The sequence below is a fragment of the Labrys sp. ALF-8 genome (genome assembly GCF_059699065.1).
Genome location: NZ_AP048537.1, coordinates 4,067,672 through 4,124,406, shown reverse-complemented (window position 1 = coordinate 4,124,406; position 56,735 = coordinate 4,067,672). Strand labels below are relative to the sequence as shown.

The 56,735-nt window shown below is 63.9% G+C and carries 52 protein-coding genes (2 of these 52 running past the window's edge); 16 read left to right on the top strand and 36 right to left on the bottom strand.

Annotated elements, in window-relative coordinates:
- The 3 genes in view from AC6H34_RS18875 to AC6H34_RS18865 are tightly spaced (at most 43 nt apart) and all read right to left on the bottom strand, a layout consistent with a single transcriptional unit that may run on beyond the window.
- Positions 1-950: the 5' portion of an ABC transporter permease gene (locus AC6H34_RS18875; protein ID WP_497539732.1), read on the bottom strand. Its footprint begins 169 nt before the window's first position; 950 of the gene's 1,119 nt are visible here — the first part of the coding sequence; it begins with the start codon at positions 948-950; its stop codon lies off the left edge, out of view.
- A complete protein-coding gene (locus tag AC6H34_RS18870) occupies positions 947-1,822 on the bottom strand; it encodes an ABC transporter permease (RefSeq protein WP_448148380.1) in 876 nt (291 codons plus the stop codon). Before AC6H34_RS18870 ends, AC6H34_RS18875 begins: the two co-directional genes overlap by 4 nt.
- Positions 1,823-1,865: 43 nt before the next feature.
- Positions 1,866-2,702, bottom strand: a complete 837-nt coding sequence (locus tag AC6H34_RS18865; RefSeq protein ID WP_497539731.1) for an ABC transporter ATP-binding protein — start codon at positions 2,700-2,702, stop codon at positions 1,866-1,868.
- 370 nt (positions 2,703-3,072) lie between these two features.
- Here AC6H34_RS18865 and AC6H34_RS18860 point away from each other — a divergent pair, with 370 nt between their 5' ends.
- Positions 3,073-3,441 (top strand): hypothetical protein, encoded by a 369-nt coding sequence (locus AC6H34_RS18860; protein ID WP_497539730.1) that lies wholly within the window; start codon positions 3,073-3,075, stop codon positions 3,439-3,441.
- A gap of 53 nt (positions 3,442-3,494) precedes the next feature.
- Here the strand turns inward: AC6H34_RS18860 and AC6H34_RS18855 are convergent, their stop codons facing one another.
- Together AC6H34_RS18855 and aptA are read right to left on the bottom strand one after the other, a co-directional pair.
- A complete protein-coding gene (locus AC6H34_RS18855) occupies positions 3,495-4,991 on the bottom strand; it encodes a CoA-acylating methylmalonate-semialdehyde dehydrogenase (protein ID WP_497539729.1) in 1,497 nt (498 codons plus the stop codon).
- Between the two features lie 152 nt (positions 4,992-5,143).
- Positions 5,144-6,469, bottom strand: a complete 1,326-nt coding sequence (gene aptA / locus AC6H34_RS18850) for an omega-aminotransferase AptA (protein WP_497539728.1) — start codon at positions 6,467-6,469, stop codon at positions 5,144-5,146.
- Between the two features lie 282 nt (positions 6,470-6,751).
- Between aptA and AC6H34_RS18845 the strand changes: the two genes are divergently transcribed.
- Together AC6H34_RS18845 and rutR are read left to right on the top strand one after the other, a co-directional pair.
- A complete protein-coding gene (locus AC6H34_RS18845; protein ID WP_448148385.1) occupies positions 6,752-7,303 on the top strand; it encodes a cupin domain-containing protein in 552 nt (183 codons plus the stop codon).
- 126 nt (positions 7,304-7,429) lie between these two features.
- The gene (gene rutR / locus AC6H34_RS18840; protein ID WP_497539727.1) at positions 7,430-8,068 is read left to right on the top strand and encodes an HTH-type transcriptional regulator RutR; all 639 of its coding nucleotides are present in this window, start codon (positions 7,430-7,432) and stop codon (positions 8,066-8,068) included.
- A 43-nt stretch (positions 8,069-8,111) separates the two neighbouring features.
- Here the strand turns inward: rutR and AC6H34_RS18835 are convergent, their stop codons facing one another.
- The 8 genes from AC6H34_RS18835 to AC6H34_RS18800 form a co-directional block, all read right to left on the bottom strand.
- Positions 8,112-8,795: a copper chaperone gene (locus AC6H34_RS18835; RefSeq protein WP_497539726.1), complete on the bottom strand. Its 684-nt coding sequence runs from the start codon at positions 8,793-8,795 to the stop codon at positions 8,112-8,114.
- Complete coding sequence (locus AC6H34_RS18830) at positions 8,792-10,294, bottom strand: tyrosinase family protein (protein ID WP_497539725.1); 1,503 nt, start codon at positions 10,292-10,294, stop codon at positions 8,792-8,794. The genes AC6H34_RS18835 and AC6H34_RS18830 overlap by 4 nt, the downstream gene beginning before the upstream one ends.
- Before the next feature lie 260 nt (positions 10,295-10,554).
- Entirely contained in the window at positions 10,555-11,244 is a 690-nt protein-coding gene (locus AC6H34_RS18825) for a hypothetical protein (protein ID WP_497539724.1), read from the bottom strand.
- 2 nt (positions 11,245-11,246) lie between these two features.
- Positions 11,247-12,566, bottom strand: coding sequence for an NAD-dependent dihydropyrimidine dehydrogenase subunit PreA (gene preA, locus AC6H34_RS18820; protein ID WP_448148390.1), 1,320 nt, complete (start codon positions 12,564-12,566; stop codon positions 11,247-11,249).
- Positions 12,567-12,578: 12 nt separating this feature from the next.
- Complete coding sequence (locus AC6H34_RS18815) at positions 12,579-13,928, bottom strand: NAD(P)-dependent oxidoreductase (protein ID WP_497539723.1); 1,350 nt, start codon at positions 13,926-13,928, stop codon at positions 12,579-12,581.
- A 322-nt stretch (positions 13,929-14,250) separates the two neighbouring features.
- Positions 14,251-15,084, bottom strand: coding sequence for a hypothetical protein (locus tag AC6H34_RS18810; RefSeq protein ID WP_497539722.1), 834 nt, complete (start codon positions 15,082-15,084; stop codon positions 14,251-14,253).
- Positions 15,081-15,536 (bottom strand): RNA polymerase sigma factor, encoded by a 456-nt coding sequence (locus AC6H34_RS18805; RefSeq protein ID WP_497539721.1) that lies wholly within the window; start codon positions 15,534-15,536, stop codon positions 15,081-15,083. The genes AC6H34_RS18810 and AC6H34_RS18805 overlap by 4 nt, the downstream gene beginning before the upstream one ends.
- 135 nt (positions 15,537-15,671) lie before the next feature.
- Entirely contained in the window at positions 15,672-15,947 is a 276-nt protein-coding gene (locus tag AC6H34_RS18800) for a (2Fe-2S)-binding protein (protein WP_497539720.1), read from the bottom strand.
- 263 nt (positions 15,948-16,210) lie between these two features.
- Between AC6H34_RS18800 and bfr the strand changes: the two genes are divergently transcribed.
- Entirely contained in the window at positions 16,211-16,693 is a 483-nt protein-coding gene (gene bfr, locus AC6H34_RS18795; protein WP_497539719.1) for a bacterioferritin, read from the top strand.
- A gap of 66 nt (positions 16,694-16,759) precedes the next feature.
- On the opposite strand, the gene AC6H34_RS18790 is transcribed toward bfr, so the two are convergent.
- Positions 16,760-17,242: an Lrp/AsnC family transcriptional regulator gene (locus AC6H34_RS18790; protein ID WP_448148396.1), complete on the bottom strand. Its 483-nt coding sequence runs from the start codon at positions 17,240-17,242 to the stop codon at positions 16,760-16,762.
- Positions 17,243-17,374: 132 nt separating this feature from the next.
- Between AC6H34_RS18790 and AC6H34_RS18785 the strand changes: the two genes are divergently transcribed.
- Positions 17,375-18,010, top strand: a complete 636-nt coding sequence (locus tag AC6H34_RS18785; RefSeq protein WP_497539718.1) for a LysE family translocator — start codon at positions 17,375-17,377, stop codon at positions 18,008-18,010.
- 100 nt (positions 18,011-18,110) lie between these two features.
- Here AC6H34_RS18785 and greA read toward each other — a convergent pair whose 3' ends face one another.
- Both greA and tal read right to left on the bottom strand, forming a co-directional pair.
- The gene (gene greA, locus AC6H34_RS18780) at positions 18,111-18,593 is read right to left on the bottom strand and encodes a transcription elongation factor GreA (RefSeq protein WP_448148398.1); all 483 of its coding nucleotides are present in this window, start codon (positions 18,591-18,593) and stop codon (positions 18,111-18,113) included.
- Positions 18,594-18,603: 10 nt separating this feature from the next.
- Positions 18,604-19,578 carry a transaldolase gene (gene tal / locus AC6H34_RS18775; protein ID WP_497539717.1) on the bottom strand — a complete coding sequence of 325 codons (975 nt, stop codon included), beginning with the start codon at positions 19,576-19,578 and terminating at the stop codon, positions 18,604-18,606.
- Positions 19,579-19,760: 182 nt separating this feature from the next.
- On the opposite strand from tal, the gene recQ reads away from it, so the two are divergent.
- The 3 genes from recQ (at position 19,761) to AC6H34_RS18760 (ending at position 25,904) form a co-directional block, all read left to right on the top strand.
- Positions 19,761-21,614 (top strand): DNA helicase RecQ, encoded by a 1,854-nt coding sequence (recQ, locus tag AC6H34_RS18770; RefSeq protein WP_497539716.1) that lies wholly within the window; start codon positions 19,761-19,763, stop codon positions 21,612-21,614.
- A gap of 146 nt (positions 21,615-21,760) precedes the next feature.
- A complete protein-coding gene (locus tag AC6H34_RS18765; protein WP_497539715.1) occupies positions 21,761-25,330 on the top strand; it encodes an acyl-[ACP]--phospholipid O-acyltransferase in 3,570 nt (1,189 codons plus the stop codon).
- Entirely contained in the window at positions 25,323-25,904 is a 582-nt protein-coding gene (locus tag AC6H34_RS18760; protein WP_448148401.1) for a TetR/AcrR family transcriptional regulator, read from the top strand. The genes AC6H34_RS18765 and AC6H34_RS18760 overlap by 8 nt, the downstream gene beginning before the upstream one ends.
- Positions 25,905-26,005: 101 nt before the next feature.
- Here AC6H34_RS18760 and AC6H34_RS18755 read toward each other — a convergent pair whose 3' ends face one another.
- Entirely contained in the window at positions 26,006-27,373 is a 1,368-nt protein-coding gene (locus AC6H34_RS18755; RefSeq protein WP_497539714.1) for a glycerophosphodiester phosphodiesterase family protein, read from the bottom strand.
- A gap of 212 nt (positions 27,374-27,585) precedes the next feature.
- On the opposite strand from AC6H34_RS18755, the gene pepN reads away from it, so the two are divergent.
- On the top strand, positions 27,586-30,207 hold the full coding sequence (pepN, locus tag AC6H34_RS18750; protein WP_497539713.1) for an aminopeptidase N: 2,622 nt from the start codon (positions 27,586-27,588) through the stop codon (positions 30,205-30,207).
- A 463-nt stretch (positions 30,208-30,670) separates the two neighbouring features.
- Positions 30,671-32,965, top strand: a complete 2,295-nt coding sequence (locus AC6H34_RS18745; protein ID WP_497539712.1) for a PAS domain-containing sensor histidine kinase — start codon at positions 30,671-30,673, stop codon at positions 32,963-32,965.
- Between the two features lie 81 nt (positions 32,966-33,046).
- On the opposite strand, the gene AC6H34_RS18740 is transcribed toward AC6H34_RS18745, so the two are convergent.
- From AC6H34_RS18740 to AC6H34_RS18715, 6 genes are all read right to left on the bottom strand, one after another.
- A complete protein-coding gene (locus AC6H34_RS18740; RefSeq protein WP_497539711.1) occupies positions 33,047-33,235 on the bottom strand; it encodes a hypothetical protein in 189 nt (62 codons plus the stop codon).
- Positions 33,236-33,305: 70 nt separating this feature from the next.
- Positions 33,306-33,611: an ATP-dependent Clp protease adapter ClpS gene (gene clpS / locus AC6H34_RS18735; RefSeq protein ID WP_448148406.1), complete on the bottom strand. Its 306-nt coding sequence runs from the start codon at positions 33,609-33,611 to the stop codon at positions 33,306-33,308.
- Between the two features lie 77 nt (positions 33,612-33,688).
- The gene (locus AC6H34_RS18730; RefSeq protein ID WP_497539710.1) at positions 33,689-36,586 is read right to left on the bottom strand and encodes a bifunctional [glutamine synthetase] adenylyltransferase/[glutamine synthetase]-adenylyl-L-tyrosine phosphorylase; all 2,898 of its coding nucleotides are present in this window, start codon (positions 36,584-36,586) and stop codon (positions 33,689-33,691) included.
- A gap of 231 nt (positions 36,587-36,817) precedes the next feature.
- On the bottom strand, positions 36,818-38,269 hold the full coding sequence (locus AC6H34_RS18725) for an ATP-binding protein (protein WP_448148408.1): 1,452 nt from the start codon (positions 38,267-38,269) through the stop codon (positions 36,818-36,820).
- A 145-nt stretch (positions 38,270-38,414) separates the two neighbouring features.
- The gene (locus AC6H34_RS18720) at positions 38,415-39,095 is read right to left on the bottom strand and encodes a response regulator transcription factor (RefSeq protein WP_448148409.1); all 681 of its coding nucleotides are present in this window, start codon (positions 39,093-39,095) and stop codon (positions 38,415-38,417) included.
- A 165-nt stretch (positions 39,096-39,260) separates the two neighbouring features.
- On the bottom strand, positions 39,261-40,805 hold the full coding sequence (locus AC6H34_RS18715; protein ID WP_448148410.1) for a Do family serine endopeptidase: 1,545 nt from the start codon (positions 40,803-40,805) through the stop codon (positions 39,261-39,263).
- Positions 40,806-41,130: 325 nt separating this feature from the next.
- Between AC6H34_RS18715 and AC6H34_RS18710 the strand changes: the two genes are divergently transcribed.
- Positions 41,131-41,646, top strand: coding sequence for a Dps family protein (locus AC6H34_RS18710; protein ID WP_448148411.1), 516 nt, complete (start codon positions 41,131-41,133; stop codon positions 41,644-41,646).
- 118 nt (positions 41,647-41,764) lie between these two features.
- Here the strand turns inward: AC6H34_RS18710 and AC6H34_RS18705 are convergent, their stop codons facing one another.
- The 9 genes from AC6H34_RS18705 to AC6H34_RS18665 form a co-directional block, all read right to left on the bottom strand.
- Positions 41,765-42,127: an SPW repeat protein gene (locus tag AC6H34_RS18705; protein WP_497539709.1), complete on the bottom strand. Its 363-nt coding sequence runs from the start codon at positions 42,125-42,127 to the stop codon at positions 41,765-41,767.
- Between the two features lie 163 nt (positions 42,128-42,290).
- Positions 42,291-42,749, bottom strand: a complete 459-nt coding sequence (locus AC6H34_RS18700) for a cytochrome c-type biogenesis protein (protein ID WP_497539708.1) — start codon at positions 42,747-42,749, stop codon at positions 42,291-42,293.
- A gap of 2 nt (positions 42,750-42,751) precedes the next feature.
- A complete protein-coding gene (locus AC6H34_RS18695; protein ID WP_497539707.1) occupies positions 42,752-44,737 on the bottom strand; it encodes a heme lyase CcmF/NrfE family subunit in 1,986 nt (661 codons plus the stop codon).
- Positions 44,734-45,189 carry a cytochrome c maturation protein CcmE gene (ccmE, locus tag AC6H34_RS18690; RefSeq protein WP_448148415.1) on the bottom strand — a complete coding sequence of 152 codons (456 nt, stop codon included), beginning with the start codon at positions 45,187-45,189 and terminating at the stop codon, positions 44,734-44,736. The genes AC6H34_RS18695 and ccmE overlap by 4 nt, the downstream gene beginning before the upstream one ends.
- Positions 45,186-46,304 (bottom strand): c-type cytochrome biogenesis protein CcmI, encoded by a 1,119-nt coding sequence (ccmI, locus tag AC6H34_RS18685; RefSeq protein ID WP_497539706.1) that lies wholly within the window; start codon positions 46,302-46,304, stop codon positions 45,186-45,188. The genes ccmE and ccmI overlap by 4 nt, the downstream gene beginning before the upstream one ends.
- Before the next feature lie 96 nt (positions 46,305-46,400).
- Positions 46,401-46,817 (bottom strand): hypothetical protein, encoded by a 417-nt coding sequence (locus AC6H34_RS18680; RefSeq protein WP_448148417.1) that lies wholly within the window; start codon positions 46,815-46,817, stop codon positions 46,401-46,403.
- 169 nt (positions 46,818-46,986) lie between these two features.
- Positions 46,987-48,375, bottom strand: a complete 1,389-nt coding sequence (locus tag AC6H34_RS18675) for a sensor histidine kinase (RefSeq protein WP_448148418.1) — start codon at positions 48,373-48,375, stop codon at positions 46,987-46,989.
- On the bottom strand, positions 48,372-49,046 hold the full coding sequence (locus tag AC6H34_RS18670) for a response regulator transcription factor (RefSeq protein ID WP_448148419.1): 675 nt from the start codon (positions 49,044-49,046) through the stop codon (positions 48,372-48,374). The genes AC6H34_RS18675 and AC6H34_RS18670 overlap by 4 nt, the downstream gene beginning before the upstream one ends.
- A gap of 9 nt (positions 49,047-49,055) precedes the next feature.
- Complete coding sequence (locus AC6H34_RS18665) at positions 49,056-49,367, bottom strand: PepSY domain-containing protein (protein WP_497539705.1); 312 nt, start codon at positions 49,365-49,367, stop codon at positions 49,056-49,058.
- Between the two features lie 210 nt (positions 49,368-49,577).
- Between AC6H34_RS18665 and AC6H34_RS18660 the strand changes: the two genes are divergently transcribed.
- Both AC6H34_RS18660 and AC6H34_RS18655 read left to right on the top strand, forming a co-directional pair.
- Positions 49,578-50,300, top strand: a complete 723-nt coding sequence (locus tag AC6H34_RS18660) for a S1 family peptidase (RefSeq protein WP_497539704.1) — start codon at positions 49,578-49,580, stop codon at positions 50,298-50,300.
- A gap of 38 nt (positions 50,301-50,338) precedes the next feature.
- Positions 50,339-51,127, top strand: a complete 789-nt coding sequence (locus AC6H34_RS18655) for a S1 family peptidase (RefSeq protein WP_448148422.1) — start codon at positions 50,339-50,341, stop codon at positions 51,125-51,127.
- A gap of 33 nt (positions 51,128-51,160) precedes the next feature.
- Here AC6H34_RS18655 and AC6H34_RS18650 read toward each other — a convergent pair whose 3' ends face one another.
- Positions 51,161-51,640, bottom strand: coding sequence for a YcgN family cysteine cluster protein (locus AC6H34_RS18650; protein WP_448148423.1), 480 nt, complete (start codon positions 51,638-51,640; stop codon positions 51,161-51,163).
- Positions 51,641-51,875: 235 nt separating this feature from the next.
- Between AC6H34_RS18650 and AC6H34_RS18645 the strand changes: the two genes are divergently transcribed.
- The 3 genes from AC6H34_RS18645 to AC6H34_RS18635 are packed head-to-tail and all read left to right on the top strand — an operon-like array spanning position 51,876 to position 55,170.
- Positions 51,876-54,032, top strand: a complete 2,157-nt coding sequence (locus AC6H34_RS18645) for a transglycosylase domain-containing protein (protein ID WP_497539703.1) — start codon at positions 51,876-51,878, stop codon at positions 54,030-54,032.
- On the top strand, positions 54,029-54,640 hold the full coding sequence (locus AC6H34_RS18640) for a DUF1214 domain-containing protein (protein WP_497539702.1): 612 nt from the start codon (positions 54,029-54,031) through the stop codon (positions 54,638-54,640). The genes AC6H34_RS18645 and AC6H34_RS18640 overlap by 4 nt, the downstream gene beginning before the upstream one ends.
- Positions 54,637-55,170, top strand: coding sequence for a DUF1254 domain-containing protein (locus tag AC6H34_RS18635; RefSeq protein WP_448148426.1), 534 nt, complete (start codon positions 54,637-54,639; stop codon positions 55,168-55,170). Before AC6H34_RS18640 ends, AC6H34_RS18635 begins: the two co-directional genes overlap by 4 nt.
- A gap of 282 nt (positions 55,171-55,452) precedes the next feature.
- Here the strand turns inward: AC6H34_RS18635 and AC6H34_RS18630 are convergent, their stop codons facing one another.
- The 3 genes from AC6H34_RS18630 to AC6H34_RS18620 all read right to left on the bottom strand — a co-directional run.
- A complete protein-coding gene (locus AC6H34_RS18630) occupies positions 55,453-55,644 on the bottom strand; it encodes a hypothetical protein (RefSeq protein ID WP_448148427.1) in 192 nt (63 codons plus the stop codon).
- Positions 55,645-55,948: 304 nt separating this feature from the next.
- On the bottom strand, positions 55,949-56,296 hold the full coding sequence (locus AC6H34_RS18625) for a DUF1491 family protein (RefSeq protein ID WP_448148428.1): 348 nt from the start codon (positions 56,294-56,296) through the stop codon (positions 55,949-55,951).
- Between the two features lie 22 nt (positions 56,297-56,318).
- Positions 56,319-56,735, bottom strand: the 3' portion of a protein-coding gene (locus AC6H34_RS18620) for a peptidoglycan-binding domain-containing protein (RefSeq protein ID WP_448148429.1). The gene runs 375 nt beyond the window's last position; the window shows 417 of its 792 coding nt (coding positions 376-792); its start codon lies beyond the right edge, outside the window; the stop codon is at positions 56,319-56,321.

The following is a 56,735-nucleotide window of genomic DNA, read 5'->3' as shown; positions in this document are numbered from 1 at the left end:
GGCCCGTCCAGATATTCAGCCACGATCGCACCGATCATCGCCAGGGTCGAATTGATCTTCAGGCCATTGAAGATGAAAGGCATGGCAGCGGGAAGACGAAGACGCGTCAACGTCGACCAATAGCTGGCGCCATAGGAGCGCATCAGGTCCTTTTCCAGATTGCCGCTGGCGGCAAGGCCAGCCACGGTGTTGACCAGCATCGGAAAGAAGGTCATGGCGATCACCACAGCCGTCTTTGACGGCCAGTCATAGGTGAACCACCAGATCATGATCGGCGCGATGCCGACGATGGGCAGGGCGGAAACCACGTTTCCGAGCGGCAGCAATCCCCGCCGCAGGAAGGGAATGCGGTCCGCCACAAGGGCCACGAGAAAGCCTGCTCCCGATCCCAGCAACCAGCCGAGCAGCGCCTCGTGCAGGAAGGTCCAGACGAAATCCCGCGCCAGCGTGTCGGCATATTGCCCGAGCGCCACGCCGATGGCCGACGGTGCCAGCAGGTTGATGGCGGGAATGCCGAAACCGAGGACGATCCACTCCCACAGGATGAGGAGCGTGAGGCCGAACAGGACCGGGGGCGCGAGATCCAGCCAGCGCGAGGACTTGTTCCAGCCGCCGCCGTTGGCGACTGTATCGACCATCATCCACGCTGCCAGCCACAGGCCGAGCGCCTTCAGCCAGAAGCCCCAGCCGGCGACGCCGGCCACACCCGGGGCATGGGCAACCACGGTCAGCGCCCCCGCTGCCAGCACGAGCACGACTAGCAGCGCCGCGAGCCATGGTCCGCTACGGCGCCCCAAGGCACCGGCAGCCAGGAAGAGCGCCGCCGCGAGATAGACCACGCCGACGAGGGCGACGGGAACCGGGGCACTGCCGTCCCCTGTCGCCAGCAGGGCGCTGACGGCGACGAGGAGACCGGCCACGAGCCAGCCGCGCGATTGGAAAGCCGTCATTCCTGCCCTCCCCGCACACCCATCGCGACCATCGTGCGCCGCTCGATGAGCGCGATGATGCTGATCAGGACAGCCGAAAGCAGTGCCGCCGTGAAGAGCGCGGCCCAGAGCACCAGGCGCAAATTATTGTATTGGTAGCCGGCCAGCAGGCGAGAGCCGAGGCCGCCCTGGGCGCCCGTCGGCATCTCGGCCACGATGGCGCCGACGATGCAGCCCGCGATAGCAATCTTCAGGCTCGCGAACAGGAAGGGCGTCGCCGCCGGCCAGCGCAGCTTCCAGAAGGTCTGCCATTTGGAGGCATCGTAGGTGCGCATCAGGTCGAGCTGCATCACGTCGGGCGAGGTCAGCCCCTTCACCATGCCGACGGTGACAGGGAAGAAGCACAGATAGGTGGCGATCAGCGCCTTGGGCACGATGATCGGCAGGCCGAGCTTGCCGAGAATGGCGTTGAGGAGCGGCACGAGAGCGAGGATCGGGATGGTCTGCGAGATGATCACCCAGGGCATCAGGCTCTTGTTCATCGAGCGGTAGTGCACGATCAGCACGGCCAGTACGATGCCGAGCACGGCGCCGAGAACGAAGCCCGACAGCGCCGAGGACAGCGTGATGAGCGCATGGTAGACGAGGCTGCGCCGTCCCAGGGGAGGCTCGAGGAAGATGCCCTGGAACATCGCCACGATGATCTGGTGGGGCGCCGCGAGCTTGCCGTCAGGCAGGTTGATCGAGGCGAGGAAGCGCTCCAGCAGGGAGTGGTTCGCCGCATCCGGCATGGCGCGCTGCAGCGCATCGGCGTTCATGGGCAGGCAGGCCAGGTACCAGACGGCGAAGATCGCCAGCACCACCACCGTCACCGGTCCGGTCTTGCCGGCCATCAGCCGGCTCCACAGCGAGGGTGCAGTGCGAAGGGGCAAGGCCTCAGTCGTCATAGGAATGCCCAGCCCTCAACCCGTCGCGCACGCGGTGCGCCACCTCGAGGAATTCCGGCGTCTCGCGGATGTCGAGCGTTCGATCGCGCGGGAAGTTGCAATCGATGATGTCGATGATACGGCCCGGTCGCGGCGACATCACTACGATCTTGGTGGAAAGATAGACTGCTTCCGGAATGGAATGGGTGACGAAGACCACCGTCTTTTCCGTGGTGCGCCAGAGGTTCAGGAGCTGGTCGTTGAGCTTGTCGCGGACGATTTCGTCCAGCGCCCCGAAGGGCTCGTCCATCAGCATCAGCTTGGGATCGAAGGAAAGCGCACGGGCGATGGAGGCGCGCTGCTGCATGCCGCCGGAAAGCTGCCAGGGAAACTTGTGCTCGAAGCCCTTCAGGTTGACGAGTTCGAGATTGCGCTGGGCGCGCTCCCTGCGCTCCGCGACGGGGAAGCCCATCACCTCGAGAGGCAGCATCACGTTACGCTCGATGGTGCGCCAGGGATAGAGAGCCGGAGCTTGGAAGACATAGCCGTAATGGCGTTCGAGGCGCGCTTGCTCAGGCGTGCGGCCATAGACCTGGATCGAGCCCGAAGTCTGGCGTTCCAGGTCGGCGATCACGCGCAGCAGCGTTGTCTTGCCACAGCCGGATGGGCCGATGAAGGAAACGAAATCCCCCTCGTTGACGGTGAGGTCGACCTTGGAAAGCGCATAGACGGGGCCGTCCCCGGTATCGAAGGTCAGCGACAGATCCTCGACCGAAATCACGGGCTTACCCGGTGCAGCCCGGCTCTCCACCGAACTTCCGTTTCGATCCTTGCCGTCAACCTGCATGCCTTCTTCGCCTCTGGTACGCTCGGGCAGTTACGGCGCGCCGCTCCACCCTTGACTGGCGCTTCGGCGGTGCAGATCACATCGCCTCGGCAGTGACGCTCCAGCAATGATCGTGCCACCCGGCCGATGCTTCTTCTATCTTATCTTATCGATCAGACGCCCCGGTTGGAACGCTTTCAATCGGCGAATTGAACCACCCTTCCTGGGAAAATGAAATGCGTCAGCGTGGCTATCCCGCCGAAATATTGACCGCGTGGACAAAAAATCGGCAGTCGCTTGCGAACTCGATGCACCCGCACGAGTTGCTTCTGCATTCGGCCGGCTGTTGATAGGGTCGGCCGCATTCGGAATCGTCCCCAGGAGTTCGCTCATGACCGCCAGCCTGCCAGCCTGGTCCTCCCCGGAAAACCTGACGCAAATGCTGAAAGCCGATGGCGAAGTCGAAATCGACGGCTGGTCGCCGCTCGTGATCACGGCCCTGACGGGCACCGCCTATCAGGGGCAGGCGATCGACACGGCCTGGGAGATATCGCTCGATGCCGGCGAAGCCCCCAACGGCGAAGATCTCGATGGCTATGGCTGGGAGGAGGAATTGGGGAAGGCCGTCGAGGCGGCGAACCCGGATCTCGCAAAGCGCTGCCACTGGGAATCGGAGATGTCGACCTTCGTCGTCTGGGTGGAAACCGAGCAGGACTGCCGGGCCCTGGCCGAAATCATCTGGAAGGCCGTCTCCACATGAGACGCCAGGCGCCCCCGGGGCCTTGCCGGCCCCAGGGCGCCTGACGTGCGATCTCAGTTCACGCTTGGGAAGTTCAGATTGACTCCCGAGCGGATGCCCGTCGGCCAGCGCGAGGTGACGGTCTTCAGCCGGGTGTAGAAGCGCACGCCTTCCATGCCGTAGATCGAGTGATCGCCGAAGATCGACCGTTTCCAACCGCCGAACGAATGGAACGCGACGGGCACGGGCAGAGGCACGTTGATGCCGACCATGCCAACCTCGATACTGTCGGCGAAAGCGCGGGCGGCATCGCCGTCGCGGGTGAAGATGGCGGTGCCGTTGCCATATTCGTGCTCGTTGATCAGCTTGGTGGCATGGCCGTAATCGGCGGCGCGCACCATGGAGAGCACAGGCCCGAAGATCTCCTCCTTGTAGATCGACATGCTCTCGGTAACCCTGTCGAACAGGGTGGGACCGACGAAATAGCCGTTCTCATAGCCCTGGAGCTTGAGGCCGCGGCCGTCGACCACGAGGTCGGCGCCTTCCTTCACGCCGGCATCGATATAACCGAGCACCTTCTGCTGGTGCTGGCTGGTGACGAGCGGTCCCATTTCGGCCTGCGGATCGGAGGCGGGGCCGATCTTCAGCTTCTGGATGCGAGGCAGCAGGCGATCCACGAGGGCGTCCGCGGTCTTGTCGCCGATCGGCACGGCGACCGAGATCGCCATGCAGCGTTCGCCGGCGGAACCGTAGGCAGCCGATACCAGGGCGTCGGCGGCCTGTTCCATGTCGGCGTCCGGCATGACGACCATATGGTTCTTCGCCCCGCCGAGAGCCTGGCAGCGCTTTCCATTGGCGGCGGCGGTGGAATAGATGTACTGGGCGATCGGTGTCGAGCCGACGAAGCTGATGGCCTTTACGTCTGGGTGGTGCAGCAGCGCATCCACCGCCACCTTGTCGCCGTTGACGACATTGATGACACCTTCGGGAATACCCGCTTCGACCAGCAGGCCCGCGACCAGCAGTGCGGCGGAAGGATCGCGCTCCGAGGGCTTGAGCACGAATGTATTGCCGGCGGCGATCGCCACCGGATACATCCACAGCGGCACCATCGCCGGAAAGTTGAACGGCGTAATGCCGGCGACGACCCCGAGCGGCTGGCGATCGTTGTAGGTGTCGATGGCCGGGCCGACATTGCGGCTGAACTCGCCCGCGAGCAGGTGGGGAATGCCGCAGGCGAACTCCACCACTTCGAGGCCGCGCTGAACTTCGCCCAGGGCATCGGAATGGGTCTTGCCATGCTCCGCCGAAATCGCCCTTGCGACCTTGTCGGCATTGGCTTCCAGCAATTCCTTGAACTTGAACATGTAGCGGGCGCGCTTCAGCGGCGCCGTGGCGGACCAGGCGGGGAATGCCTTCTTCGCCGCCTGCACGGCGACATCGACGTCGGCCACGGAAGACAGGCCGAGTTCGCCGCTCTGTTCACCGGTGGCGGGATTGAACACGGGTGCAAAGCGTCCGCTGGTGACCTCGACGGCCTTGCCGGCAATGAGATTGTGGATGCGGGACATGGGGTTTCCTCTTTGTGGGGTCGTCCCATACGCGATGCGGCATGGATGAAGCATCGCGTACGGAACCGCGGGCGGAAAAGGCGCCCTTATGAGCGACCGGTCCCGGATCTGCGCCGCACCGTTTCGGGCCGCGCAGCGTCCGGGACAACGTCTCAGTCCAGCGTCTTCAGGACGTCACCGAGGGTCGTGACGATCTCGTCGATCTGCGCCTTGGAGACGATCAGCGGCGGCGACAGGGCGATGATATCGCCGGTGGTGCGGATGAGCAGCCCCTTCTCATAGGCCTTGAGGAAGGCAGTGAAGGCACGCTTGGTCGGCTGTCCCTGGATCGGCTCGAGTTCGATGGCGCCGATCAGGCCGAGATTACGGACGTCGATGACGTGAGGCAGGTCCTTGAGCGAATGCATCGCATCGGCCCAATAGGGCGCGAGTTCGGCGGCCCGCGTGAGCAGCCCTTCTTCCTGGTAGGTATCGAGCGTCCCGAGCGCCGCGGCGCACGCGATCGGATTGGCCGAATAGGTGTAGCCGTGGAAGAACTCGATCAGATGATCGGGGCCCTGCATGAAGGTGTCGTAGATGTGCTTCTTCACGAACATGGCGCCCATCGGGATGACGCCCGACGTGATGCCCTTCGCCACGGTCATGATGTCGGGCGTGACGCCGAAGTAATCGGCGGCGAAAGGCGTCCCGAGGCGCCCGAAGCCCGTGATGACCTCGTCAAAGATCAGCAGGATGCCGTGCTTGTCGCAGATGGCGCGGATGCGCTCGAGATAACCCTTCGGCGGGATCAGCACGCCCGTGGAGCCGGCGACGGGCTCGACGATCACGGCCGCGATGGTGGAGGCGTCGTGCAGCGCGATCACGCGCTCGAGGTCCTCGGCATATTCGACGCCGAATTCGGGTTGCTCGCGTGAGAAGGCGTTCCGCGACGGGTCATGCGTATGGCGGATGTGATCGACGCCGGTGAGCAGCGTGCCGAAGGTCTTGCGATTGGAAACGATGCCGCCCACGGAAATGCCGCCGAAGCCGACGCCGTGATAGCCGCGCTCGCGGCCGATCAGGCGGAAGCGCGAGCCCTCCCCCTTGGCGCGATGGTAGGCAAGAGCTGTCTTCAAGGCCGTGTCGACGGCCTCGGACCCGGAATTGGCGAAGAAGACGTGATCCATGCCGGCAGGCGTAAGCTGAACCAGGCGGGAGGCCAGTTCGAAAGCCTTGGGATGGCCCATCTGGAAAGCCGGTGCGTAATCGAGCTCCGCCGCCTGCTGTTGAATGGCTTCGACGATCTTGGGCCTGCCGTGACCCGCGTTGCAACACCACAAACCCGCGGTACCGTCCAGCACCGAACGACCATCGGTCGTGGTATAATGCATGTCCTTGGCGGATACGAACATGCGCGGATTGGCCTTGAACTGTCTGTTGGCCGTAAACGGCATCCAGAAAGCTTCAAGATTGTTGGTCACGCGGGTCGGGGCATTCATCGGGTGTTTCTCCGAAAGCAGTCGGGGTAGAAAGGTATGAATGAACCCCGGCTCATTAAGCTGCGCTAGCTTTGCCTTGTTTCTGAATATTATGCCAACTCTTTGTTGCGGCACGATCATTCGCAACGAGGCCCAAGCGTCGTCTCCTCATTTTATCCATATTGCCTGAATAAAAAACAGGCGTTTTTTTCCAGAAATGGAATACATTGAAGCGAAAGTGGAATTGGCCGCATTGTTCAGGATATTTAACATTCTAAACAGGCTCAACGTCAGGAGGCATCGATGCAGAACGTCGACCTGGGTTCGTTGTTGAGACGCGTGCGCGAGGCGCGCGGATTGTCGCAGCGCCAGCTCGCCAAGCGTGCCGGTATCTCGAACGCCACGATCTCCCTGATGGAATCAAATGCGGTGAACCCGTCCGTCGGTGCATTGAAGCGGGTGCTCGACGCCTTGCCGATCGGCCTCGCCGAGTTCTTCGCGCTGGAAGCCAATCCGGGCCGCAAGGTCTTCTACCGCCGCGACGAACTGATGGAGATCGGCCGGGGACGCATCTCCTACAAGCAGGTCGGCTCCGACCTGCGGGGACGGGCGCTGCAGATGCTCTCCGAGCGCTACCAGCCCGGCGCCGATTCCGGAAAGGTCATGCTGCACCACCAGGGCGAGGAATGCGGCATCGTCATCCGGGGCGAGCTCGAGGTGACGGTCGGTGAGGAAAAGGCCGTCCTCAAACCCGGCGATGCTTATTATTTCGACAGCCGGGAACCCCACCGCTTTCGCAACATCGGCGAAACACCTTGCGAGCTCGTAACGGCTTGCACACCGCCCAGCTTCTGAGCAATGTTCGAGGCTCATGGTCCTTGCGATTTGGCGGAATCGCAAAGACACGTCGAAACAACCAGTTAGTGCAAGGCCGCGCTTCCGCCCAAACGCGCCTTGCCCCTGGGGATCCGGAAGAGCGTGATGGCCGAAAACGGAGGCGCCGAGAGGCAACGGAACAAGACCAGGCTGGGTCTGGCCAACATCGACAAGATCCTCGACAGCGCCCTTTCCGCCTTCGCCACACACGGGTTGCGCGGCACCCGAATCGACCAGATCGCCGAAGCGGCGGGGATGTCGAAGACCAATCTCCTCTATTACTTCAGGAGCAAGGACGCGCTCTATGAGGCGGTGCTGACCCGAACACTGGATGTGTGGATCACGCCATTGTCGGAACTGGACGCCACGCGAGACCCTGCGGTGGCCCTCGCCGCCTATATCGAGCAGAAGCTCGAATATTCCCGTCGCTATCCCGAAGCCTCCCGCCTGTTCGCCATCGAAATCCTGCAGGGCGCGCCCCATTTGAAGAAGGTGCTGGCCACCGACCTCACCGACACCGTCAAGCGCAAGTCCGCCATCATCAACGGCTGGGTGGCCGAGGGAAAGCTGCGGCCGGTGGACCCGCACCACCTGCTATTCATGATCTGGGCGACCACCCAGCATTACGCCGACTTCGCCGCCCAGATCAAAGTGCTCACAGGCCAGGACCTCTCGGACGAAGCCTTCTACCGGGAAACGCTGCGCAGCGTGACCGATACGATCCTGCGGGGCGTGCTAGCCTGAGCAGGAGCAGCATGAACCGAACTCCCACACCCGCGAGGCGGTCTCAGCCATAGCGCTCCAGCAGCAGGAATACGGAAACTGCCCCCATCACGGGCAGATGCGCCGTGGGGCTGGCGAGAGGCAGCAGCATGAGGGCTCCGCACACCCCGATGCAGGGAAACGCGATGGCGAGGCCGAAGCGGAAGCTGCCGAGGTCGGCGGCAAGACCGAACGCGGGCAACGCCCGCCGCGCGTGACATTGGCGCAGCAGGCTCGCCCGCCAGGCGGCGCGCTGCCAGCAAAGGGCAAGGCCAAGGGCCAGGACCAGCGCAACCGTCTCGCTGCCGCTTGCTATTCGCAGCGCCAGGGCGGCGATCTGCAGGAGGCAGAGCGCGGGCAGCCAAGCCAGGGAATAGCCGAGGAGGAAGAGCGCCACGGCCCGCATGCGGCGCTCCGCCAGACTGCGCTCCCGGACATGCATCATCGGTGCGACGAGGAGCGGAACCATCATTGCCGCGATCATCAGAAGCGAGGACAGCACGAAGGTCGCCGTTCCGTTGATCGACAAGGTGGCCGCCAAGACCGAGGACATGTCCGACAGCGCATTTGCGCCAGACATGCAAAGCACGGGAATGTCGACCGTGGCGTCGAGGAGCAGGAGGCCAAGCCACCCCATCATGCTGACGAGGAACAGCGGCCAGAAGCGTCCGGCTACATAGCCACGGTAGATTGCAAGCGCCCGCATCATCCGCCCGACTGTCTGTAGAGCGTGATCTGGGCGACCTTGATCTGGTCCTCCTTGCGCACGTCCGAACGCGGCACGATCGAAACTTCCAGTTCGTCCAGGTCCGCCTTGTTGAGGTGCAGGGCGTCGACCGCCTTGGTGATCTCCAGTGTCTTGGTCAGGCCCGTGCCGGCATGGGAGCCGCCGCGCGCGGAGGCGCGCTCTAGGCCGAACAGGGATATCGAACCCACCGGCATGTGCTCGCCGTCCGGCCCGCGGACAAACACGTCGAAGATGCCCGAGCCGTCCTTGCCGCTGATGTTCTCGAGCCTGAGGAAGACCCGATCCGGCTCGCCGGGAGTGTCGGCTCGCAGCGCTGTGGACGAGAAGCTCCCGGTCAATGATTCCAGCGGGCGCGGCGCCAGCTTGACGCGAGCCGTGGCCGTCTCGGGACCGAGGGCGATCTTCTTGTCGTTGGAGCCCATCAATTCGAACTTGCCACCCGCGGGCATGGCTTGCGGCCTCCCCTCCTCGGCAATCGTGAACGTCTGGCGGTGCGCGAGGAAATCCTCCAACCGGCGCCGGCGCCTTGTGATCCCCTTCAGGGGATCAGACGTATCGTCGTAGATATAGCCCATCTTCTCCGTCGACAGAACATCCTGCGGATTGGAGGCGCGGTCCTTTTCATCGGGACCGAAAATGGCGAAGCGCCGTTTGCGGGTGGGGCCGTTCAGCCAATCGGCTTCAGCCGGATTCTTGTTGGCGGGGTCGCGCTTCAGCCAGACCTCCCAGAGCCTGTCGATATTGGCGTGGTGAAGCCAGAAGATCGGATCGAGGGCCGCCAGGGTTGTGTAGGACATCAGGCCGCCGCGTCCGCCGAGCTGGCCGTGCACGATATCGTGCGGCTGCGCTTCGATAAGGCCCTCGGTGTCGCCATGGTCCATGAAGATCGTCCGGGGGCCGCCGACGCCGGCGTCGGGACCATCGTCGATGCCGACGAAGTCGCCGTCCGAAAGCTGGGTATCGAGTTGCACCGAATCCCTGTTCAGGGTGCGTCCGAAACGGGCCGTGACGAAAAGCGGGTTGGCGGAGCCGTCGGGCATGGTGCGCGCGAGGAAGGCCGGAGGCACGTTCAACGCACTTGGATTGCTCTGCGAACTGTAGTTCCAGTAGGGCAGCGCCCAGTCATCGGGCCCGCCCAGTGCCTTGACGGCAGCGCCGACGATGTCCTCGAAAGACGAGAGATAGGCGCGGTGCCAGGGCAGGAAGTACCAGGAGCCGTGCTGGCATTGCTTCCAGTAGGCATCCTGCTCGGCCTGGGGCGGAAGCGCCTCGCCGGCGGCAAGATAGCCGAGATCGATCCACTGATCGCGGTCGAAATCATGCATGGCGGCGAGATAGCGCCAGCTAGCCTTGCGCGTGACAGGGCGCGGACCAAGCTCCTTGATCGCCTTGGCATACCAGAGGACCGTATCGTTCCAGGTTTCCCCAAGGCTGTAGATCTCCCGCCTCGTCCTCGCCATTTCGGGCCTCCCCTGTTCAGGTCTCTTCCGTTCGGCCGGAAAGCACGATTCCAACGCGGGGCACGTCGACAATATCTCGCCCAGGACGAGCTGAAGCCAGGACGACAGGCAGTAAAAGGCGTAATAATTTCCTGAACTAGGGAAATGATTTCGGTGAATATGATCGGAGCGTCTTTCGCGGCAGCATGAATACTAGAACGCCCGCGTGAAACCGATGTGAATCTTCGATGGGCGCGGGCGAAGGGAAGCCCCCTTCGGCCTCAATGCGCGGCCACGAATGCCCTCATGTAGAACCCGGCCTCTTCGGAACCGTAGGCCAGTTCGGGCGCCACCCAGCACGCCCGGCGCGCGAGACACCCGCCGGTGAAGCATGCCACGCCCTTGACCGACTTCACATGCGCGGCGCAGCGATCGACATCGTAATGGCCCGGCCTGAAGGCGGAAACGGGACAGGCGGTCAGGCAGGGCTTCGTCTCGCAGGTTTCGCACGGATGCGCGCGCGGGAGCCTCTCGGGCAACTCAAGCCGCTCGCGGAAGCCAAGCGCCCCGCGATAGCTGTGCCAAAGCCCATGATCCGGATGAACGTAGATGCCCAGCGGCGAAGCAAAGACGTCGTCGCCCCGTTCCGCCCAGCGCTGGAAGGGCAGATAGGGCGGACCGCCGAAAGGATAGAAGGGGCTGGCGTCGAATTCCTCGGCCAGGGTGCCGACCACGCGCTTCGACCAGCGGTCGAGCGGATGGGGCGCGCCGTCCGCGGCCTCCCGCGAACGTGAGAAGAACGGCCATTGCCGGCCGCCGATCCAGCCGAGGAGGACAAGGGTCCCGACCGACGCACCGGCGAGGCCGGCCGGTACGCCATCGCCGTGCTCGCAATGGAAAGCGCCGCGCAAGGCGAGCCCCTGCGCGGCGGCGGCCTCCTCCAGACGTGTCAGGATTGCATCCGCTGCCACTTTCACTCGGCAGGCTCGACCACCTTGGCCCGTACGGCGGGATTGTTGGGATGCTCCATCCATGTGCGATGCCCGCCCACGGGCTTGCCGGTACGCTTGTCGACACCGGAGGTCACGGGCGAAAGCGTGATGCAATCCTCGATCGGGCAGACCACGGCGCAGAGGTTGCAGCCGACGCATTCCTCCTCGATCACCTCGAACTTGCGCACGCCGTCCACCATGTTCGTGATGGCTTGGTGCGACGTGTCCTCGCAGGCAATGTGGCACCGCCCGCACTTGATGCAGGCATCCTGATCGATGTGCGCCTTGACGACATAGTCGAGATTGAGGTGCTGCCAGTCGGTGACGCGGGGTATGGCGAGGCCTACGAACTGATCCACCGAGGTGTAGCCCTTCTCGTCCATCCAGTCGGACAATCCCGAGATCATTTCCTGGACGATCTTGAAGCCGTACACCATGGCCGCGGTGCAGACCTGCACCGTTCCGCAGCCGAGCGCCATGTACTCCACGGCATCGCGCCAGGTCTCTATGCCGCCTATGCCGGAAATCGGCAGACCGCGCGTTGCGTTGGCTCGAGCGATCTCAGAGACCATGGAGAGCGCGATCGGCTTCACGGCAGGGCCGCAATAGCCGCCATGGGTGCCGAGCCCGTCAGTATTCGGCCAAGGCCGCATGTTGTCGATATCGACCGATACGATGGAGTTGATGGTGTTGATCAGCGAAACCGCATCCGCCCCGCCGCGCTTCGCCGCCTCGGCAGGCTTTCGCACGTCGGTGATGTTGGGCGTCAGCTTCACGATCACCGGCATGCGGGTATACTGCTTGCACCAGCGAGCGACCATCTCGACATATTCGGGGACCTGGCCGACCGCGGAGCCCATGCCGCGCTCTGACATGCCGTGGGGGCAGCCGAAATTGAGCTCGATGCCGTCAGCCTCGGTATCCTCGACCAGCGGCAGTATCGATTTCCAGGCCTGCTCCTCGCAGGGCACCATGATCGACGCGATCAACGCACGATCCTTCCAGTCGCGCTTCACCTGCTTCATCTCGCGCAGATTCACTTCCAACGGACGGTCCGTGATCAGTTCGATGTTGTTGAAGCCCATGACGCGACGGTCCTGGCTGTGCCAGGCGCCGTAGCGAGGCCCGTTCACATTGACGACGGGCGGCCCCTGTTCGCCGAGCGTCTTCCAGACAACTCCGCCCCAGCCAGCCTGGAAAGCACGGACGACGTTGTACTCCTTGTCGGTAGGCGGCGCGGAGGCGAGCCAGAACGGGTTCGGCGACTTGATGCCGAGGAAAGTTGTGGTGAGATCAGCCATTTCTCGTCCTCCTCAAGCTGCCTTGGCCTGCGCCTTCAAGGCTCGGTCAATCGACAGAGCCGCCTGCTTGCCGTCCTCCACCGCCGCGACGGTGAGGTCCTGTCCGCCGGCGACACAGTCACCGCCGGCCCAGATACCCGGAACCGAGGTCCGCCTTTCGGCATCGACGGCAAGGCGGCCCTTTTCGAGGGCCAGCGGCACACCATCCACCTCCTTCGGCAGGAAGGTCTGGCCGATGGCCGTGAACAACTGGTCGCATTCCAGGCTGAGCCTCTCGCCAGTGCCGACGAGCCTGCCGCCCTCCTCGCGCGTATATTCCAACTCGACCGCGATAAGCCTGCCGCCTTCGGCATGGAGGCGGGACGGTTTCATCCAGTGGCGGATCAGCACGCCGTCCGTTTGCGCCACCTCCTGCTCATATTCGGAAGCATTCATCTGCGGTTGGCCGCGGCGATAGGCGATGGTCACGCTTTCCGCACCCAAACGCTTGGTCTGCGATGCGATGTCGATCGCCGTCATGCCCCCGCCGATCACCACGATGCGCCGGCCCACCGGCAGGGACCCCAGATCCTCGGCCTGGCGCAGTTCCGCGATGTAGTCGACGGCATCGATCACACCCTCGATATCCTCATCGAGGCCGAGCACATTGGTGTCGCCCAGTCCCATGCCGAGGAAGACCGCGTCGTACTGCCTGGTGAGATCGGCGAGATGGACGTCCTCCCCGAGACGCTGGCCGTGCCGGATCTCGATGCCGCCGATGGCTGTGATGTAATCGACCTCGGCCTGCGCGAAATCCTCGGTGCTCTTGTAGGCGGCGATCCCGTATTCGTTGAGGCCGCCTGATTTCTCGCGGGCCTCGAAAACCACCACCTCATGGCCGAGGGTGGCGAGCCTGTGGGCACAGGCAAGGCCAGCCGGCCCGGCGCCGATCACCGCGACGCGCTTGCCGGTAGGGGTGCCGCGCGTGAACAACTGCTTGCCCTTGGCGAACAATTCGTCAGTCGCATAGCGCTGCAGGCTGCCGATCTCGACCGCCCTGCCCTCCGACACCTCCTTGACGCAGGCTTCCTCGCAAAGCGTCTCGGTGGGACATACGCGCGAGCACATGCCGCCCATGATGTTGGCGCTCAGGATGGTACGCGCCGCACCGACGGTGTTGCCCGTCATGATCTCGCGGATGAAGAGCGGAATGTCGATCGACGTGGGACAGGCCTTGATGCACGGCGCGTCGTAGCAGAACAGGCAGCGCTCGGCGGCGATCTTCGCCTCATGCCTGTCGAAGGCCGGGTGGAGGTCGGAGAAATTCTGTGCCAACGCGGCGGAATCGAGACGCCCCCGCGCAATGTCAGGCTGTGCAGTCATCGTAACCTCTGGTGCTCTGTATTTTTTACCAGTTGATCAAAGGAGGTCGCTGCTGTCAATCCTGTTTGGAAATGCTCCAGAGTGAGAATCTTCCTGCCTTCTGCGCTTGGCAAGCAGATTTTGTGCCAAGGAGACTGTGAGGGGCGGACATTCCGCCCGCGTGCGGCCAGCGATGCTCAGGGACAGAACTCGCGCGTGAGAAGCCTTCATGCGGCTACAGGCGTCTCGACCGCTCTCGGAGAAGGTCCGCTGCGCGAAAGGGAAATGCAGGCGGGACGACGGAGTTGCCAGGAGCGGACAGGACGTCCGCCCATCTGACGAATTAGGCCGCGACCTGCCTGGCGAGCATGTTACCGATCTTCAGCATGATCTCGTCGGGGCCATGGCCGATCACCATGTAGGAGCGTTTGGCGTCGGACCAGTAGACCACGTTGAAGCCCTTGCGCTGCTCCAGTTCGGGCTGGGTGACCGTGCCGGGCTCGTTGGCGAAGATGCAGAAAGCGATGGGGCCGTTCAACTCGTCGAAATAGGCAAGTTCGACGAGGGGCGCGTTGTCGTAATGGAAAAGTTCGACTCGCTTGAGTTCCTGGACGGGCAGCGACACCTGATCGGGCGTCAGCGGAAAGCCAAGGCGGCGGGTGGCAACGGCCAGATCGCGTTGCGTCGAAGCCGCGTCACTGGGCATTTCGAGCAGGGTCTGCGACGTCGTCAATCCCCAATACTGGGCCACCTTCGTGCGCCAGGCGTCGGGCGGCTCCTGTTCCGCATCCTGCGTGGCACCGAGGGGCCACCATCCGGCCGGCGTATAATGGCCGACGCCGATGCCGACGAGAAACAATGCCAGACCGGCGGCGACCGCCGCGCGCGGCAGGCGCCGGGACCAGCCTCGATCGTTGTCGTTGGCGACCTCAGCCGGTACAGCCGCCAGGGTCTGCGCCAGCATCGCCTCGAGCCGGGTCGTGGGCGCATGGGCATCGAGCGCCTCGTAGCTCTCGCGGAAGGGACGGGAGCCGGTGGCCAGAGCATCGAGCCTGGCCCGCAGGCCGGGCTCGAGCGCAAGGCGCCGCTCCAGCGCGGTTCGCTCCTGCTCAGGCAGCGCGCCATCGATATAGGCGATCAGATTGGCGTCTTCGGGGCCCATGTCTTCCAAGCTCATGACGCTTCCTTGTTCAAATGGGCGAGCTTGAGCCGCGCGGAGGAGAGACGGCTCATGACGGTCCCGATCGGCACCGCGAGCATCTGTGCTGCTTCGGCGTAGCTGAGGCCTTCTCCATAGACCAAGAAAACAGTCTCCCGCAGGGCTGACGGCAGCGCCTGCACCTCCTTCAACACCTGAGCAGCCAAAATATTCGTCTGGAATTTTTCTTCGCCGTCGAAAACCAGCACGGACTCCGCTTCCTCGATGTCGACGGGATTGCGTACCTTGTTCGCGCGGATGTCATTGAGCCAGATCGAGCGCTCGATGGAGAACAGCCAGCGGTCGAGCCGCGTTCCCGGCTCGAACTGCCGCGCCTTCTCGAGGGCGCGCAGGCACGTGGCCTGTACGAGTTCCTCGGCAAGCTGGCCGCTGCCCGACAGGACGAGGCCGAAGCGCCACAGCCCCGTCAAATGCGCGGCAAGACCGTTGCGAACTTCCTGATCACCGGTTGGGGACATGAATCGCCTATGCAGATACCGCGCGGCATAATTGTGGCGATTGTTCAGGCAAACGCAATCGTGCGAATTGGTGAGTACCAGGGGCGCCTATTCGGCGGCGTCCAGGAAGGCCGCGTCGCCATTGGCGACTTCCACGGCGATCTTGTGCAGGGCGCAATCGGCTTCGGCACAATCGTGGCAGCGCGCAGCAGCGCGCGCATCGGCCAGAATCTGCCGAACCGTGATCAGGCACCGCCCGCATTCCGGACCGCAGCCCAGGCAGCGATAGGCATCGGCAGCCGAACGCGGACAGCCCGGATCCTCGGTGGCGAGGGTGCTGGTGAAGTCCTGGTCAGTCAAAACGCGGCAGGAGCAAACGATCATCGGAAAAAACGATCTTGGGTTCGATCAGTGCAACGACTGGGTTTGATTTGTACGCATGCGGCCTTGTTGTCAATGGCCGTGCGAAACAATAGAATTGTTATAAATCAGTAGTTTAGAACCCTGCTAAACTGCGTGGCCGTTGCCAGATTTCCGCCATCCCGCGACCACGAATCCGTCCTTGTGGACGTCGGGATTTTCCATCTTGCCATCTTTTAGAATTCTTCTAATTTAGAGTCATTCAACGAAGCAGGAGAAACGCTCCCATGAAGGGCGACAAGAAGGTCATCGACTATCTGAACAAGGCGCTGCGCAGCGAACTCACAGCCATCAACCAGTATTGGCTGCACTACCGCATCTTCGACAATTGGGGCCTGTTGGGCCTGGCCAAGAAATGGCGCGCCGAATCGATCGAGGAAATGCAGCATGCGGACAAGCTGACCACGCGCATCCTGTTCCTCGAAGGCTTCCCCAACATGCAGACGCTCGATCCGCTGCGGATCGGCCAGACTGTCAAGGAAGTGCTCGAATGCGATCTCGCCGCCGAGCGCGAGGCTCGCGCCCTCTATCAGGAAGCCGCCGAATATTGCCGCTCCGTCAAGGACTTCGTTACCGAGAACCTGTTCAAGGAACTCATGACGGACGAGGAAGGCCATATCGACTTCCTGGAAACCCAGCTTGACCTGGTCGAGCGCATCGGCATCCAGAACTACTCGCAGAGCCATCTCGGCGGCTTTCCGGAGGAATAACGCAACGCTGACCGGAATGGCGGTCCCCGACCGCCATTCTCGAAGCCCTGCGCCGCGATTCAGGTTTCACGCCTCCAGATGCGCCAGCGGCAGCGGCCCATAGGCCTTCACGGTCTGGATGGCGAAATTGCTCCTGATGTCCGAAACACCAGGGAGCTTGAGCAGCTTCCCGATGAGGAGTTGCTCATAGCCCGCAAGATCTGGAACGGCGACCTGCAGCAGGAAGTCCGCCTCCCCCGACACCAGATGGCACGAGATCAATTCCGGCAGTGCCAGTACCGCCTCCCGGAACATGGCGGCCGTATCGTCTCGATGGCGCTCGACCTTGACGCTGACGAATACGGTGAGCCCCAGCCCGATCTTCTCGCGGCTCAGCAGCGTGCGATAGCTGTCGATGACACCCGATTCTTCAAGCAGACGCACGCGGCGAAGGCACGGCGAGGGGGACAGCCCCACCTCCTCGGCAAGCTGAACATTGGTCAAGCGCGCATCCCGCTGCAGGGCGGCGAGGATCCGACGGTCGATGGCATCGAGTTTCAATCTTGGCATCTTCCTATCTTCTGGCCATATATTTCGGCATGTTCAACCACTATTGGCTCTTCAGGTAGCACAATACGCAAGGACATGCCCCGCCGCCAGGGCCTAGAATTCATTCCAGAAAATCAAGCGCTGGAGGATGGCATGGCTGATCTGTGGATCTTCGTCGGGGCTCTCACCGTCGCCTATCTCGTTCCGGGACCCGATATGCTCCTGCTGCTCGACACCGGCGCGCGCCAGGGCCGCAACCAGGCACTGGCCACAGTCATCGGCCTCGCGATCGCCCGTGCCGCGCATGTGACGCTGGCCGTACTCGGCCTGGCCGCCCTGCTGCAGACTGCGGCCTGGGCCTTCGAGATCGTGCGGGTCGTCGGCGTCGTCTATCTCGTCTGGATCGGCATAAGCATCTTCCGTGCGTCCAGCCTGGCACCGGAGCGCTTCGGGGCAGCCACGGATGCCGCATCACGTGGCTATGCAAATGCGATCCTGCGCGGACTCGTCACCAACATCTCCAATCCGAAAGCGCTGCTGTTCTGCTCTGTCCTCTTGCCGCAGTTCGTGCATCCCGCGCTGGGCAATGTCGGCGGCCAGTTCCTGCTGCTCGGCGCCGTACTGGTGTCGGTGGGAATCGGCTTCGACTGCTTCTACGCCCTAGCCGGCTCGACATTCGGCCGCCTCCTCGCCCGCCATCGCAAGGCTGAAACCGCCCAGCGCTGGGTGTTCACCAGTCTGCTGCTCGGCTTCGCGGCGAGACTTGCCCTCGCCCAGGGCCCCCAATGAGGTCATCCCCTGTCTTCAGGCCGGCAACAGGGCCGCGGGGCAAGGAAATAGCCAGCCCGCTCTATCGTCCAAGGGTTTGCAGTCGGGCTGTGTGCGGCTCCTACGCCTCGGGAGTCAGGTCGATCGCGACGATCTCGGCGCTCTGCGGGCCTACCTTCACCTCATCGCCGACGTCCTTGCCGAACAGAGCCCTGGCGAGAGGCGAGACATGACTGATGCGGCCCACGGCGGCTTCCGCCTCATCCTCGCCCACGATGCGCCAGGTCTTCTCCCGACCATCGGCATAGGCCAGCGTCACGGCCATCCCGAACCGAATGCCGTTGCCGGAAGATGACGGTGCCACCAGTTCGGCGGAGGCGCGGCGCGCCGCCCAATAGCGAATGTCGCGGGAGGCGTTGCCCATGGCGATGCGATCGCCCGCGGCTTCGGCAGCGGCAAAGGCGTTACGGGCCTGGCGAAGATCCGCCTCGATCAGAGCCAGGCCGCGCGGAGTGACGAAATTGCGTTCGCTGCTGACGGGCCGTTCGGGAAGGACGTGCGCGTCCTCCCCTTCCTGTCCATCGCGCGTGAATGCGCGACTCAAGGCGTTGCGATCAGGCGGCCTTGGCGGCGCCGTCGATGCGCTTGCCGATCAGCGTGCGCAGCTTGCCGAGATCCTTGGCGAAGCCACGGATGCCCTCGGCGAGCTTTTCGGTCGCCATTGCGTCCTCGTTCATCGCCCAGCGGAAGGCCCGCTCGTCGATCTTGCTGGTGGTCGGCTTGGAAGCGTGGCCTTCCGGCGAGAGCTTGCGCTCCAGCGGGCCCTGGTCGGCTTCCAGCGCCTGCAGGAGGTTCGGAGCGATGGTCAGGCGGTCACAGCCGGCCAGCGCCTCGATCTCGCCGGTGGAGCGGAAGGAAGCACCCATCACCACGGTCTTGACGCCGCGGGACTTGTAGTCGGCATAGATGTTGCGCACGGAGATGACGCCCGGATCCTCCTCAGGCGTGAAGTCGCGACCCTCGGCCTTCTTGTACCAGTCGAGGATGCGGCCGACGAAGGGCGAGATCAGGAAGACGCCGGCATCGCCGCAGGCAATGGCCTGGGCATGCGAGAACAGCAGCGTCAGGTTGCAGTCGATTCCCTCCTTCTGGAGGTGCTCGGCAGCGCGAATGCCTTCCCACGTGGAGGCGATCTTGATGAGGATGCGATCCTTCTCGATGCCGCGCGCCTTGTAGGCGTCGATGATCGAATGGGCCTTGGCGATGGTCGCCTGCGTATCGAAGGACAGGTCGGCATCGACTTCCGTGGAAACGCGGCCAGGCACGAGCTTGGTCAGTTCGGAACCGAAGGAAACCGCCAGGCGATCAGCGATGGCGGCGACGACGGCGTCGCCCGATCCCGACTGCTTGCGTCCCCAGGATACGGCTTCTTCGATGATGTGGTCATAGGCCGGCATCTCGGCGGCCTTGAGCAGGAGGCTGGGATTGGTGGTGCAGTCCACCGGTTTCACCGCCTTGATCGAATCGATGTCGCCCGTATCGGCGACCACGACCGTCATGGCGCGCAATTGCTCGAGTTTCGAAGCCATTTTGATATCCCTGTTCGTAGACCTTGCTCGACGCAGGACAATAGCGATGCGCCACGCCTGCGTCATCCCAAATTGCGCGTGTCGCCGCGGATACACATCTCGCGGATCAGCACGGCTTCTCACCCTCAGATGTCAACGATGCAGGGCGATTTCAACGTATACCTTGCCCCTGCCCGGCACAAATGGTTCAACCAGATGGATTGGAATCAGGCCGTCCGCGGAGCTCCGACATCCCCGCCCCCTTCAAAGATCCGCTCGCCGTCCTCAACGACGTATTCGGCTATGCCGCCTTTCGCGGCGAGCAGGAGGACGTCGTGCGCCACGTGGCGGGCGGCGGCGATGCTGTGGTGCTGTTCCCGACCGGCGCCGGCAAGTCGCTGTGCTACCAGATTCCGTCGTTATGCCGGCCCGGCGTGGGCATCGTCGTCTCGCCGCTGATCGCATTGATGCGCGACCAGGTGGAAGCGCTGCGGCAGGCCGGTGTCCAGGCGGCCGCACTGAATTCCTCGCTGTCGCGCGAGGAGGCCTACCAGGTGCGCAGGGCACTGATGGAAGGCAAGCTCGACCTCCTCTACGTCGCCCCCGAGCGCGTGGCGACGGCCGGTTTCCAGACGCTGATCGCCGATGCGGACATCGCGCTCTTCGCTATCGACGAGGCGCATTGCGTCAGCCAATGGGGCCACGACTTCCGCCCCGAGTACCGCGACCTCAACCGGCTCGCCGAGCTTTTTCCCGGGATTCCGCGCGTTGCGCTGACGGCGACGGCCGATCCGGTCACCCGCGCCGACATCATCGAGCGGCTGGGCCTCGGCCAGGCGCGGGTCTTCGCCACGAGCTTTGACCGCCCGAACATCTCCTATGCGATCGTCGAACGCGACAATGCCCGCCAGCAACTGCTGGCCTGCCTTGCCCGGCACAAGGGAGAAAGCGGGATCGTATATTGCCTTTCCCGTGCCAAGGTGGAAGACACGGCCGAGTGGCTGAACGGCCAGGGCATCCGCGCCCTGCCTTACCATGCCGGGCTCGATGCCGCCGTGCGCAGCGCCAATCAGGACGCCTTTCTGCAGGAAGAGGGACTGTGCCTCGTGGCCACCGTCGCTTTCGGCATGGGCATCGACAAGCCGGATGTGCGCTACATCGCCCATCTCGACATTCCCTCCTCGGTCGAGGCCTACTATCAGGAAACGGGGCGTGCAGGCCGCGACGGACTGCCCTCCGAGGCCTGGATGAGCTACGGCATGGCCGATGTGGTGCAGCGCCGCCGCATGATCCAGGAAGGCAGCGCGCCCGATGCGGTGAAGCGCGTGGAACTCGGCAAGCTGAATGCCCTGCTCGGCATCTGCGAGACCGCCGATTGCCGCCGCAAGGCCATCCTTGCCCATTTCGGAGAAGCCCACCCCGGCCATTGCGGCAATTGCGATACCTGCCTTTCTCCGGTGGAGAGCTTCGACGGCACCGAGATGGCGATCAAGGCGATGGCCGCGGTCTACCGAACCGGGCAGATGTTCGGTGCGGGCCATATCGTCGATGTCCTCACCGGCAAGGTAACCGAGAAGGTGCAGCGCTTCGGCCACGACAACCAGCCGGTATTCGGCGTCGGCAAGGATGTGGATGCCAAGACCTGGCAATCCGTGCTGCGCCAGCTCACGGCTGCGGGCCTCATCAATGTGGACCACGGTGCCCACGGCGCCCTGACGCTGGCGGAGGACGCGCGCGCGGTGTTCCGGAAGGAGCGCTCGGTGACCCTGCGGCGAGACCGTCCGCGCAAGGCCACGCGCCAGTTTCGCGCCGAGCGGATCGCAGACCTTCCGGACGACCAGGCAGCGCTATTCGAGGCGCTTCGCCGCCTGCGCAGCCAGTTGGCCCGGGAACAGGGCATTCCGCCCTACATGGTGTTCGCCGACACCACGCTGAAGGCGATGGCGACCCAGCAGCCAACGAACACGGATGAATTCCTGGCGCTTCCGGGTGTCGGACAGGCCAAGTTGCTGCATTATGGCGAGGCGTTTCTGGAGGCCTTGGCACACCATCGCTGAGCCTTCCCGAGCACGGTCTGCCGGCCTGCGGTCCATCTGTGCTCGTTCGCACGAAGCCGGATTCACGGCATTGACCGACTCGGCAAGTTAAGTTAGCGTTCGTTCACTAACTCTCATGCGCTTCCTCGCACCCAGGAACCAAGCCGATGTTCGCATCGCTGATGTCTGCCCGCCGTTTCGCTCCCCTGTTCTGGAGCCAGTTCTTCAGCGCCTTCAACGACAATTTCATCAAGACAGCCCTGACGATCCTGGCTGTATACGGCATTGCCGGAACGCCGGCCATGGCGGGAGGAGACAGCCTTGTTTCCCTGGCTACCGCGCTTCTCGTTCTGCCCGGCTTGTTTCTTTCGGGTCTCGCCGGTCAACTCGCGGACCGTTTCGACAAGGCACGCGTCGCGCAGATGATCAAGCTCTTCGAGATCGCCATCGTTGCGGTCGCGGCGGTGGGCTTCGCCATCCACTCGACCTCGATCCTCCTCGGCAGCATGCTCACCCTCGGCATCATGGGCACGCTGTTCACGCCGGTGAAGTACGGGATGCTGCCGGATCATCTCGCCACCGATGAACTGCCGGCAGGCAATGGCCTGATCGAGGCCGGTACCTTCCTCTCCATATTGATCGGCGTCATAGGCGCCGGCCTCGTGGCCCCACATCTGCCCAGCATTCTCGTCGCCGGCTTCATGGCGGCGATAGCCGTGATCTGCTGGCTCTCCGCCCGAATGATTCCTCCCACTGGTCAGGCTGCGCCGGATCTGAAGGTCGACTGGAATATCCTGCGTTCAAGCTGGGATCTGCTGAAGCTCCTGGCAGAGGACCGTCGCCTTTTGGTTGGATCGATGGCGGTGGCTTGGTTCTGGCTGAGCGGCGCCGTGATGCTGAACCTTACGCCTCCCCTTGCCCACAGCGGGGTCGGTGGCGACGAAACCGTGAATACGTTGTTCTTAACCGCCTTTTCCATCGGCATCGCAGTTGGCTCGGTGCTGGCGGCGCAGCTTGCCGCCGGACGCATTATCGTCCTCCTCAGCCCGATCGGCTGCATCTTGATGGGCCTGCTCGGCCTGGACGTCGCCTGGCTTGCCTTCGGCGTAACGCCTGCCGATACCCCGCTCTATTTCCTGGATTATCTCAAGACTGGCAGCGGCATCCACATGACGGTTGCCCTCACCTTGGTCGCGGTGGCCGCGGGTCTGTTCATCGTGCCGATCTACGCCGCCGTCCAGCACTGGGCTCCGAAGAATGAGCGCGCCCGCGTGATCGCCGGGGGTAATATCCTGTCCGCCCTCTTCATGGTGATCGGCTCCGGCGGCCTCTCGCTCCTGCAGAGCCAGTTCGGCCTCACCACGCCGCTGGCGCTGCTCGGCATGGCCGTGCTCAACGTCATTGCCGGCCTCGTCTTCATCTTCGTGCTGCCGATGAGCTTCGTGCGCGATCTCATCCTGCTGCTCTACCGCGTGCTCTTCCGCCTGGAAGTGCGCGGCATCGAGAACCTGGAGACGCCGACGCCGCATCGTATCATCGCCGTCAACCATCTCAGTTTCCTCGATGCCGGCCTGATCCTCGCCCTGCTCGACAAGGACCCCGTCTTCGCCATCGACCACACCATCGCCAAGGCCTGGTGGGTGAAGCCTTTCCTCAAGATCTGCCGCGCCTATCCGCTCGATCCCACCAAGCCGATGGCGACGCGCGGCCTCATCAATGCGGTGAAGGAAGGCGAGACGCTGGTGATCTTCCCGGAAGGCCGCCTGACCGTGACCGGCGCCCTCATGAAGGTCTACGACGGCGCCGGCCTGATTGCCGACAAGTCCCATGCCGACATCGTGCCCGTGCGCATCGACGGCCTGGAGCGCACGCCGTTCACCCGGCTCGACGCAAGCAAGGTCTCACGCAAGCTGTTCCCGAAGGTGACGGTGACCTTCACCGAGTCGACCCGCCTCACGATCGACGAGACGCTACGCGGCAAAAGGCGCCGCCTCGCCGCCGGCGCCGCCCTTTACGACGTGATGTCGGACCTCATCTACAAGACGAGCGCACCGGACGAGACGATCTTCCAGGCACTGGTGGACGCATCCAGGAAATACCGGCCGAGCCGCATCATCATCGAGGACCCGGTCACCGGCACGCTCACCTACAAGCGCATGCTGATCGCCATCGAGGTGCTGGCCGGGAAGTTCAAGGCCTTCACCAATGCCGGCGAACATGTCGGCGTGCTCCTGCCCAACGCCAATGGCGTCGCGCTCACCTTCTTCGCCCTGCAGGCCATCGGCCGCATTCCCGCCATGCTGAACTACTCGGCGGGCAAGGCCAATCTGATCTCTGCCTGCAAGACGGCCGAGGTGAGGACGGTGCTTTCCTCACGCACCTTCATCGAGAAGGGACGCCTGGAAGATCTCGTTACCGCGCTGGAAGACCATGTGAAATTCGTCTGGCTGGAGGACCTGCGCAAGACGGTGACCACCGCCGACAAGCTGAAGGCCTTCCTGACGGCAGGACGCCAGCACGGCAAGGTTTCCCCCGATGCCACTGCGGCCGTGCTCTTCACGTCCGGCTCGGAAGGGACGCCCAAGGGCGTGGTGCTCTCGCACCGCAACATTCTCTCGAACATCGCCCAGATCGGTGCCCGCATCGATTTCGGTCCCGGTGACATCGTCTTCAACGTGCTGCCGGTGTTCCACTCCTTCGGCCTGACGGGCGGCATGATCCTGCCGCTGGTCAACGGCGTGAAGCTCTATCTCTATCCCTCGCCGCTGCATTACCGCATCATCCCCGAACTGATCTACTCGACCAATGCGACGGCGGTGTTCGGTACCGACACCTTCCTGGCAGGCTATGCCAAGATGGCCAATCCCTATGACTTCCGCTCGCTCCGCTATGTCGTGGCCGGTGCGGAGCCGGTGAAGGCAGAGACACGCCGCCTCTACAACGAGAAGTTCGGCCTGCGCATCCTCGAAGGTTATGGCGTGACCGAGACCTCGCCCGTCCTCGCCCTCAATACGCCGATGTTCAACAAGAACGGCACAGTAGGCCGTATCCTGCCGGGCATGGATGCCCGCCTGGAGCCGGTCCCGGGCGTGGAAGAAGGCGGGCGCCTGTTCGTGCGCGGGCCGAACGTGATGCAGGGCTACCTCATGGCCGACCAGCCGGGCGAGCTTCGGCGTCCCGAAGGCGGCTGGCATGATACCGGCGACATCGTCACCATCGATCCCCAGGGTTTCGTCACCATCAAGGGCCGCGCCAAGCGCTTCGCCAAGATCGGCGGCGAGATGGTCTCGCTGGCGGCGGTGGAGGGTCTGCTCGCCGACCTCTGGCCCGACACGCCCATCGCCGTGCTAGCCGCCCCCGATCCGCGCAAGGGCGAACGGCTGGTGCTGATCACCACCAAGAAGGACGCCAACCGGTCCGACGTCATCGCCCATCTCAAATACAAGCACGCGGCCGACCTGATGACGCCGTCGGAGATCATGGTGATCGAAACCATGCCGGTGATGGGCACCGGCAAGACCGACTATGTCAACCTCGGCACCATGCTGAAGGAGCGTCTCGGCGAAGCCAGGGTTTCGACGCCCAGCCCGCTCCCGGAACTGCCCAAGGCCCGTCCGCCGGAACTCGGCCCGGTCCACGCCACCAGCCACGAGCAGGCCCAGCAACAACAGGCCGCTTCCGCCACAACGGACACGCCGGCCACACAGGGCGCGGTTCAGGGGCAGCCCGATGCGTGACGGTTCCAAGACCCGCGCGAAGATCGAGAGCGAAGCTCTGCGTCTCTTCGCCGAGAAGGGCGTCGCCGCTACTTCGGTGAGGGACATCGCCGCGGCGGTGGGGGTGGCTGAAGCCGCCCTCTATCGCCACTTTCCTTCCAAGGATGCGCTATCGCGCAGCCTCTTCCTCGATGGCTATGCACAGCTGGCCGCAGACGTGGTCGCCGCGGGCGGCAAGCGCCTGGCCTTCGCCGCCACGGTCGACGAGGTGGTCGGCATCTTCTGTCGTCTCTTCGACGAGAACCGCCCGTTGTTCTCGTTTCTCCTGCTCTCCCAGCATGCCTATCTTGCTGAAGTTCCAGCGGAGGCAGCGAAGAATGTCGTGGAAGCCGTGCGTTCCATCTTTGCGGAAGCCATGGCCCACGGCGACATCCCCAAGGGCGATCCCGACCTGCTTGCCGCCATCGCCCTCGGCACGGTCGCGCAACCGGCCGTCTTCACCATCTACGGCCGCCTGCAGGGTCCCCTCACCCGGCGTGCCCGCGATCTGGCAGGGGCGGTGAAGGCGGTGGCGGGCCAGAACGCCTTGGTTTGAATGCGGATGGGCGAGTGCCCACGCCTGCTGTCTTTGCAGGGAGCGGCGCCGTCTCCCCGGCGCCGCCCTGCATGCGATGGGAGCTTGGCCGCCCGCTCTTCTTACCGCCCAAGCTCGCGCAGATAAGCCAGCCGCGCGATATAGCCCGTGTTGCTGAAGTCGGTGAACACGCCGTCCACGCCGAGGCGGAAGAAGGTCAGGTATTCCTGGGTCGGATCACCCTTGTAGCTCGCGGCCAGGTATTTCGGCTCGTTGCGGAAAGTGAAGACGTGCACGAAGAGCCCGGCCTTGTGGGCATCGGCCACGAGGCTGGTCGGCGTATCGATGCTCGCCTTGGTGGTCGAGCCGGCGAATGGCGTGCCGTCGGCGTTCTTTTCCGGCCAGGGTGAAATCTGCAACGGCACGATCTGCGGTTTCCAGGGGCCGATGCCATCGGCGTAGGTCTTGATTTCGGCCAGACCGGCAGGCGTGAGCATCGCATCGAACCAGCGCGGGTCACCGGCCACCGTCCAGTCATAGGGGCGGCTGTCCGTGATCTCGTTGTAAACCGTTGCGCCGGTCTTGAAGTCGACGTCGTAGCCGTCGATCAGTTGCACGACCTTGGTCTTCAGCCCATGCTCGCGCATGTATTTGAGGCTGCCGGGCTCGAAGCTCTGCACGTAGATGGGCGCATCCTTCGAATTGAGGCCGTTCTTCTCGATGATCCTGATCATCGCGTCCTCGAGGGGATGGCTGCCCGGCACGCCGCAGCCATTGGCGATGGCCTGTTCGTCGTTCCAGGTCGGATTCTTGGATTCGGGATAAACCGCGATCGCGCGCCCCGTTTCCCGCGACTTCTCCTTGGCGAGATCGATGATCTCCTGGAAGCTCAGGATCGGAAACTTGCCGTTGAAGATCTTCGGCCTCTCCGCAGCGGCGTCATAGGTCGTACCGGCGATCAGCGTCTTCAGCTCGGCCATGGTGAAATCGGTGATCGACCAATCGTTTGTATGATCCTCACCATCGACAATCAGCGATTTCAACACCGATTTGGGATCATCGGGATTGGTGAGGTCGGACAGGTATTCAGAGGGTCCGCTCGCCGGCGTCTGGGCCCATTTCACCTTGACCATCACGCCGGGCACGGTGCGCTTGCGGGCCGCGACCTCGGGATTGGCACGGGCGATCTCGGCCACATTGGTATTGTCGCTGAGCCAGGGATTGTGGCGGGCGACCAGCACGCAATCCTTGGTGAGGTGGAGATCCTCCTCGAAGGCGTCGGTGCCAACGGCGGAAGCCATCTCGTAGGACGCCTGTGTTTCCTCCGGCATCAGGCCGGGCAGGCCGCGATGGCCGATCACCAGGGGTGGCTTGCCGTCCAGCGTCTGGAAAGGCTTGGCATCCTGCGCGAACGCGTGCCCGGCGAGGCCTGCCACCAGCGCCGTGGCGCCCAGCAGGCCGTGAAGCATTCTGTTTAATCCGGTCGTCATCCTGTGTCTCCGCCGTCTGAAGCCAGATATCTGCAAGGCCCCCGAGCCCGCTCCCCTTTCATGGCGCGGCTCTCTAACGGCGGGATGGCGGATGTCTGACACGGGGATGACGGTCGAGGTGCCGAGGGGTTGCGGTTTGCGCCCCGCCTCCGGCATGATAGAGGCGCCCTCCCGGCGCGAATCCGCGCCTGTTTTACCGGAATGACACTCCCATGTCGGAAACTGCGCTGGAACCCGTTCGCCTCGCCGACTACCGAGTTCCCGCCTTCCTCATCGAGACGGTGCATCTCGACATCAATCTCGACCGGACGCAGACGCGCATCGTCTCGACGCTGGCGGTAAGCCGCAATCCGGCGAGCCAGGATACGGGCCCTCTCAAGTTCGATGGCGATAGCCTCGTCTTCGTGGAAGCCTGGCTCGACGGCGTACCGCTGCAGGCAAAGGCCTACATGGCCCTTCCCCAGTCCTTCACGCTGCACCATGTGCCGAAGGGCAGCTTCACCCTCACCATCGAAACCCGGCTCGACCCCTCCGCCAACACCCAGCTCATGGGGCTCTACCGCTCGAATTCCGCCTATTGCACGCAGTGCGAGGCGGAGGGCTTTCGCCGCATCACCTACTTCCTCGACAGGCCCGACGTGCTTTCGGTCTACACCACCCGCATCGAGGCTTCCTACCAGGAAGCCCCGGCGCTCCTCGCCAACGGCAACAAGATCGAGGAAGGCATGCTCGGCCATGGCCGGCATTTTGCCGTCTGGCATGATCCCTTCCCCAAGCCCTCCTATCTCTTCGCCATGGTCGCGGGCGACCTCGCCGTGGTGCGCGATCACTTCGAGACGGCCTCGGGACGGCGCGTGACCCTCGAGATCTATGTCGAGCACGGCAAGGAAAACCGCTGCACCTATGCCATGGACGCGCTCAAGCGTTCCATGCGCTGGGACGAGCAAGTCTTTGGCCGCGAATATGATCTCGACATCTTCATGATCGTGGCGGTGTCTGACTTCAACATGGGCGCCATGGAGAACAAGGGCCTCAACGTCTTCAACGACAAATATGTGCTGGCGCTTCCCGAAACCGCCACCGACCAAGACTACGCCAATATCGAGGCGATCATCGCCCACGAGTATTTCCATAATTGGACGGGCAACCGCATCACCTGCCGCGACTGGTTCCAGCTCTGCCTCAAGGAAGGCCTCACGGTCTTCCGCGACCAGGAATTCTCGTCGGACCAGCGTTCGCGCCCGGTCAAGCGCATCAACGACGTGAAGACGCTGCGCAGCCAACAGTTCTCAGAGGACGGCGGCCCGCTCGCTCATCCAGTCCGACCGGAAATATACAATGAAATCAATAACTTCTATACTGCTACCGTCTATGAGAAGGGCGCCGAGGTCGTGCGCATGCTCAAGACGCTGATTGGTGACGAAGCCTTTTTCAAGGGCATGGATCTCTATTTCGAGCGGCATGACGGCCAAGCCGTCACCATCGAGGACTTCATAGCCTGCTTCGCCGATGTCAGCGGGCGGGACCTAGGCCAGTTCATGCTCTGGTACCGTCAATCCGGCACACCCGAAGTCAGGGCGGAAGGTGTCTGGGACGAAGCGGCTCGGACCTACGCGCTCACCCTCAGCCAGATCCTGCCGCCGACACCCGGCCAGGCGCACAAGCAGCCGATGCTGTTTCCCATCCGGCTTGGCCTCGTCGGTACGCAGGGGGACTTGTCGGCAAGCCTGGACGGCAGGCCGTTTGACGGGCTGGTGGCGCTCGCGGAATCGGAACAGCGCTATGTCTTCAGCGATGTCGCCGAGAAACCCGTACCGTCGCTGCTGCGCGGCTTCTCGGCGCCGGTGAAGCTTGCGGTCGACCTCGACGAGGAGGCCCTGCTCACCCTGCTTCGGGCCGACAGCGATCCCTTCAACCGTTGGCAGGCCGCACAGAGCTACGCGCTCAAGCTACTGCTGCGCCTGGTGAAAGCGCCCGCCACCCCTATCGATCCCCGCTTCATCGAGGCCGTCGGCAGCATTCTCGACAAGGGAGAAGGCGATCCGGCTTTCGCCGCCCTTTCGCTGACTTTGCCGAGCGAGGCGGACATCGCCCGCGAGATCGGCAATGACGTCGACCCGCAGGCGATCTATGAGGCGCGCACCTTGCTGCGTCACACGCTCGCGGGCCACCTCGGAGCGCAGCTCCTGCGCACCATCCAGGCCATGACCGTCGAGGGTCCCTATTCGCCGCAGGCCCGGGATGCGGGCCGGCGCTCGCTGCGCAACGTCGCGCTGGATCTCGCCTGTGCCAATGGCAGCAAGGCGGCCCTCGCCGTGGCCCACGCGCAGTTCGAAGATGCCGACAACATGACGGACGAAATGGCGGCGCTCACCACGCTGGCCCTGTCCGGCACTGCCGCCGGTGACCGAGCCCTGCACAATTTCCGCGAACGCTATGCCGGCGATCCTCTGGTAATCGACAAATGGATGAGCGTGCAGGCCATGCTCCCTCATCAATCGACTCTCGACCGCATCAAGGATCTCATGCGGGATTCGGCCTTCTCCCTGCACAACCCGAACCGGGTGAGAGCCTTGATCGGCGCCTTCTCCGCCAGCAACCAGACGCAGTTCAACCGCCCCGACGGCGAAGGCTACCGTTTCGTTGCCGATGTCATCCTCAGCATCGATCCGAAAAACCCCCAATTGGCAGCGCGGCTCCTGGTTGCCTTCAAGACCTGGCGTTCGCTGGAGGCGGGCCGGCGAGGCCTCGCCGCCGCAGCCCTGCGCGATATCGCGACACGTCCCGTGCTGTCGCGCGACGTTGCGGATATCGTGCAAAGATCGCTGGCCTGATGGCTGTAATGGAGCATCGGCCGGGACCGCTTTCGATCGCGACAGGCGAGCAAGCGGATCCTGCCGAACTTCGCCTTTCGAGCAGTGCGACGCCGCTGCTTGCACCGGGAGCGGGGACACAACTTCGGGCGTCCTGTAACCCCGGCTCCATTTCAATCGAGAGTCCACATGCCTCTACGGAAACGGCCTGAGGTGGCGGGATGACCAGGAAGAGCGTTAACACAATATCTTGTGATGCCGAAGGAGCAGCGTCATAGATGTTGAGAAGGTGGCATGTTTTCGCCTGAAAACCGGCGGGAATCGCTCATTTTTCCGCCTCAGGCGGACACAAATAATTAAAAAAGTGTTCACGGCGACTCTAGACAAATCACCTGCAGATTGATTCTTATAGCCATATCGATTCGGGGGCGGTGCTGACCACCTGCCCTATCGGAAATTCAGGAAAAGCTGGAAGGGCTGTGCAATGGCGCGTGCAAACGCGACACATGCGTTTTTGCGTGCACCGGGCATCCGGGGCCTGGCAAAGACACTGATCTGCCCAACCTATACGCGCTTGATCGGTATCGAGCCCCTTCTGCGCAAAGCCGTACCTGTCCTCATCATCGCTTTCCTCAGCGCGATGGCGTTCGCGGCCTTCGTGCAGGCGCGCGACTCCCGCAAGCACATGATGGCAGAAGCGGGCCGCAACCTTGATCTTGTGATTTCCGCCGCCAGCGCAAAGCTGAGCGCGATCATGGCACAGACTGGCAAGGTTCCCTCCAGCGCCGCCATTTCGGCGCCGGATCATGTGCGGCTCGCCATCCTCACGCCCCTGGGCAAGCCTCTCAATGACAGCGATGACGTCGCCTCCCTGATCCAGGCGGTCGGCACGCACGAGAATGGCCGGCTGACCATCGATGTCGGCGGCGCGCCCGTGCTGGCGTCCATCCGCACCAGCGAAGGTTTCCGGATCATCGCCGCCAAGCCCGTCAGCGAAATTCTGGACCGCTGGTACACGCTCAGCGGCTTGCTCCTGCTGTTCACCACGACGACCGGCTGCGTATTGCTGATCCTGGGCTTCGCCTACTACTGGCAGGCTTCCCGAGCGCGGCGCGCCGACGACATCTACAACGCCGTTCGCACGCGGCTCGAAACGGCCCTCAGCCGCGGACGATCGGGATTGTGGGATTGGGATCTCGAAGCGGGACGCGTGTTCTGGTCGGATTCGATGTTCCATCTGCTGGGCTACGAGCCGCAGGACGACCTGCTGGTGCACAGCGATATCGAGCGCCTCATCCACAACGAGGACCGCGGCCTGCAATCCCTCGCGTCCGAGCTCCGCTCGAAGAACCCTCCGCTGCTGATCGACCGGCGCTTCCGCATGCGCTGTGCCAATGGCGAATGGATCTTCGTGCGCGTGCGCGGCGAACTCGTCTTCGGTCCGGAAGGAGGCAAGCGGCTGATCGGCATCGTCGTCGACGAGACCGAGGAACGCAAATTCGCAGAGCAGACCAAGAAGGCGGACATACGCCTGCGCGATGCCATCGAGACGATCTCCGAAGCCTTTGTCCTGTGGGATCCGAACAATCGGCTGGTCATCTGCAATTCGAAATTCCAGGCCCTGCATAACCTGCCCGATGCCCTGGTGCGCTCCGGTACCCACTACAGCGCCATCGTGGAAGCCGGCTCCCAGCCGGTGGTGCGGACCAACATGCCCACCAACACGCTGATCGAGCGCGGCGCCCGCACCTTCGAGGCGCAGTTGCAGGACGGTCGCTGGCTCACCATCAACGAGCGGCGGACCAAGGATGGCGGCTATGTTTCCGTCGGCACCGACATCACCTCTCTCAAGGACCAGCAGACCAAGCTGATGGATAGCGAGCGCAGCCTGATCGGCATGATCGCCGACCTCAAGCGGTCCCGACAGGTCCTGGAACGGCAGACCCAGGAGTTGGCCGAGCTGGCCGAAAAATACGCCGAGGAGAAGATCAAGGCCGAGGCCGCCAACCGTGCCAAGTCCGAGTTCCTTGCCAATATGAGTCACGAGCTTCGCACGCCGCTGAATGCGATCATCGGCTTCTCGGAACTCATGGAAAGCGGCACCTTTGGGGCCCTCAGTCACCCTCGCTATGTCGGCTATTGCCGCGACATTCACGAAAGTGGGCGTTATCTCCTGGATTTCGTCGACGACATCCTCGAAATGTCGAAGATCGAGGCGGGCGAGGTCGACCTGCATCGCGAGCACTTCGCCGTCGACCGCCTGATGAGCGACCTGCTGCGCTCGATCAAGCCGGAGGCCGATGCCAAGAAACTGAGCCTTCATCCCTCCTGGCAGAATGGTGTGACCCTGAACGCGGACCGCCGCGCCCTGAGGTTGATCATGCGCAATCTCATCTCGAATGCCATCAAGTTCACGCCCGAGGGCGGCAAGGTCGGCCTGCGCATCCGCCAGCGCGACGGGAAGGTCGTGATCTATGTCGAGGACAGCGGCATCGGCATCCCGCCCGAGGCCATCAGCAAGCTCGGGCGCCCCTTCGAACAGGTGCAGACGCAGTTCACCAAGGCTCACAAGGGTTCGGGCCTGGGCCTTTCGATCGCCAAGTCGCTGGCAGAACTCCACGGAGGCTCGATCCGCATCCGGTCGGCTGTCGACATCGGTACGGTGGTGATGGTGGTGCTCCCGGGCATCCTGGGACTGGAAGAGCCCCGCAAGCTGCCGGCCCCCGCAGTCATGCAGGCAAGCCTGAAGCGGCTGGCGAGGGTGGCCGTGCTGCACTGAGGGAACGCGCCACCACTCCGGATCCACGCCTCGACCAGCGAAACCGGCAGCAACGAGCAGGATGCCCACATACCCGGAAATCTACTCCGTTGCCGCCTGCTGCTTCAGGAGCACGGCCAGCCTCGCCTCCTGATCAGCGATGCGATCAGCGATCAGATCCTCGTTCGCGGCGCCCGAGGACGCGGCAGCCTGTTCCATCAACTGCCTGATGTTCTCGCGGATGATCGCAATCTCCTCGTCATAGGATCTGGCTGTACGCGGCTCGGCCATCGGTTCCTCCTGTCACGTTGGACGCCTCCAGGGCGGAGGCGCCGGTCTGGCTCATGCGACGACCGGACAGCTATTCTTCAGGTTCGGTGGTGAACAGCAAGGGGTAACCTTGATTGCGCGCCATTTCGGTTGCACGGGTCGCCTTGGTCTCCGCGATATCCTTGGCGAATACGGCCACGACGCACACGCCCTTCTGGTGGGCCGTGATCATGACGCGGTAGGCCTGCGACTCGTTCATGCGGAATTCGGCCTTCAGGACCATGACGACGAATTCGCGCGGCGTATAGTCGTCGTTCACCAGGATAACCTTGTGAAGACGGGGACGCTGGGTCTTGGTCCGGGTTTTGACGCGAGGACGAAGAGCGGTATCACTCATTGGCAAGCTATCTCCCAATGGCGGCTCAGTGCCTGACTTTCCGTTTAGATCATTTTCCCACGACTGCCCGGCCGCGTCTACTCGGTGCCGATTACCTGCCGGAAGATCTCACGTATTCTTGTCTGTGTGACAGCGACAAGCTGGTTCAACTCGTCGAAATCACCACATTCCGCGACCCGGCAGAGCAGCGCCTTGCCGGCTTCCGACGTTTTCTCGGGATCAAGATTGCCGCCGACGCAGAAGCGGATCACCTGGGACAGTGCGGTATAGAGCCGCCAGGCCTCGGATAGACGGGCATGTGCCGTTTTTCCGAGAACGCCCACCGCCGCAGCCTTATCCAGCGCCCTGCCGGTATTGGTGTCGAGCATCTGCGGATGGTCCGCCGCATGGAGCAGTTGCAGCGTCTGGGCGACGAACTCGATGTCGACGAGGCCGCCCGGCGCATTCTTGAGATCCCAGTTGCCTCGCCCGCCCTTTTCGGTTTCGAGGAGCGCACGCATCTCGGCGACGTCCTTGCGGATCTTCCCGCTATCGCGCTTCAAGGTCAGGACACCCTCGATCGTTTCGTCGATCTCCTTGCCCAGCGTGGGGTCGCCAGCAATCGGCCGCGCTCGGGTCATGGCCATGTGTTCCCACGTCCAGGCTTCCTTGTGCTGGTATTCCCGGAATCCGTCGATGTGAATGGCGACCGGCCCCTTCTGCCCGGACGGACGCAGGCGCATGTCGACTGAGAAGAGCGTGCCCTGCGCGGTCGGCGCGGAAAGCGCCGCGATCAGGCGTTGCGTCAGCCGTGCGAACCAGACCGAAGGAGCGATCGGCCGCCGCCCGTCGGTCTCGTACGCCTCGGGATCGTGGTCGTAGAGCACGATGAGATCGAGGTCGGAGGAGGCAGTCATCTCGCGCCCCCCGAGCTTGCCCATGCCCAGGATACCGATGCGGGCACCGCGCGGCATGCCATGAGCCTCCTTCAGCTCGATGCAGACCAACTCGAGCAGGGCCCGTACCGTGGTCTCCGCAAGATCGGATATCCGGCCGCCGGCGGCGAGCGGATCGAGCTCGCCCGAGAGCAGCCGGGCGCCGAGCACGAAGATGCGCTCCCGGGCGAAGATGCGGGCAAGGTCGAGCTTGTCCTCGTAGTTCTCGCCGGTGGCGAGGGTCGAGGCCAAGCGCGTGCGGAGCCAGTCCTCGCCGTGGCTGCTCTCGCTCCCGTGGTCCAGCAAGCCGTCGAGGGCATGCGGTCGCCGCACCAGCACCTCCGCAAGGCGCGGCGCCACACCGAGGATGCGGGCGAGCACGTCGAGCAGCCTGGCGTTGTTGCGCAGGATCGAAAAAAGCTGATAGCCGGAAGGCATGCGCGACAGCAGGCCATCGAAGACGATCAGAGCCTTGTCGGGCCTTCCTTCGCGCGCAAGGGCCTGCAACAGGGCCGGCGTCAGTTCCGTCAGATCTTCGCGCGCCTTCGCGGAACGCATGGCCGGATACCGGCCGAAGTGCCAGCTGCGGATCATCTCCGTCACCTGGGAGGGCGAGGAAAATCCCAGACGCTCCAGGGTCTTGAGTGTCTCAGGATCATCCTGCTTGCCGGTGAAGACGAGACTGCCGATATCGCTCGCGAGCGGGGCGGAAGCCTCGAAGAGCCTGGCATAGTGCCGCTGCACGGTTTCCAGCCGCGCGATCAGCGCTTTCGACAATGCCGCGACATCCGCATAGCCGGCAAAATGGGCAAAATCCTTCAGTGCGGCCTTGCTCTCGGGCATGCTGTGGGTCTGCTCGTCGGCCGTCATCTGGAGGCGATGTTCGAGGCCTCGCAGAAACTCATAGGCTTCCGTGAGTTCGTCGCGCGCCTCGGCCGTGATCCAGCCGGCCGACTGGAGCGCCGCCAGCATCTCGACCGTGCCCTGGCCGCGCAGATCGGGATTTCGGCCACCGGCGATCAACTGCTGCGTCTGGACGAAGAACTCGATCTCGCGGATGCCCCCGCGCCCCAGCTTGAGGTTATGCCCAGCCACAGCGATGACCTCATGGCCCTTATGGGCATGGATCTGGCGTTTCATCGCATGGACGTCGGCGATGGCGGCGTAGTCGAGATGGCGGCGCCATATGAAGGGCGCGAGGCCGGCGAGGAATTGTTCTCCCAATGGGATGTCGCCCGCACAGGGCCGCGCCTTGATCATCGCCGCGCGTTCCCAGTTCTGGCCGACGCTCTCATAGTAGGAATAGGCCGCCGGCAGCGAGATCGCCACGGCCGTGGCACCGGGATCGGGGCGCAGGCGCAGGTCGACGCGAAAGACATAACCGTCTGCGGTGCGTTCGGACAGCAGCTTCACCAGGCCCTGCGTGACGCGCACGAAGAAGGGAGCCGGCTCCAGTCCCTCGCGCAGGGGCGCAGCCTCGGGATCGTAGAGCACGATGAGATCGATATCGGAGGAGTAGTTGAGCTCGAAGGCGCCCTGCTTGCCCATGGCAAGCGCCACAAGACCGCAATCGCGATCCGGATGATCGAGATCGGGCGGGTTGAAACGGCCGGCATTGGCAGCCTCTCGCAGGAGATGGCACAAGGCGAGGCGCACGCTCTCGTCCGCGACACGGGTTAGAGCGCCGGTAACCTCGGCCAGCTGCCAGTCGCAGGAGAGGTCGGCAAAACCGATCACCAACGCTGCCTCCTGCTTGAGAAGGCGCAAGACATGCATCACCTCCACCGTGTCGCCTGCCGTCCGACACCGGGACTGGGCCTGCCTCATGGCAGCGGCGAGCACTTGCTCCGGCTGTCCCGCGAGAACGCGCTCCAACCGGTCGGGATCGGCAAGGCACAGTCCCCAGAGGAAAGGCGAGCCGGAGGCGACGCCAGCCAGCACGCGATGCCCGGAGCCTCCCTCCAGGGCCTTGGCGACATTCGGCTGCGCGGCAGCATCGAGACGGGCTGCGAGATCGGCAAGGCGGGGCTTCGCTCGGCGCTCGTCCTCGATGGGAATCATGTCGTCTCCTCGTCTTTTTGAAGCGTCTTCTTCGATCCTGGCCTCCGCGATAGCATCGGATCGGGAATCGCGCATTCAAAAAGGGATTTCGGCAGCTTCCGGGGAGCATCGGCTCGAAAACGCAGGATGGCCGGGCCAGGGCCGGGGATCTCAAAAACCGAGGCTCTCTGCGCACTGCCGCGGCCTCGTGTCAGGCTGTCCGAGACACCGGCGGGCCGTTCGGACTACCCGCTATCCGTTCAGGCGAAGCCCGGGCCGGCGCAGGGGAAGCCGGGGCTGGGCTCCCTCGGGCCGCTCCAGCCTGTCCGGCAGTTCGAGCACCACGCGCAAGCCCGGTTCATTGTCCTCGAGCCGGATGGCACCGCCATGCAGCTTCACCATCGCGGAGACGAGCGCGAGGCCGAGGCCGGAACCCGGGCGGGTACGGCTGGACTCCAGGCGCACGAAGCGCTCCAGGACACGCTGCCTGTCGGCGGGCGCTATCCCCGCGCCGCGGTCGGCCACGCTGAGCACGACATGTCCTTCCTCCCTGCGGGCTGCGATGGTGACGTCGCCCGCCGGCTGTCCCTCCTCGTTCGGGCCATGCTTGAGGGCATTGTCGATCAGATTGGCCAGCGCCTGGCTGATCAGCTCCCGATTGCCTCGCAACGGCAGAGGCGAAACGGCGTCAACGACGATCCTCGCGCCGCTCTCCTCCGCCAGGGGTTCGTAGAGCTCGGCTACCGCATGGGCCGCCTCGGCCACGTCGAACTCGTTCATCGCCCCCTCGATACGGCCACCTTCGGCGCGGGCGATCATCAGCAGGGCATTGAAGGTTCCGATCAACTTGTCGGATTCCTCGATGGTGCGATCGAGCGCCGCCCGGTAGGCATGCACATCGTCGGCGGTGCGCAGCGCCTCTTCGGCATGGTTGCGCAAACGGGTCAGGGGCGTCTTCAGATCGTGCGCGATATTGTCCGAGACCTCCTTCAGGCCCGCCATCAATTCCTGGATGCGGTCGAGCATGGCATTGGTGGTGGAGGCGAGGCGATCGATCTCGTCATCCGTGCCGGCGACCTTCAGCCGGCGGGTGAGATCGCCGGCCATGATCGAGCGACTCGTGGCGTTGATATCGTCGAGCCGGTGCAGCACCCGCCGCGCCACGAACCAGCCGCCGGCCACGCCAAGCAGGACGATCAGCCCGGCGGACCACAGCGCCGCGTTGAACATGATGGCCCGCACGCGGCTCTGGTCCTCCAGATCGATGCCGACAAGCAGCTTGTAGCCGTCCTGAAGATCGAACACCCGCACCAGTGCCGTGCGCCGCGCATTGGTGGTGCCATCGTCGCGGCTGTAGGGGATGTTGCGCCATCCAGGCTTGTCCAACACACCGTCGGGAAGCTCGGTGACATTGCCGGCCAATGCCTCCCCGTCGGGCGTGGTGACGAGATAGAGCAGCGAGCCGGGCCTCCGCGTGCGCGCCTCGATGGTCGAGGCCAGACGCACGATGCCGCCTTGCGCGTATTCATCGCTCAGGCTGTTGATCTCGCTGTTGATAGAGGTGTTGATCTGTGAACCGAGCAGGCGTTGCGCGTTCCAGAAGAAATAACCGAGCAGCGAAGCGGCGAAGAGAATGAAGACCAGCAGGTAGGCGGCCATCAGCTTGAAGGCCGTTGTACGGATCAATTTACCGAGGCCTGTCACCTATGAATATCCTGCCTGCCGCCCATAGGTGGCGACTTTGCGAAGGCGGACACGCCAAGCGCGGAGTGTCGCCTCCGGGTCGAGATCTTCCGTTCCACCAAGCGCGTCGCTTCCAGGAGCGGCACTCCCGCCACTCCGGCAGGCCCTATTTCGCGCTGTCGCGGATCATGTAGCCCGCACCACGGATCGTATGCAGTAGCGGCTTCTCGAAGCCCTTGTCGAGCTTGGAGCGCAGCCGCGAGACATGCACGTCGATGACGTTGGTGCCGGGGTCGAAATGATAGTCCCACACATGCTCGAGAAGCATGGTGCGCGTGACGACCTGACCGGCATTCTTCATCAGATATTCGAGCAGCCGGAACTCGCGCGGCTGCAGGTCGATCTCCTCGCCCGCCCGCTTGACGACATGAGAGAGGCGGTCGAGCTCGAGATCCCCGACACGGTAGACGGTCTCTTCGCCCTTGCCGGGATGCCGACGGGAAAGCACCTCCACACGGGCCAGCAATTCGGAGAAAGCATAAGGCTTGGGGAGGTAGTCGTCACCGCCGGCACGCAACCCTTTCACCCTGTCGTCGACTTCGCCGAGCGCCGAGAGGATGAGGGATGGCGTCTGCGTGCCTTCCAGGCGCAGGCGCGAAATCACGGACAGGCCGTCGAGCTTTGGCAGCATGCGATCGACGATCAAGACGTCATAGGGGCCATCCTTGGCCATCGCATAGCCGCTCAGGCCATCGGCGGCGTGATCGGCGACATGCCCGGCTTCCGCGAAAGCCTTGACGAGATAGGCGGCGGCGTCGCGGTCATCCTCGACGATCAGAATTCGCATTTTCGTTTCAGACTCAGTCACGTTTTGCGTTGCAGAGGTATCCGACGAGCTTTGCCACATTTCAAGGTCACCTCATAGGGTACGACCGCCAAACGGCGCGCCTACAGCCAATAAAGAATGGGCCCCTCCCCCGGAGGGAAAGGGGCCCCAACCGTTCAGCCCTTGTCAGGCCTTGCCGACGGGCAGAGCGACGAAGTGCAGGCCGTCGCCGTTCTTCACCCGCAGCAGAACGGTGCGCTTGGAGTCGGCGCGGGCGTTCGAGAGAGCATCCCGGACTTCGCGCACATTGCTTACCGGCTTGCCGGCCACGTCGAGGATCACGTCGCCCGGACGGAGGGCCTCGGCGGCCGGGCTACCCGGATCGATATCCGTGACCACCACGCCGGACTTGCCTGCGCCAGCCACGCTCGCTGCAGGGGCGAGCTCGACACCCAGACCAGCCAGCGCGCTCTTGCCGCCGCTATCGTCCTGGGTTGCGTTCGCATCCGCGAGCTGCTTGTCGCCCGGCAGCTTGGAAGTCTCGACCTTGACGCTCTGCTCCTTGCCGTCGCGCCAGACGGTGAGGTCGGCGGTATCGCCCGGCTTGATGTCGGCGATGGCGCGGGCCAGTTCGCGGCTGTCGGCCACTTCCTTGCCGTTCACGGCCGTGATGGCATCACCGGACTGCAGGCCGGCCTTGGCGGCGGGGCTGTCGCGGGTGACGTCGGCAATCAGGGCTCCCGAGGCCTTCTTCAGGCCGATCGAGTCGGCGATGTCCTGGGTCACGGGCTGGATCTGCACACCGATATAGCCGCGCGTCACCTGTCCGTCCGACTTCAGCTGCGAGACGACGCGCTGGACCGTATCGGCCGGAATGGCGAAGCCGATGCCGATCGAGCCGCCCGAGGGCGAATAGATCGCGGTATTCACGCCGATCACCTTGCCGGAAAGGTCGAAGGTCGGGCCGCCTGAATTGCCGCGGTTCACCGGCGCATCGATCTGGAGGAAGTCGTTGTAGGTCGAGTTGTTGAGGTCACGGCCGCGGGCCGAGACGATGCCCGCCGTGACGGTGCCGCCAAGACCGTAGGGGTTGCCGACAGCCAGCACCCAGTCACCGACGCGAGGCTCGTTCTGCAGCTCGAGGTCGACGAAGGGGAACTTGCCGTCCTTGTCGGACACCTTCAGCAGGGCGAGATCGGTCTTGGGATCGACGCCGATCACCTTGGCCGTGAAGGTCTTGCCGCCGTCAGTGACGACGTCCACTTCCTTGGCGTGGTCGACGACATGGTTGTTGGTCACGACATAGCCGTCAGCCGAGATGAAGAAGCCGGAGCCGAGTGCCATCCCGAACTGCTTGTGGGGCCGGTCCGGCCGCATGCCGCCACCGCCCGGGCCGTTGAAGAAGAACTCGAACGGATTGGCAGGCATGCCGTTGTTGTTGTTGCTGTTGTCGTCATCGTCGGAGACGTTGGCGGTCGTCTCGGTCTTGACCTTGATCGACACCACGGCCGGACGCACCTTCTGCACGATATCGGCGAAACCGAAGGGCTGCTGTGCCGGAGCCGTCTGGCTCTGCGACTGGGCATAGGCGGGCGTCACGGAGGGAACGACGATGAGATTGCCGGCAACCGCGCCGGCCACGCCGAGGCCGAATACCGCGGCCAGAAGACGCGTACGGCGGCGTGCGAGAATGCCGGTCTTCTGCGTGGTATCGTTGTCATGGAAAGTCATGGTGGTGGGCTCCATAGTGGCTCGGTCATTCGCTCTTGCACGACCGGCGGATTGCAACTCAGCGCTCGAAGCCGCGCTGTTGGAGATGACAATGCCCCGATCAACATTACGGCTCTTTTTCCATGAGATTACTCTTTGGTAAGAAGGCCGGCATTTGCCCGATATCCAAAACGACAAGTAATCCAAAATAATTGAACAATAATTCATAAACAACCTTAGGTTGCGTCAGAGAACTCAGGGTAACGATTGACATGGGCGGCCGAACCGCCCGAAACTCGCGCCTCGGCTGGGTTCGACGCCGCGGCTGCATGAAAAGGGTGATATAATGTCAAAAGACAAGAAAGCGCTGAAGACATCGAATCTGCGCGTTCCGACCGACCTGCCTTCAAACGCAACCAAGGATCTGTCGGCAGCGCTGACCACGCTGCTCGCCGATGTCTTCACCCTTTACCTGAAGACCAAGAACTTCCACTGGCACATGTCCGGCCCGCATTTCCGCGACTACCACCTGCTGCTGGACGAGCAGTCGGAGCAGATCTTCGCCATGACGGACGACATCGCCGAGCGGGTTCGCAAGATCGGCGGCACGACTCTCCATTCGATCGGCCATATCGCGAGGCTGCAGCGGCTTGCCGACAACGACGCCGATTTCGTCACGCCCGACGACATGCTCGCCGAACTTCATGACGACAACAAGCGCCTGACCGGCTTCCTGCGCGAGACTCATGAACTGGCCGACGAACACAACGACGTCGCCACCGCCAGCCTGATCGAGAACTGGATCGACGAAGCGGAGCGTCGCAGTTGGTTCCTGTTCGAGACGGGGCGAAAGAAGGGCTGACCCCGCCGCCGGCGACGGCGCGGCCAAGGAGGTGCCGGTCGTCAGTTCGGCACCTGGAAGGTCCTGCTAACGGGCGCGCAGCAAGGCGGGAAAGACCTGCGCGCGAGGCATGATTCCGTCATCCGTGAACGGCCGGCGGATGCCTGTAGGCCCATTCCGCCCAGAGCGAGACCAGTATGGTCAGGAGACCGATCGGCCAGAAGACCATGCGGACGTGCCCATCGGACGAGAAGCCCAGCAGCCACGGCGCCACAAACAGCCACAAGCCCAGCGCCGCCATCACCCATTCTTCCCACTGCTCGGCTTCCGTGAACGACGCCGTCAGGGCAAGGAAGGCAATCAGCGCCGCGCTGATCCAGGCGCACCAGTTCGCCATGGAGCTTTGATAACCTACCAACCATGGGGAAAGAAAAAGAAGGGCGGCGAGCACCGCCACGATCCAGTCCTGGATTTTTTTGTCATGCAAGATTGACCCGGTCATAGCGCCCTCCATGAGTTGCCAGACGTCGAATGCAATCACCACAAGTTACTCAATTATAACGGATATTCTTCGCCGAGAGTAATGAATTCGAATTGAGATTTCATAAGGGAAGGGTGCGGCGCGTGAACGTGCCCGGAAGAGATCCGAGAGGCCCTGGCGAAGGCTATCCCTCGCGCTTCAGGATCTCGTCGATCCTGGCTTGTTCAGCCGAACTCAGTGCCTCCGGCTTTGAGGTGCGCTGCCGGCGCGAGAAGGCATAGATACCGCCTGCACCAAGGATCAGCAGCACGAAGGGGGCGGACCACAGCACGATCGTGCGTAGTTCCAGAGGTGGCTTGAGGAGGATGAAATCGCCATAGCGGGCTACGAGGAATGCCTTCACGGCCTCATCGCTGTCGCCCGCCTTGAGACGTTCGCGTACGAGGATACGCAGGTCCTTGGCGAGAGTCGCGTCGGAATCGTCGATCGATTCGTTCTGGCAGACCATGCAGCGCAGTTCCGCCGACAAGGCCCTGGCACGGGCCTCCAGGGCCGGATCGGACAGCATCTCGTCCGGCTGCACGGCAAGAGCCGGCAGCACCGCGAGGCCAAACAGGCAGGCGATCAGGAAGCGGCGCAGCATGGTCATTCCGCCGGCTGCAGCCCGGCTGCGGCACGCCGAGCGGGCTTGGGCGCACCCACGCGCAGGCGCCGGTCGGACAGCGAGAGGCCCCCACCGAGCGCCATGATCACGCAGCCGAGCCAGATCAGCGTGACCAGCGGCTTGTCGTAGAGGCGCGCGGCGATAGTACCGTCGGGCTGAGTCTCGCCGAGACCGATATAGACCTGGTCGAACAGGAATGTCTTGATGCCGGTCTCGGTCGCTGGCGTCTGACGGGCCGGATAGAAGCGCTTGGACGCCTCCATTTCCGCAACCTTCGCGCCACCGCGATAGATGTCGAATCTGGACACGGTCGCAGTGAAATTGGAACCCTGCCGAGGCACAGAGCCGACATAGGTCGCCTCGTAGCGGCCGAACGGCACGGTGTCGCCCGGCTTCATCGCCACGATCTTCTCGGACTGCCACGCCGACGCGGCGACGATGCCGAGCAGGGTGACGCCTATGCCGAAATGGGCAAACGCCGTGCCGAAGGCCGAGCGCGGCAGGCCGAGCGCCCGGCGCAAGCTGGAGGCTGGAGCCTCGCGGAAGAGCCTGATGCGCTCGGCTACCTCCACGAGGGCCCCGAGCATGATGAAGGCGGCCAGCCCTGCTCCGATCGGCGCGAGCACGGGCCCTCCCTGCTTGGCCCAGAGGGTCACCAGGCCAGCCAGGATGGCGAGGCCGATGGCCACACCGAGACGCTGCATGGCTCCCTGTACGTCGCCCCTCTTCCAGGCAAGGAAGGGTCCGAACGGCATCACCACCATCACGGCCAGCATCAGCGGGCCGAAGGTGAGATCGAAGAAGGGCGGACCGACGGAGATCTTGCCCCCGGTAAGAGCCTCGAGCGCCAGCGGGTAGAGCGTGCCGAAGAACACCGCCGAGCAGCTCACCGTGAGGAGCAGGTTGTTCAGGATGAGCGCTCCCTCGCGGGAGATCGGCGCGAAGATGCCCCCCTGTCGGAGCGCGGATGCCCGCCAGGCGAACAGCGACAGTCCACCGCCGATGAAGAGGACCAGGATGGCAAGGATGAAGACGCCGCGCTTGGGGTCGGTGGCGAAGGCATGCACCGAGGTGAGCACGCCCGAGCGCACGAGGAAGGTGCCCAGCAGCGAGAGCGAGAAGGTGAGGATGGCGAGCAGGATCGTCCAGACCTTGAGCGCGTTACGCTTTTCCATCACGAGGGCGGAATGCAGGAGCGCCGTGCCGGCGAGCCAGGGCATGAGCGAGGCGTTTTCCACCGGATCCCAGAACCACCAGCCCCCCCAGCCGAGCTCGTAATAAGCCCAGTAGGAGCCCATGGCGATGCCGAGGGTGAGGAAGATCCAGGCGATCAGGATCCACGGCCGGGCCCAGCGCGCCCAGGCCGCGTCGATGCGGCCCTCGATCAACGCGGCGGCGGCGAACGCGAACGCGATCGAGAAGCCGACATAGCCGAGATAAAGGAGCGGAGGATGAATGGCGAGGCCGACATCCTGCAGCACCGGATTGAGATCCTGGCCCTGCATGGGCGCCGGGTCGAGCCGGGCGAAGGGGTTCGAGGTGAAGAGGATGAAGGTGAGGAAAGCGACGCTGATCCAGGCTTGCACGGACAGCACGGTGGCTTTCATGCTCGGCGGCAGATTGCGTCCGAAGGCCGCGACCAGCGCCCCGAACAAGGCGAGGATGCTGACCCACAGCAGCATGGAGCCCTCATGGTTCCCCCACACGCCGGTGACCTTGTAGAGCATCGGTTTGTCGGAATGGGAATTCTCGAACACGTTGAGGAGCGAGAAATCCGAAGTGACATGAGCATGCACCAGCGCCGCGAAGGAAATCGTGATGAAGAAGAGCTGGAACAGGGCGGCCGAAGTGCCGATCCTCATCAGGCCGAGATCGCCGGTGCGGGCGCCCCAAATCGGCAGGATCGACTGTATCGCCGCCAGAGTCAGCGCCAGGATGAGGGCATAGTGGCCGGCCTCGACGATCATGGCTTCTTCCCGTAAGCACCGCCCTCTTCCCAATGACCCTGCGCCTTCAGCGCATCGGCCACTTCCTTGGGCATGTATTTCTCGTCATGCTTTGCGAGCAGCGTATCGGCCTGGAAGACACCTTCGGCATCAACCACGCCTTCCGCTACCACGCCCTGCCCCTCGCGAAAGAGGTCAGGCACGATACCCGAATAGACCACCTTGATCGATTTGTTGGTATCGGTCACCTTGAACGTGATCTCGGACGCTCCCTCATGCGTCAGCGAGCCCTGCTCGACTAGCCCGCCGAGGCGCCAGCGCTGCCCTTGCTTGAAGTCCTTGCCGACGATATCGCTGGGTGCCGCGAAATACGACATGGTGCCACCGAGGCTGAACAGCACGAGACCCACGGCAGCCGCCAGCACCACGCCCGCCGCACCGATCATGGCCAGCCGTCTGCCCTTGCGCGTCATAGTCCCAATGCCTTCGAGAGATCGTCGAGTTGCTTGAGGGCATCCGGCGAGGGGGCCATCGCCTTGCGGGCATCCGCCAGCGCCAGCCTTGCCTCATCCGCCTTCTTCAGCACCGTGTAGGCCTTCACCAGTTGCATCCATTCTTCCACAGAACCGCCCTGCGATCTTAGTCGCTCGGACAGGCGCGAGACCATGCCCTGGATCATTTTGCCGCGCTCCTCCGGGGTCAGCCCCTGGGCCGTGGCCATATCCTGCTGGCTTGGACCCGGCGTCGGCGCGGAAGGCACAGGTGGCGTGCCTCCCACCCGGGCGATCTCCTTGCCGAGGAAGTCCGCCGCATCAGGATTGTCGGCTATCAGGGCCTCCCACGCTGCGATGGCTCCCGGCTTGTCGCCATCCTGCTCCCTGGCGACACCCAGGAAATAGTTGGCACGGAACTCCTTGGGATCGAGCCTCACGGCCTTTTCGAAGGCGGCCTTGGCGTCCGCCGTCACCATGCCGTTGGCGACAGCAACCATGGAGACACCATAATTGGCCAGCCGCTCCGGCGTCGCCCCCAGAAGACGGATGGCATTGGCATAGGCCTGCCTGGCATCGTCGAAACGGCCGAGGCCGACATAGACGCGCGCCATCAGTTCCCAGCCGGCGCCATCATTCGGATTGGCGGCAAGCTTGGCTTCTGCACGGGCGACCAGCTCGGCATCCGTCGCATTGCGCATCGGCCCGTCCAGCCGCGCCAGCAGGGGCTGGTCCGGATTGGCGGGCGAACCGAGGTAGGAGTAGAGGCAGAGGCTGATCGCGGGCACGGCGAGAAGGATGATAACCGATGCCAGCCGCCTCCTGCCCGTCTGCGCCGACGCGGCGGGCACCTGCATGGCCTGCTGGGCCGCGTCCGCCTCGATCAGGCGGCGAGACACTTCGATGCGGGCCGCCTGCGCCTCTGCCTTGGCGATCAGCCCGCGTTCGAGGTCACGCTCGATCTCGGCGAGCTGGTCCTTGTAGATGGCGATGTCGGAAGCCTGCGGCGTCAACCCACTGCCGCGCCGCGCCAGCGGCCAAAGCAGAACCAAAGCTGCGAGGCCGGTCATCGCGGCCAGGGCTATCCACAGAAACATGAGACATCTCTTGTGCCGGCCGTCGACCCAAAGCGTTTTGCTCTAAAGGCAGTCATGCCGCACGAACACTTGGGCAACGGTGTCTATTCGCACCCCTCAGCTGTTCGCCGCCGGAGCGACATTGGCCCAGCTCCCGTCCGGCTGATGGCACGCGGTCATCCGGGAAATGCTCGGGACGCCGTTGAGATAGACCGTCTGCGAATATTGACGGCACTGCGTGCCACCCTGGTCGGTCAGCGGCCCGGCAACCACGGTGCCGTGGGTCAGCGGATTGGTTCCGCTCTTCCAGTCGACGCTGACCTTGGCCTTGCCGTTGAGAGCCGAGGCGCGCGCCTGCTCGGCCTGGGTCCGGTCTGCCGGATCCAGGGCATCGAGAATGGGGCTGTTGCTGGTCGGCGGCGGCGCAACGGCGGCAATCTGGGGCTGCGGCGCGGAGCCGCTGGTCATTCCGCAGCCAGCCAGCGGCATGCCCAGGAGAACAAGACCAAGCAATTTGACGATTGATTTTGTCATAGGACCCCTGCCGTATCGACGATTGCGCCGAGCCTTACACGCAAAACGACGCCGCGCCAACCTTGTCGAGCTCGTGGCAACCCGACTGTTCCGAAGGTGACGGCCTTGTGATCCGCGGTTTCGGCGCGCCACCGCCCCGGATGCGCAACCGTCTCGTTTTCCGTGCCGCTCAGCCTATGTGTGCCCCTATCCTGGCCTGGAGCGCGGGAATGTCGAGCATCGCCCGCAAACCGCCGATCGGGGCTTCGTCCAGCGCAAAGCGCCCGCCATAGAGCGAGACCAGGTCCTGGACGATGGCGAGGCCCAACCCCGTGCCCGGCTTGGTCTCGTCCAGGCGCTTGCCGCGCTGGCCAGCCGCAGCGCGTTCCTCGGGCGACAGGCCCGGACCATCGTCGTCGATGGTGATGCGTGCAAAGACCGCACCGTCGATCTGGATCGGATCGGCCCGAACGGCTACTTCGGAGATCGCCCATTTGCAGGCATTGTCGATGAGGTTGCCCGTCATCTCCTCGATGTCCTGCTTCTCGCCCCGGAAACGCAGCGAGGGATCGATCTGTGCCTTGATCTTCAGGCGCTTGGCGGCATGGATCTTCTCCATGGCCCTCACCAGGCCATCCACCACCGGCGCGATCTCGGTGACGGTGCCGACCACGCTCACCGCGGCGGCGATGCGGGCCCGCTGAAGGTGGTGGTCGATCTGGGTGCGCATGACCACGACCTGGCGCTGCACCTGCTCGGCAAGCGGGCTCGCAGGCGCGGAGCCGGCTTCGTTGGCGATGACGGAAAGCGGCGTCTTCAGGGCGTGCGCGAGATTGCCCACATGCGTGCGAGCGCGCTCCACCACTTCGCGATTGGCGTCGACGAGAGCGTCGAGTTCGCGGGCAAGCGGAACGATTTCGTCGGGCAGGTCCGGCGGCAGCTTGGTGGCCTGGCCGGCGCGCATGGCGGCCAGCGCGCCGCTGATGCGGTTGAGCGGCCGCAAGCCGAAACGCACCTGCAGGAAGATCGCCGCCAGCAGACCGACGCCGAGCGCGGTGAAGGTAAGCAGCAGAGCGTATTGGAAATCGGCGATGTCGCTGTCGATCTCGTCGGCGGCGCCCGCCAGGGTGACGCGGTAGCGCCCGTCCTCGCCCAGATCGATCAGGCGTTCGACGGCGCGCAGCCGCCTGTCGTCCGGCCCCTTGATATAGCCTTCGCGCACGCCGCCGGGCTCATCGGGGATGTCGAGATCGGCAAGACTCGGCAGCGTGGCCTCGAACAAGGATTTCGAGCCGTTGGACTCGGGTTTGTCGAGACGGGTAATCTGCCAGTACCAGCCCGACAACGGCAGTTCGAACCGCGGCTCGCCCATGGCGCCCGGCGCCGTCCTGTCGCCGACATCGGCACCGGCGATATCGGCGACCAGCGTCTTGAGATAGACATGCAGCCGTTCGTCGAAGGCGCGCTCGGTGGCGTGCTGGTAGAAGGACAGCAGCACCACGCCCGCCACCACCAGCACCACCACGATCCAGGCCGCGGCGGCGACGAACAGGCGAAAGGCCAGGGACCTCGTGGTCATACGCGCATGGCGTCCGGCGGCGTGAGGATATAGCCCATGCCGCGCACGGTCTGGATCACATCGACGCCAAGCTTCTTGCGCAGGCGGCCGACAAATACCTCGATGGTGTTGGAATCGCGATCGAAATCCTGATCGTAGAGGTGCTCGACCAACTCGGTGCGCGAGACCACCCGGCCGGTGTAGTGCATGAGATAGGCGAGCAGGCGATATTCATGCGAGGTGAGCTTGATCGGGTTGCCGTCGACCACCACGCGGCCCGCGCGGGCGTCGAGGCGCACGGGACCGCAGACCAGTTCGTTGGTGGCATGGCCGGTCGTGCGGCGGATCAGGGCACGCAGGCGCGCCAGCACTTCCTCCATGTGGAAAGGCTTGGCGACATAGTCGTCGGCTCCGGAATCGAAGCCCATCACCTTGTCCGACCAGCGGTCGCGTGCGGTGAGGATCAGGACCGGCATGGTCTTGCCCGCCCGCCGCCAGCGATCGAGTATGGTGATGCCGTCGAGCTTGGGCAGGCCCACATCGAGAACCACCGCGTCATAAGGCTCGGTGTCGCCGAGGAAATGACCCTCCTCGCCGTCGAAGGCGCGGTCAACCGCATAGCCGGCTTCCTCGAGCGCCTTGACGAGCTGACGATTGAGATCCTGGTCATCTTCCACCACGAGAAGCCGCATTGTCGCTCCCTACTTCACGCCCACGACTTCGCCGGTCTTGGCGTTGATCGTCGCGCGTATCACTTTGCCATCCGGCCCCAGAAATGTGACGACATAGCGATAATTGCCGGGACCTCCACACAAATCGCCGTCGATCATTTCGCCCTTCACGGCGCGCCGCGCGGCACCGAGCACCGATACCAGCGGAACGATCGTGCCGGCCTGCACCAAGGGACGAGCCTCGGCAAGGCTGACGCAAGCGGCATCGGCCGCTCGCACGCCTGACGCCGATGCCAGCCCGAACATCAGCGCCACGGCCCAGGATGATCTCCAACCCATCATCGCCCTTCCGCTGTGTTTCGCGGCGATTTCCCCGATTCGAACTGCTATCATTCAGGCAAAGCACTGAACATCGCATGAACGTAGTGTGGAATACGGATATTCGCCAGAACTGTGCCCTTGGGGGACGCTGCGCTGTTCTCCGGTCCGGAAGGCCTTGCGTTGCCCATTGACACCTCCCTCCTGAACCGACAAAGCCGAAGAATGATCCGAGTGTCCCTTCCGCTGCTTGCCCTTGCGGCCCTGTTCCTTGCGGCCCTCCCGGCGCGGGCCATCGTCGGCGGCGCGCCGGCCGGCGCCGACATGGCGCGCCATGTCGTCATGATCGTCAGCGATCGCGGCAGCTTCTGCTCCGCCAGCGTCATCGCGCCGGACCTGCTGCTCACGGCCGGCCATTGCGTACGCGAGGGCGCCAATTACCGCCTGCTGACCTATAGCGGCGGCCGGCCCGTGCTCTCATCGCTCGATCAGGTCGCCATTCATCCCCAGTTCGACGCCAAAGCTTACAATACCAGGCATTTCACCATCGACCTGGCATTGGTGAAGCTGGTGCAGCCGCTGTCAGGCTACGAGCCTCTTCCCCTGTCGGCCGAGGCGGGCGTCGCCGGGCAGAGCTATCGCGTCGCGGGATTCGGCCTCACCGCGCAGAATGCCGGCAAGAGCGGCGGGGTACTGCGGGAACTCACGCTGCAGGGCGCACCGCCCGTCTCGAAGGTGCAGTTGCGCCTGCGGGAGGAGAGCGGTGCCGGAGGGGCCTGCCAAGGTGATTCGGGCGGGCCGGTGCTGCACGAAGGCGCTCTCATCGGCGTGCTCGCCTCGGCCGTCGGCGAGAACAGCCGAAGGGGCTGCGGCGGCATGACGGGAGTGGCGCTTTTGGGAACCGCACTCCCCTGGATTCGCGCCAATGCCGCAAAAATGGGCGTGTCGCTGCCGTAGTCATTTGGCTTTGTGGGGAAATGTTCTACAGCTACGCAATGATGATAATTCGTTTTGCCGCAGCAGCCCTGCTTGCCTTGGCCCTTTCCTCCCCAGCCCTGGCGATCAAGGGTGGCCGCGACGCCACGGACCCGCGCGGGGTGCGTAGCCACGTCGTCCAGATCACGGGTCCAGGCGGGACGAAGTGCAGCGGCACCGTCGTTTCCAGGAAACTGGTGCTGACGGCGGCCCACTGCTTCCTCTCGGGCCATGGCGAATATCGAATACGTGCTCTCGACGTCCAGTTCCGCTTTCGCTTCGCCGAGGCGACGCAGGTCGCGATCCATCCCCAGTTCGACGTCCGCGCGCTCGGGACGAGCGCGGCGATCAACGACATCGCCCTGATTCGCGTGGACCAGGATTTTCCCGACTGGCTGGTTCCCGTTCCTCTCGCTTCGCGCGTTGCGGACGACGGCAGCTTCGTCGATGTCCAGGTCGCGGGGTTCGGCATGAGCCGTGACCGCGTGCTCAGCAGCGCGGGCAAGCTTCGCGAGCGCCATTTCGACATGCTCGATCAGGTCGACTCCAAGTCGCACCAATTGTTCCTGATCGACCACAAGGCGACGCGCAGGACGATCAACAGCAACGGCATCTGCAGGGGCGATTCCGGCGGACCCGTGTTCCAGCGCACGGCCAATGGCTATGTGCTGGTAGGCGTGATCTCGGCCGTGATGGGCGGCAAAGGCAGGGATTGCGGCGCGATCACCGCGGTGACGGCCGTCTCGGCCTATCGCTCCTTCATCGAGAGCATGGCCGATGCCGCAGGCTCGCCCGTGAAGTTCCAGTAAGCGGCCGGCTGGGGAACGGCCCGATCCACCACCCTATCTTCTTCTCGCTTTTTTGGGCACGCGCATGGGCCACCGCACGACATGCTCTTCCCACTCGCCGTCCGCCACCTGCCGGTCGTCTGCCTTCACCTTGCCCCGCACCGAAATCTGGGCCTCATGCACGGTCGAAGGATCGCCGGAAACCAGGGGATGCCACCAGTAGAGGTCCTCGCCATCTGCGACCAGACGGTAAGCGCAGGTCGGTGGGAGCCAGTCGATGGTGCGGACGAGTTCGGGCGTCAGGGTCACGCAATCGGGGACATGCCTCTTGCGATGCTCGTAATCGGAGCATTGGCAGCTGTGGCACTCGAGCATGAAGCAGGCGACATCCGTGAAATAGGTATCGCCCGTCTCTTCCTCTTCGAGCTTGACCAGGCAGCAGCGCCCGCAGCCGTCGCACAGGCTCTCCCACTCTGCCGGGGAGAGTTCCTCGAGCGTCTTGGTCTTCCAGAAAGGTTCGGGCTCATGGGTCATGGCCGCTGAGATAGCGGAAATGCCTTCGTCAGCCAAATATTTCGCAGATCCGGCGGAACCAAAGGCCCCCACGCCCTGAAACTGCCGTTCCGTTTGCCATGACGGGGGAAATTCGGCCGAAGCGGCGCGCGACCCTTTCGAGAAGCGGCGGCCACCGCTAGAATGACGGCATACGACATGGCTCGCGCAGCGGTTGGTTCTCACAGTGCCGGAACACAAGCCAGAACCGTCCTTCTTGAAGCGACTGAGCCGGCGGGCTCTGCGCCTGGACTCGTGGCTCGACAATGCCGTCTACGCCACCGGCCAGAAGCTGCGTGCGGCTATCGAATGGGGCTCGGATTTTTCGCATCGCTTCCAGGTTGCCGGCTGGCGACGTCTCCTCGTCGAACTCGGATGTGAAGCCCTGACCGTAGGCACGGCCGGTCTCATAGTCGGGCTCATGCTCGCCCAGCCTATCATGAAGCAGATCGGCGACGATTGGCTGCGCAGAGCCGATATCGCCGTCACCTTCCAGGACCGCTATGGCGACGTAATCGGGCAGCGCGGCATCCGCAGCAACGACAGCGTGGCCCTGGCCGACATGCCCGACTACGTCGTCAAGGCCGTTCTCGCGACGGAGGACCGGCGCTTCTACGACCATTTCGGCATCGACATCATCGGCACGATCCGCGCCCTCACCGTCAACAGCCAGTCCAACGGCGTGGTGCAGGGCGGCTCTTCCATCACCCAGCAACTCGCCAAGAATCTCTTTCTCTCAAACCAGCGCACACTGGAGCGCAAGATCCGCGAGGCCTATCTGGCCCTGTGGCTCGAGGGCCACCTGAGCAAGGACGAGATCCTCAAGCTCTATCTCGACAGGGCCTATATGGGCGGAGGCGCCTTCGGCATCGAAGCGGCCGCGCAGTATTATTTCGGCAAATCGGTGCGAGACGTCTCGCTGGCCGAAGCGGCCATGCTGGCGGGTCTGTTCAAGGCTCCCACCAAATATGCGCCCACCAACAATCTCGCCGCCGCGCGCGGGCGCGCCAACCAGGTGCTCAGCAATCTCGTGGATGCCGGCTTCATGACCGAAGGCCAGGTTTCGGGAGCGCGGCGCAATCCTGCAACGCCCGTGGATCGGGCTCGCGAGAAGGCACCCGACTACTATCTCGACTGGGCCTATGGCGAAATCGCCGATATGGCCGACGACGGGGAACTGGGCGACGATTCCGTCTTCGTCGTGCGCACGGCGCTCGACCCCGCCATCCAATCCGCGGCGGAGAACGCACTCGAGTCGACGCTCCGCCAATATGGCAACGACTATAATGCGCACCAGGGCGCCATCGTGATCATGGACACCGACGGATCCGTTCGAGCCATGGTGGGGGGGCGCGACTACAGCCAGAGCCAGTTCAACCGCGCCACGGATGCGCTGCGCCAGCCCGGCTCCTCCTTCAAGCCTTTCGTCTACACCACGGCCCTGATGAACGGCTTCACACCGAAATCAATCGTGGTGGACTCGCCCGTATGCATCAAGAACTGGTGCCCGCAGAATTTCGGGCACAGCTTCTCGGGACCGGTCACCCTCACGCAGGCGATCACCCGTTCCATCAACGTCATCCCCGTGAAGATCTCGCTGGCCCTCAGCAAGAACGCAGTCGACGGCCGGCGCATGATCATCGACACCGCGCATACGATGGGCATCGAATCGGACCTGAAGGAATCCTGGGCGCTGCCGATCGGCGTCGAGGCCGTCGACCTTCTGGAAATGACGGGCGCCTATGGCGTATTCGCTTCCGGCGGCCACAAGGCCCCTCCTCACGCGGCCTCCGAGATTCGCACGGCCAGGGGCGACCTGCTCTACCGCTTCGATGAGGCCAAGGAGACGCCGGTCGTGATCGATCCCAAGATCATCGCCGACATGAACGGCATGCTGAACAGCGTGGTGGAGAACGGCACCGCCAAGCGGGCACAACTGCCGGGCATCAAGGTGGCCGGCAAGACGGGTACGACCAACTCCTATCGCGATGCCTGGTTCATGGGCTTCACCGGCAATTTCGTGGGCGGCGTGTGGTATGGCAACGACAATTTCCAGCCGAGCAACAAGATGACCGGCGGCTCCCTGCCCGCCATGACCTGGCAGCAGGTGATGACCGTCGCACATGAGGGTGTCGAACTCCGGCCCATTCCTGGCGTGCCGCCCTTCCCGCCGGATCAGTCGCCGAAGAAGGACGAAGCTCCGCCTGAAGGTGCAGGCGACCCGCCTACGGCTCCGCCGGTACCGCAGGCACTCACGCGCAACGCCACCCAGGTGCTCCGCGACATCGCCGCGATGATCGACGGCGCCAGCGCGGCTTCCTCTCCCCCGTCCGGTAAATCAGCGGCACTGCCCCGACGGTCCACCATCGAATGAGAGCACCTTCGTCAACGATTGGACTGGTTTATGCACTGGTCGTCGGGGCCGCCGTGGCGCTCGGCCTCACCTGGTGGACCACGGGTAATGCCTTCCAGTTCGGCGCGTTGCGCATAGGACCCTGGCAGGCCTGGCCCCTGAGCGATCCCGTCAATGCCGACAGGTATGGCCGCGCCCGCATCGCCCGCTCGGGAGACCTGCCGCTCGGACCTGGCGAAGGTCTTGCCTTCACCGCCGTGGAGGATTCCGACGGCAGGGCGCTCGACGGCGGCTGCCACTACACCATCACCCCGATCCTGCCGCCCGCCCGCTGGTGGACGCTCAGCCTCTACGACGCCCGCGGCAAGCCGGTTTCAAACCCGAGCGAGCGCTTCGGCTTTGCAAGCTCCGCCGTGATCCGCGGCGAGAAGGGCGGAGCCACCATCGAAACGGGCCCTTCCATCCAGCCCGGCAACTGGCTTCCGAGCGCCGCTGGCCCGGTTGCGCTCGTGCTGCGGCTTTACGACAGCCCGGTCTCCACCGGCTTGGCCACGGAGCTCGGCGCGCGACGGGCCATCGATATGCCGGCCATCGAACGTGGCGCCTGCCAGGACGGGTCGCGGCCATGATGCGCTGGTTTCTCTGGAGCCTCGCCGGCTTGCTGCTCGGCGTCCTCGCGCATCTCGTCTCCATCATCGCGCTGCCGCGCCTCAGCGCCCAGACAGGTTTCCAGCGTATTGCGAATGTCGCCCGGGCGGACAGCTTCACGCTCCTGACCGCAGACAAGACACCTTTGCCGAGGCCGGATCCCGCCATCGTCACTGCGTTCTGCCGTTTCAATCTGGCCAATGGCGCCATGCGCCTGCACGTGCCGCTGACCAGCGGCTTCCTGTCGATTTCCTTCTATACATCGGCGGGACTCAACTTCTATGCCCTCACCGATCGCGCCGCGGCGAATGGCGCGATCGACCTTACCCTCTACACACCGGCGCAATTGGCTCAGGTGCGTGCCAATGAGGGCCCCGATCAACCCGGCGCGCTGCGTCTGCAGGCTCCCCAGGAGAGAGGGCTGGTCGCTCTTCGTGCCCTCATTCCCGAACCGGGCGAGAAGGCCGAGACGGAGCGGGCACTATCGGCCGCGCGCTGCGGCCCCGCGTAATCTCGCAGGGTTTTCGGTCGCGCTCGATCGACCCGAGGGGCCGGGACAGGCCGGGCGGCTCATGTGATCGACCTGATTTGCAGCGAACGGAATTCCTGCCAGGTGGCGCGCCATGGACCTGTCGTCCGGCGAGGCACCAGCCTTCAGGAAGAGCGAGACACCGCCAATGATATTGGTGACAGGCGGCGGCTGTCGCGCGCCGGGAATTCAAGTTGGTGCCAAGTACATCGCCGATGGCGAGACCGAGCAGTGCACTTTCGGCTCGGTCGAGGAAGACGGCACTCACGCCTTGCGGTGGCGCTTGCCGCCCGCGGAACCGCGACGCTGGGGACGATTGTCCTGATGATCGTCTTCGGTATGGCGTTCGATCCGCACGCCGGTGAAGAAGAGGATCTCGGCGTTGTGTTCACGGTCGTAGCTACCCGGCGGTAACGGAGGCCGAGGCTGTTTCGGAAATTGCAGCACGATGCTCATGGCAGGACCTATCAGCAGATTGCACCAGAAAGTGGAACTCCGAATGCTTTCGATTTTCGGTCATATACAGGTAAGGAAGGTTAACAGTTTGTGTACGTGCGCACTAAACGCCGCTACCCGTCGTCTGAGCGTGACTCGCGTGTGCGTTTTCGCACATCAGCCCATGAACTGATACTGGACTACCCTTTTTTGTGGCGAAACGAACCTTACGCAAAAGTCGTAAAGCTTTCGTACACGTCGCCGAGCCTTCGCGTAATCGTGTTTTCAGGGGAGTTTCGATTATTCAACGGGATCCCGTCCCGCCCTATTCGGCAGCGAGGTCCAGGAAATGGCGTCCTTGCCGATCCTCCGCCTCGATCACCCAGAGGTCTGGGTCGAAGCGGAATTCGCGCTGCAGCCTGTTTTCGGTATCGAGGGGGGTGGCACCCTCGGGGGTGAGGCGAACGAAGCGCCGCATCCCGTCATCCTCCGTGATCAGGGACTGCGGCGCCGGGCCGTAGAGCGCGGCCGTGCCGTCAAGCTTGTCGACCTTGACGAAGATCGCGCCGGCTTCCTCCGCCCCGCGATGGCGAAGCACGGCGAAGCCGCCCTCGATCTCGGCCCGCCTGATGTAAGCCGCGACGAATATGCTGGACTTGATCCGCGAGCTCATATCGCTGTTCCCGTGCCGCCGCCTATTCGATCCTGCTGCCCGAACGGGTCAGCGCCTGGATCAGACGCTCCGAAACCTGGCCGGTGACCGGCAGACCGCGATCCTTTTCGAAGCGGGCGATAGCGTTGCGGGTTTCCTTGGACATGAAGCCATCGACCTTGAGCGGCCCATAGCCCTGGTTGGCAAGAGCCTTCTCCACGCCGAGCAGGCGCTTGTCGGGCTGCGGGCCGGAGGCCGGCGCAGGATTGCCGCCATTGATCAGCGCAGCGATCTGGTCCACGGGCTGGGGCTGCGGCGCTTCGGGAATGCTGTTGTCGGGTGTCAGCACCGGCGCCGAGGCCGCATTGATCCTAGCCAGCAGGCCCGGGCTCGACAAGCCGTCGACCGCCAGTCCGTTGTGCTGCTGGAAGGAACGGATGGCGGCAGTCGTCTTGGGGCC

Coding starts and splice junctions, on each gene's coding strand:
- AC6H34_RS18830 (WP_497539725.1), bottom strand. CDS start 10,294: ATGGCGAGGACGAGGCGGGAGATCTACAGCCTTGGGGAAACCTGGAAC.
- AC6H34_RS18815 (WP_497539723.1), bottom strand. CDS start 13,928: ATGACTGCACAGCCTGACATTGCGCGGGGGCGTCTCGATTCCGCCGCG.
- AC6H34_RS18730 (WP_497539710.1), bottom strand. CDS start 36,586: ATGATTCCCATCGAGGACGAGCGCCGAGCGAAGCCCCGCCTTGCCGAT.
- AC6H34_RS18760 (WP_448148401.1), top strand. CDS start 25,323: ATGCGTGACGGTTCCAAGACCCGCGCGAAGATCGAGAGCGAAGCTCTG.
- AC6H34_RS18625 (WP_448148428.1), bottom strand. CDS start 56,296: ATGAGCTCGCGGATCAAGTCCAGCATATTCGTCGCGGCTTACATCAGG.
- AC6H34_RS18835 (WP_497539726.1), bottom strand. CDS start 8,795: ATGATGCGGGCGCTTGCAATCTACCGTGGCTATGTAGCCGGACGCTTC.
- AC6H34_RS18810 (WP_497539722.1), bottom strand. CDS start 15,084: ATGAGCTTGGAAGACATGGGCCCCGAAGACGCCAATCTGATCGCCTAT.
- AC6H34_RS18870 (WP_448148380.1), bottom strand. CDS start 1,822: ATGGCCGGCAAGACCGGACCGGTGACGGTGGTGGTGCTGGCGATCTTC.
- aptA (WP_497539728.1), bottom strand. CDS start 6,469: ATGAATGCCCCGACCCGCGTGACCAACAATCTTGAAGCTTTCTGGATG.
- ccmI (WP_497539706.1), bottom strand. CDS start 46,304: ATGTTTCTGTGGATAGCCCTGGCCGCGATGACCGGCCTCGCAGCTTTG.
- AC6H34_RS18800 (WP_497539720.1), bottom strand. CDS start 15,947: ATGATCGTTTGCTCCTGCCGCGTTTTGACTGACCAGGACTTCACCAGC.
- rutR (WP_497539727.1), top strand. CDS start 7,430: ATGGCCGAAAACGGAGGCGCCGAGAGGCAACGGAACAAGACCAGGCTG.
- AC6H34_RS18755 (WP_497539714.1), bottom strand. CDS start 27,373: ATGACGACCGGATTAAACAGAATGCTTCACGGCCTGCTGGGCGCCACG.
- AC6H34_RS18665 (WP_497539705.1), bottom strand. CDS start 49,367: ATGATGGGTTGGAGATCATCCTGGGCCGTGGCGCTGATGTTCGGGCTG.
- AC6H34_RS18720 (WP_448148409.1), bottom strand. CDS start 39,095: ATGCGAATTCTGATCGTCGAGGATGACCGCGACGCCGCCGCCTATCTC.
- AC6H34_RS18765 (WP_497539715.1), top strand. CDS start 21,761: ATGTTCGCATCGCTGATGTCTGCCCGCCGTTTCGCTCCCCTGTTCTGG.
- AC6H34_RS18785 (WP_497539718.1), top strand. CDS start 17,375: ATGGCTGATCTGTGGATCTTCGTCGGGGCTCTCACCGTCGCCTATCTC.
- AC6H34_RS18680 (WP_448148417.1), bottom strand. CDS start 46,817: ATGACAAAATCAATCGTCAAATTGCTTGGTCTTGTTCTCCTGGGCATG.
- AC6H34_RS18675 (WP_448148418.1), bottom strand. CDS start 48,375: ATGACCACGAGGTCCCTGGCCTTTCGCCTGTTCGTCGCCGCCGCGGCC.
- AC6H34_RS18865 (WP_497539731.1), bottom strand. CDS start 2,702: ATGCAGGTTGACGGCAAGGATCGAAACGGAAGTTCGGTGGAGAGCCGG.
- AC6H34_RS18855 (WP_497539729.1), bottom strand. CDS start 4,991: ATGTCCCGCATCCACAATCTCATTGCCGGCAAGGCCGTCGAGGTCACC.
- AC6H34_RS18655 (WP_448148422.1), top strand. CDS start 50,339: ATGATGATAATTCGTTTTGCCGCAGCAGCCCTGCTTGCCTTGGCCCTT.
- preA (WP_448148390.1), bottom strand. CDS start 12,566: ATGGCTGATCTCACCACAACTTTCCTCGGCATCAAGTCGCCGAACCCG.
- clpS (WP_448148406.1), bottom strand. CDS start 33,611: ATGAGTGATACCGCTCTTCGTCCTCGCGTCAAAACCCGGACCAAGACC.
- AC6H34_RS18650 (WP_448148423.1), bottom strand. CDS start 51,640: ATGACCCATGAGCCCGAACCTTTCTGGAAGACCAAGACGCTCGAGGAA.
- AC6H34_RS18710 (WP_448148411.1), top strand. CDS start 41,131: ATGTCAAAAGACAAGAAAGCGCTGAAGACATCGAATCTGCGCGTTCCG.
- recQ (WP_497539716.1), top strand. CDS start 19,761: ATGGTTCAACCAGATGGATTGGAATCAGGCCGTCCGCGGAGCTCCGAC.
- tal (WP_497539717.1), bottom strand. CDS start 19,578: ATGGCTTCGAAACTCGAGCAATTGCGCGCCATGACGGTCGTGGTCGCC.
- ccmE (WP_448148415.1), bottom strand. CDS start 45,189: ATGACGCGCAAGGGCAGACGGCTGGCCATGATCGGTGCGGCGGGCGTG.
- AC6H34_RS18845 (WP_448148385.1), top strand. CDS start 6,752: ATGCAGAACGTCGACCTGGGTTCGTTGTTGAGACGCGTGCGCGAGGCG.
- AC6H34_RS18700 (WP_497539708.1), bottom strand. CDS start 42,749: ATGCTGCGCCGCTTCCTGATCGCCTGCCTGTTTGGCCTCGCGGTGCTG.
- AC6H34_RS18705 (WP_497539709.1), bottom strand. CDS start 42,127: ATGACCGGGTCAATCTTGCATGACAAAAAAATCCAGGACTGGATCGTG.
- AC6H34_RS18670 (WP_448148419.1), bottom strand. CDS start 49,046: ATGCGGCTTCTCGTGGTGGAAGATGACCAGGATCTCAATCGTCAGCTC.
- AC6H34_RS18790 (WP_448148396.1), bottom strand. CDS start 17,242: ATGCCAAGATTGAAACTCGATGCCATCGACCGTCGGATCCTCGCCGCC.
- AC6H34_RS18860 (WP_497539730.1), top strand. CDS start 3,073: ATGACCGCCAGCCTGCCAGCCTGGTCCTCCCCGGAAAACCTGACGCAA.
- AC6H34_RS18630 (WP_448148427.1), bottom strand. CDS start 55,644: ATGAGCATCGTGCTGCAATTTCCGAAACAGCCTCGGCCTCCGTTACCG.
- AC6H34_RS18695 (WP_497539707.1), bottom strand. CDS start 44,737: ATGATCGTCGAGGCCGGCCACTATGCCCTCATCCTGGCGCTGACTCTG.
- bfr (WP_497539719.1), top strand. CDS start 16,211: ATGAAGGGCGACAAGAAGGTCATCGACTATCTGAACAAGGCGCTGCGC.
- AC6H34_RS18715 (WP_448148410.1), bottom strand. CDS start 40,805: ATGACTTTCCATGACAACGATACCACGCAGAAGACCGGCATTCTCGCA.
- AC6H34_RS18745 (WP_497539712.1), top strand. CDS start 30,671: ATGGCGCGTGCAAACGCGACACATGCGTTTTTGCGTGCACCGGGCATC.
- AC6H34_RS18740 (WP_497539711.1), bottom strand. CDS start 33,235: ATGGCCGAGCCGCGTACAGCCAGATCCTATGACGAGGAGATTGCGATC.
- pepN (WP_497539713.1), top strand. CDS start 27,586: ATGTCGGAAACTGCGCTGGAACCCGTTCGCCTCGCCGACTACCGAGTT.
- AC6H34_RS18635 (WP_448148426.1), top strand. CDS start 54,637: ATGATGCGCTGGTTTCTCTGGAGCCTCGCCGGCTTGCTGCTCGGCGTC.
- AC6H34_RS18640 (WP_497539702.1), top strand. CDS start 54,029: ATGAGAGCACCTTCGTCAACGATTGGACTGGTTTATGCACTGGTCGTC.